54 protein-coding genes (1 of these 54 only partly in view) are annotated in these 55,221 nt (G+C 74.0%); 31 read left to right on the top strand and 23 right to left on the bottom strand.

Annotation, left to right across the window (positions count from 1 at the left end; translation table 11 throughout):
• The 3 genes from araD to ACFRAV_RS00260 all read right to left on the bottom strand — a co-directional run.
• Positions 1-1,447, bottom strand: partial view of an L-arabinonate dehydratase gene (gene araD / locus ACFRAV_RS00270; RefSeq protein WP_382549894.1) — the 5' portion only. The gene continues 443 nt to the left of window position 1, outside the view; 1,447 of the gene's 1,890 nt are visible here — the first part of the coding sequence; it begins with the start codon at positions 1,445-1,447; its stop codon lies beyond the left edge, outside the window.
• Entirely contained in the window at positions 1,444-2,355 is a 912-nt protein-coding gene (locus tag ACFRAV_RS00265) for a dihydrodipicolinate synthase family protein (protein ID WP_382549892.1), read from the bottom strand. Before ACFRAV_RS00265 ends, araD begins: the two co-directional genes overlap by 4 nt.
• Positions 2,356-2,423: 68 nt before the next feature.
• Positions 2,424-3,074 carry a GntR family transcriptional regulator gene (locus ACFRAV_RS00260; protein ID WP_382549890.1) on the bottom strand — a complete coding sequence of 217 codons (651 nt, stop codon included), beginning with the start codon at positions 3,072-3,074 and terminating at the stop codon, positions 2,424-2,426.
• 161 nt (positions 3,075-3,235) lie between these two features.
• Here ACFRAV_RS00260 and ACFRAV_RS00255 point away from each other — a divergent pair, with 161 nt between their 5' ends.
• Positions 3,236-3,541, top strand: coding sequence for a hypothetical protein (locus ACFRAV_RS00255; protein WP_382549888.1), 306 nt, complete (start codon positions 3,236-3,238; stop codon positions 3,539-3,541).
• Positions 3,542-3,822: 281 nt separating this feature from the next.
• On the opposite strand, the gene ACFRAV_RS00250 is transcribed toward ACFRAV_RS00255, so the two are convergent.
• Entirely contained in the window at positions 3,823-5,025 is a 1,203-nt protein-coding gene (locus ACFRAV_RS00250; RefSeq protein ID WP_382549887.1) for a hypothetical protein, read from the bottom strand.
• Positions 5,022-5,969, bottom strand: a complete 948-nt coding sequence (locus ACFRAV_RS00245) for a 5-dehydro-4-deoxyglucarate dehydratase (protein WP_382549885.1) — start codon at positions 5,967-5,969, stop codon at positions 5,022-5,024. The genes ACFRAV_RS00250 and ACFRAV_RS00245 overlap by 4 nt, the downstream gene beginning before the upstream one ends.
• A 280-nt stretch (positions 5,970-6,249) precedes the next feature.
• Here ACFRAV_RS00245 and ACFRAV_RS00240 point away from each other — a divergent pair, with 280 nt between their 5' ends.
• Positions 6,250-7,068 (top strand): NAD-dependent epimerase/dehydratase family protein, encoded by an 819-nt coding sequence (locus ACFRAV_RS00240; RefSeq protein WP_382549883.1) that lies wholly within the window; start codon positions 6,250-6,252, stop codon positions 7,066-7,068.
• A 108-nt stretch (positions 7,069-7,176) separates the two neighbouring features.
• On the opposite strand, the gene ACFRAV_RS00235 is transcribed toward ACFRAV_RS00240, so the two are convergent.
• Positions 7,177-8,256, bottom strand: coding sequence for a LacI family DNA-binding transcriptional regulator (locus tag ACFRAV_RS00235; protein WP_382549881.1), 1,080 nt, complete (start codon positions 8,254-8,256; stop codon positions 7,177-7,179).
• Between the two features lie 613 nt (positions 8,257-8,869).
• Here ACFRAV_RS00235 and ACFRAV_RS00230 point away from each other — a divergent pair.
• From ACFRAV_RS00230 to ACFRAV_RS00215, 4 genes are all read left to right on the top strand, one after another.
• Entirely contained in the window at positions 8,870-10,033 is a 1,164-nt protein-coding gene (locus ACFRAV_RS00230) for a Gfo/Idh/MocA family protein (RefSeq protein ID WP_382549879.1), read from the top strand.
• Positions 10,030-11,205, top strand: a complete 1,176-nt coding sequence (locus tag ACFRAV_RS00225) for a dihydrodipicolinate synthase family protein (RefSeq protein ID WP_382549877.1) — start codon at positions 10,030-10,032, stop codon at positions 11,203-11,205. The genes ACFRAV_RS00230 and ACFRAV_RS00225 overlap by 4 nt, the downstream gene beginning before the upstream one ends.
• Entirely contained in the window at positions 11,202-12,068 is an 867-nt protein-coding gene (locus ACFRAV_RS00220; protein WP_382549875.1) for a sugar phosphate isomerase/epimerase family protein, read from the top strand. The genes ACFRAV_RS00225 and ACFRAV_RS00220 overlap by 4 nt, the downstream gene beginning before the upstream one ends.
• Positions 12,069-12,427: 359 nt before the next feature.
• On the top strand, positions 12,428-13,486 hold the full coding sequence (locus tag ACFRAV_RS00215; RefSeq protein WP_382549873.1) for a polysaccharide deacetylase family protein: 1,059 nt from the start codon (positions 12,428-12,430) through the stop codon (positions 13,484-13,486).
• Positions 13,487-13,578: 92 nt separating this feature from the next.
• Here the strand turns inward: ACFRAV_RS00215 and ACFRAV_RS00210 are convergent, their stop codons facing one another.
• Together ACFRAV_RS00210 and ACFRAV_RS00205 are read right to left on the bottom strand one after the other, a co-directional pair.
• The gene (locus ACFRAV_RS00210) at positions 13,579-14,355 is read right to left on the bottom strand and encodes a hypothetical protein (RefSeq protein WP_382549871.1); all 777 of its coding nucleotides are present in this window, start codon (positions 14,353-14,355) and stop codon (positions 13,579-13,581) included.
• Positions 14,356-14,512: 157 nt separating this feature from the next.
• On the bottom strand, positions 14,513-15,259 hold the full coding sequence (locus ACFRAV_RS00205; RefSeq protein WP_382549869.1) for an alpha/beta hydrolase: 747 nt from the start codon (positions 15,257-15,259) through the stop codon (positions 14,513-14,515).
• A 231-nt stretch (positions 15,260-15,490) separates the two neighbouring features.
• Between ACFRAV_RS00205 and ACFRAV_RS00200 the strand changes: the two genes are divergently transcribed.
• Together ACFRAV_RS00200 and ACFRAV_RS00195 are read left to right on the top strand one after the other, a co-directional pair.
• Positions 15,491-15,661 carry a hypothetical protein gene (locus ACFRAV_RS00200; RefSeq protein WP_382549867.1) on the top strand — a complete coding sequence of 57 codons (171 nt, stop codon included), beginning with the start codon at positions 15,491-15,493 and terminating at the stop codon, positions 15,659-15,661.
• Positions 15,662-15,830: 169 nt separating this feature from the next.
• Complete coding sequence (locus tag ACFRAV_RS00195) at positions 15,831-16,631, top strand: phosphotransferase (RefSeq protein WP_382549865.1); 801 nt, start codon at positions 15,831-15,833, stop codon at positions 16,629-16,631.
• A 45-nt stretch (positions 16,632-16,676) separates the two neighbouring features.
• Here the strand turns inward: ACFRAV_RS00195 and ACFRAV_RS00190 are convergent, their stop codons facing one another.
• Positions 16,677-17,357, bottom strand: a complete 681-nt coding sequence (locus tag ACFRAV_RS00190; protein WP_382549863.1) for a DUF429 domain-containing protein — start codon at positions 17,355-17,357, stop codon at positions 16,677-16,679.
• A gap of 184 nt (positions 17,358-17,541) precedes the next feature.
• Here ACFRAV_RS00190 and ACFRAV_RS00185 point away from each other — a divergent pair, with 184 nt between their 5' ends.
• From ACFRAV_RS00185 to ACFRAV_RS00165, 5 genes are all read left to right on the top strand, one after another.
• Positions 17,542-18,099 carry a carboxymuconolactone decarboxylase family protein gene (locus ACFRAV_RS00185; protein ID WP_382549861.1) on the top strand — a complete coding sequence of 186 codons (558 nt, stop codon included), beginning with the start codon at positions 17,542-17,544 and terminating at the stop codon, positions 18,097-18,099.
• Positions 18,096-18,971 (top strand): RNA polymerase sigma-70 factor, encoded by an 876-nt coding sequence (locus tag ACFRAV_RS00180; RefSeq protein ID WP_382549859.1) that lies wholly within the window; start codon positions 18,096-18,098, stop codon positions 18,969-18,971. Before ACFRAV_RS00185 ends, ACFRAV_RS00180 begins: the two co-directional genes overlap by 4 nt.
• Before the next feature lie 232 nt (positions 18,972-19,203).
• On the top strand, positions 19,204-20,694 hold the full coding sequence (locus ACFRAV_RS00175; RefSeq protein ID WP_382549857.1) for a flavin-containing monooxygenase: 1,491 nt from the start codon (positions 19,204-19,206) through the stop codon (positions 20,692-20,694).
• 134 nt (positions 20,695-20,828) lie between these two features.
• Positions 20,829-21,797: a diiron oxygenase gene (locus ACFRAV_RS00170; protein ID WP_382549855.1), complete on the top strand. Its 969-nt coding sequence runs from the start codon at positions 20,829-20,831 to the stop codon at positions 21,795-21,797.
• A 98-nt stretch (positions 21,798-21,895) separates the two neighbouring features.
• Entirely contained in the window at positions 21,896-23,503 is a 1,608-nt protein-coding gene (locus ACFRAV_RS00165; RefSeq protein ID WP_382549853.1) for an FAD-dependent oxidoreductase, read from the top strand.
• 115 nt (positions 23,504-23,618) lie between these two features.
• Here the strand turns inward: ACFRAV_RS00165 and ACFRAV_RS00160 are convergent, their stop codons facing one another.
• A complete protein-coding gene (locus ACFRAV_RS00160) occupies positions 23,619-24,323 on the bottom strand; it encodes a TetR/AcrR family transcriptional regulator (protein ID WP_382549851.1) in 705 nt (234 codons plus the stop codon).
• Between the two features lie 200 nt (positions 24,324-24,523).
• On the opposite strand from ACFRAV_RS00160, the gene ACFRAV_RS00155 reads away from it, so the two are divergent.
• Positions 24,524-26,362: a cholesterol oxidase substrate-binding domain-containing protein gene (locus tag ACFRAV_RS00155; protein WP_382549849.1), complete on the top strand. Its 1,839-nt coding sequence runs from the start codon at positions 24,524-24,526 to the stop codon at positions 26,360-26,362.
• A 142-nt stretch (positions 26,363-26,504) separates the two neighbouring features.
• Here ACFRAV_RS00155 and msrB read toward each other — a convergent pair whose 3' ends face one another.
• The 4 genes from msrB to ACFRAV_RS00135 all read right to left on the bottom strand — a co-directional run bounded on the left by msrB (position 26,505) and on the right by ACFRAV_RS00135 (position 30,022).
• The gene (gene msrB / locus ACFRAV_RS00150) at positions 26,505-26,912 is read right to left on the bottom strand and encodes a peptide-methionine (R)-S-oxide reductase MsrB (RefSeq protein ID WP_351116405.1); all 408 of its coding nucleotides are present in this window, start codon (positions 26,910-26,912) and stop codon (positions 26,505-26,507) included.
• Between the two features lie 15 nt (positions 26,913-26,927).
• Positions 26,928-28,331, bottom strand: a complete 1,404-nt coding sequence (gene murC / locus ACFRAV_RS00145; RefSeq protein WP_382549847.1) for a UDP-N-acetylmuramate--L-alanine ligase — start codon at positions 28,329-28,331, stop codon at positions 26,928-26,930.
• Between the two features lie 145 nt (positions 28,332-28,476).
• On the bottom strand, positions 28,477-28,968 hold the full coding sequence (locus ACFRAV_RS00140; protein ID WP_382549845.1) for an indole-3-glycerol phosphate synthase: 492 nt from the start codon (positions 28,966-28,968) through the stop codon (positions 28,477-28,479).
• Positions 28,969-29,206: 238 nt separating this feature from the next.
• A complete protein-coding gene (locus tag ACFRAV_RS00135) occupies positions 29,207-30,022 on the bottom strand; it encodes a pyrimidine reductase family protein (protein WP_382549843.1) in 816 nt (271 codons plus the stop codon).
• 37 nt (positions 30,023-30,059) lie between these two features.
• Between ACFRAV_RS00135 and zapE the strand changes: the two genes are divergently transcribed.
• Both zapE and ACFRAV_RS00125 read left to right on the top strand, forming a co-directional pair.
• Complete coding sequence (gene zapE, locus ACFRAV_RS00130; protein ID WP_382549841.1) at positions 30,060-31,166, top strand: cell division protein ZapE; 1,107 nt, start codon at positions 30,060-30,062, stop codon at positions 31,164-31,166.
• Positions 31,167-31,286: 120 nt separating this feature from the next.
• A complete protein-coding gene (locus ACFRAV_RS00125) occupies positions 31,287-32,852 on the top strand; it encodes an FAD-dependent oxidoreductase (protein WP_382549839.1) in 1,566 nt (521 codons plus the stop codon).
• A 110-nt stretch (positions 32,853-32,962) separates the two neighbouring features.
• On the opposite strand, the gene ACFRAV_RS00120 is transcribed toward ACFRAV_RS00125, so the two are convergent.
• Positions 32,963-33,952 (bottom strand): phosphotransferase family protein, encoded by a 990-nt coding sequence (locus ACFRAV_RS00120; protein WP_382549837.1) that lies wholly within the window; start codon positions 33,950-33,952, stop codon positions 32,963-32,965.
• A gap of 132 nt (positions 33,953-34,084) precedes the next feature.
• Between ACFRAV_RS00120 and ACFRAV_RS00115 the strand changes: the two genes are divergently transcribed.
• The 7 genes from ACFRAV_RS00115 (at position 34,085) to ACFRAV_RS00085 (ending at position 40,311) form a co-directional block, all read left to right on the top strand.
• Positions 34,085-34,789, top strand: coding sequence for an aminoacyl-tRNA hydrolase (locus ACFRAV_RS00115; RefSeq protein WP_382549835.1), 705 nt, complete (start codon positions 34,085-34,087; stop codon positions 34,787-34,789).
• 37 nt (positions 34,790-34,826) lie between these two features.
• Entirely contained in the window at positions 34,827-35,135 is a 309-nt protein-coding gene (locus ACFRAV_RS00110; RefSeq protein WP_382549833.1) for a hypothetical protein, read from the top strand.
• A 242-nt stretch (positions 35,136-35,377) separates the two neighbouring features.
• Entirely contained in the window at positions 35,378-36,619 is a 1,242-nt protein-coding gene (locus ACFRAV_RS00105) for an RNA-guided endonuclease InsQ/TnpB family protein (RefSeq protein ID WP_382549831.1), read from the top strand.
• Positions 36,591-37,247: an endo alpha-1,4 polygalactosaminidase gene (locus ACFRAV_RS00100; protein WP_382549830.1), complete on the top strand. Its 657-nt coding sequence runs from the start codon at positions 36,591-36,593 to the stop codon at positions 37,245-37,247. Before ACFRAV_RS00105 ends, ACFRAV_RS00100 begins: the two co-directional genes overlap by 29 nt.
• Before the next feature lie 37 nt (positions 37,248-37,284).
• Positions 37,285-37,956, top strand: a complete 672-nt coding sequence (locus tag ACFRAV_RS00095; RefSeq protein ID WP_382549828.1) for a hypothetical protein — start codon at positions 37,285-37,287, stop codon at positions 37,954-37,956.
• A gap of 189 nt (positions 37,957-38,145) precedes the next feature.
• Complete coding sequence (locus ACFRAV_RS00090; protein ID WP_382549826.1) at positions 38,146-39,471, top strand: DUF692 domain-containing protein; 1,326 nt, start codon at positions 38,146-38,148, stop codon at positions 39,469-39,471.
• Positions 39,472-39,540: 69 nt separating this feature from the next.
• Positions 39,541-40,311, top strand: a complete 771-nt coding sequence (locus tag ACFRAV_RS00085; RefSeq protein ID WP_382549824.1) for a TIGR04222 domain-containing membrane protein — start codon at positions 39,541-39,543, stop codon at positions 40,309-40,311.
• Between the two features lie 38 nt (positions 40,312-40,349).
• Here the strand turns inward: ACFRAV_RS00085 and ACFRAV_RS00080 are convergent, their stop codons facing one another.
• Entirely contained in the window at positions 40,350-40,556 is a 207-nt protein-coding gene (locus tag ACFRAV_RS00080; protein ID WP_382549822.1) for a dehydrogenase, read from the bottom strand.
• 177 nt (positions 40,557-40,733) lie between these two features.
• Here ACFRAV_RS00080 and ACFRAV_RS00075 point away from each other — a divergent pair, with 177 nt between their 5' ends.
• Both ACFRAV_RS00075 and ACFRAV_RS00070 read left to right on the top strand, forming a co-directional pair.
• Entirely contained in the window at positions 40,734-42,395 is a 1,662-nt protein-coding gene (locus tag ACFRAV_RS00075) for an alpha/beta hydrolase (RefSeq protein WP_382549820.1), read from the top strand.
• Between the two features lie 49 nt (positions 42,396-42,444).
• Complete coding sequence (locus tag ACFRAV_RS00070; protein WP_382549818.1) at positions 42,445-42,993, top strand: hypothetical protein; 549 nt, start codon at positions 42,445-42,447, stop codon at positions 42,991-42,993.
• Between the two features lie 68 nt (positions 42,994-43,061).
• Here the strand turns inward: ACFRAV_RS00070 and hemQ are convergent, their stop codons facing one another.
• Complete coding sequence (hemQ, locus tag ACFRAV_RS00065) at positions 43,062-43,781, bottom strand: hydrogen peroxide-dependent heme synthase (RefSeq protein ID WP_351116384.1); 720 nt, start codon at positions 43,779-43,781, stop codon at positions 43,062-43,064.
• 10 nt (positions 43,782-43,791) lie between these two features.
• Positions 43,792-45,225, bottom strand: a complete 1,434-nt coding sequence (gene hemG / locus ACFRAV_RS00060) for a protoporphyrinogen oxidase (RefSeq protein WP_382549816.1) — start codon at positions 45,223-45,225, stop codon at positions 43,792-43,794.
• 187 nt (positions 45,226-45,412) lie between these two features.
• Here hemG and ACFRAV_RS00055 point away from each other — a divergent pair, with 187 nt between their 5' ends.
• The 3 genes from ACFRAV_RS00055 to ACFRAV_RS00045 all read left to right on the top strand — a co-directional run bounded on the left by ACFRAV_RS00055 (position 45,413) and on the right by ACFRAV_RS00045 (position 48,776).
• Positions 45,413-46,459, top strand: a complete 1,047-nt coding sequence (locus tag ACFRAV_RS00055; protein WP_382549814.1) for a DUF4349 domain-containing protein — start codon at positions 45,413-45,415, stop codon at positions 46,457-46,459.
• A gap of 71 nt (positions 46,460-46,530) precedes the next feature.
• Positions 46,531-47,928, top strand: a complete 1,398-nt coding sequence (locus ACFRAV_RS00050) for an FAD-dependent oxidoreductase (protein WP_382549812.1) — start codon at positions 46,531-46,533, stop codon at positions 47,926-47,928.
• 29 nt (positions 47,929-47,957) lie between these two features.
• Positions 47,958-48,776, top strand: coding sequence for a rhomboid family intramembrane serine protease (locus tag ACFRAV_RS00045; protein ID WP_382549810.1), 819 nt, complete (start codon positions 47,958-47,960; stop codon positions 48,774-48,776).
• 111 nt (positions 48,777-48,887) lie between these two features.
• Here the strand turns inward: ACFRAV_RS00045 and ACFRAV_RS00040 are convergent, their stop codons facing one another.
• The 5 genes from ACFRAV_RS00040 to ACFRAV_RS00020 all read right to left on the bottom strand — a co-directional run bounded on the left by ACFRAV_RS00040 (position 48,888) and on the right by ACFRAV_RS00020 (position 53,018).
• A complete protein-coding gene (locus ACFRAV_RS00040; RefSeq protein ID WP_382549808.1) occupies positions 48,888-49,649 on the bottom strand; it encodes an ABC transporter ATP-binding protein in 762 nt (253 codons plus the stop codon).
• Complete coding sequence (locus ACFRAV_RS00035) at positions 49,636-50,682, bottom strand: ABC transporter substrate-binding protein (RefSeq protein WP_382550263.1); 1,047 nt, start codon at positions 50,680-50,682, stop codon at positions 49,636-49,638. The genes ACFRAV_RS00040 and ACFRAV_RS00035 overlap by 14 nt, the downstream gene beginning before the upstream one ends.
• Positions 50,683-50,792: 110 nt before the next feature.
• A complete protein-coding gene (locus tag ACFRAV_RS00030) occupies positions 50,793-51,647 on the bottom strand; it encodes an ABC transporter permease (RefSeq protein WP_382549806.1) in 855 nt (284 codons plus the stop codon).
• On the bottom strand, positions 51,644-52,753 hold the full coding sequence (locus ACFRAV_RS00025; RefSeq protein ID WP_382549804.1) for an LLM class flavin-dependent oxidoreductase: 1,110 nt from the start codon (positions 52,751-52,753) through the stop codon (positions 51,644-51,646). The genes ACFRAV_RS00030 and ACFRAV_RS00025 overlap by 4 nt, the downstream gene beginning before the upstream one ends.
• A gap of 166 nt (positions 52,754-52,919) precedes the next feature.
• On the bottom strand, positions 52,920-53,018 hold the full coding sequence (locus ACFRAV_RS00020) for a putative leader peptide (protein ID WP_351116371.1): 99 nt from the start codon (positions 53,016-53,018) through the stop codon (positions 52,920-52,922).
• A gap of 138 nt (positions 53,019-53,156) precedes the next feature.
• On the opposite strand from ACFRAV_RS00020, the gene ACFRAV_RS00015 reads away from it, so the two are divergent.
• The 3 genes from ACFRAV_RS00015 (at position 53,157) to ACFRAV_RS00005 (ending at position 55,194) form a co-directional block, all read left to right on the top strand.
• The gene (locus ACFRAV_RS00015) at positions 53,157-53,615 is read left to right on the top strand and encodes an RrF2 family transcriptional regulator (RefSeq protein WP_382549801.1); all 459 of its coding nucleotides are present in this window, start codon (positions 53,157-53,159) and stop codon (positions 53,613-53,615) included.
• 142 nt (positions 53,616-53,757) lie between these two features.
• Positions 53,758-53,859, top strand: coding sequence for a putative leader peptide (locus ACFRAV_RS00010; protein WP_351116369.1), 102 nt, complete (start codon positions 53,758-53,760; stop codon positions 53,857-53,859).
• Between the two features lie 228 nt (positions 53,860-54,087).
• Complete coding sequence (locus ACFRAV_RS00005; protein ID WP_382549798.1) at positions 54,088-55,194, top strand: ABC transporter substrate-binding protein; 1,107 nt, start codon at positions 54,088-54,090, stop codon at positions 55,192-55,194.
• Positions 55,195-55,221: the final 27 nt, after the last annotated feature.

The raw sequence follows: 55,221 nt of genomic DNA, 5'->3' as shown, positions 1-55,221 counted from the left end.
TGCCGAGCGCGGGGTCGTCGATGGTGCGCTGCATGGTGCGGTAGTCGTCGAAGACGACGGCCGGGCCGGTGTGCCGCAGCAGGTGGGGCTCGGCGGCGATGTGCTTGATCACCGCGCCGTCGGGGCAGAGGTTGCCGCGCAGGACGGCGACGCCGCCCTCGTCGGCCAGCGGCCGCTCACGCGGGCGGATGACCTCGTCGTCGTGGACGAGGGCGCCTTCGAGCTGGGCGCGGAGCGTGGGGTGGGCGGCGGTGGGCCGGTCCAGGTGGAGGACGTCGGTGAGGCGCGAGAGGAATCCGGGCAGGCCGCCCGCGAAGTGGAAGTCCTCCATGAGGTACGCGCCGCCGGGCCGCAGGTTGGCGAGGACCGGCACGGTGCGGGCGATGCGGTCGAAGTCGTCGAGGGTGAGGGTGACGCCGGAACGGCCGGCCATGGCGATCAGGTGGATGACGGCGTTGGTGGAGCCGCCGAGCGCGAGGACGGTGGCGACCGCGTCCTCGTACGCCTCCCGGGTGAGGATCTTCGACGGCGTGACGTCCTGCCACACCATGCCGACGATGCGGGCGCCGGCGGCCGCGGCCATCCGTTCGTGGCCCGAGTCCACGGCGGGGATGGACGAGGCGCCGGGCATCGTCATGCCGAGCACCTCGGCGGCGGCGGTGAGGGTGGAGGCGGTGCCCATGGTCATGCAGTGGCCGGGCGAGCGGGCCAGTCCGTTCTCCAGCTCGGCGAGTTCGCCGTCGCCGATCTCGCCGGTGCGCCGCTGGTCCCAGTACTTCCACATGTCGGTGCCGCTGCCGAGGACCTCCTTGCGCCAGTGGCCCGGCAGCATGGGCCCGGCCGGCACGAACACGGCGGGCAGGTCGGCGCTGGCGGCGCCCATCAGCAGGGCGGGCGTGGTCTTGTCACAGCCGCCGAGGAGCACGGCCCCGTCCACCGGGTAGGAGCGCAGCAGTTCCTCGGTCTCCATGGCGAGGAGGTTGCGGTAGAGCATGGGGGTCGGCTTCTGGAAGGTCTCCGAGAGCGTGGAGACCGGGAACTCCAGCGGGAAGCCGCCCGCCTGCCACACCCCGCGCTTGACCGCCTGGGCGCGTTCGCGCAGGTGGACGTGGCAGGGGTTGATGTCGGACCAGGTGTTGAGGACCGCGACGACGGGCTTGCCGAGGTGCTCCTCGGGCAGGTAGCCGAGCTGGCGGGTGCGGGCGCGGTGGCTGAAGGTGCGCAGACCCGACGAGCCCGTGGAGACGGAATCGCCGTACCAGCGGCGGCTGCGCAGGTCCTCCGGACGCAGGGTGGCGGGGCCCGGCGCCCCGGGGTGCGGGGCGTCAGGACGCGAGGCGTCGGTGCGCGAGGCGTCGGTGCGCGAGGCGTCAGGGCTCGGGGCGTCAGGGCTCGGGGCGTCAGGGCTCGGGGCGGCGGTGCGCGCGGCGGCGGTGCGGTCGGTCATATCCCCCACCCCTTCAGCAGGGCGGCGACCGCGGCGCGGCGCTCCTCGGTGATCTCGTGGCTGGGCGGACGGACGTCGCGCCGGCACAGGCCCAGCGCGGCGAGGGCCTCCTTGACGACGCTCACGTTGTCCGCGGACTGCCGGTCGGCGCGCAGTTCCTCGAACGGCCGGACCCGCTCCCACACCTCCATGGCGGCCGGCAGGTCGCCTCCCCGCAGGGCGTCCAGCATCGCGAGGGACAGCTCGGGGGCGACGTTGACCAGCCCCGAGGTGAACCCGGTGGCGCCGCCGGACCAGTAGGCCGGCGCGTACAGCTCGGCGAGGCCGGCCACCCACACGAAGCGCTCCAGGCCCGCGTCGCGGGCGAAGGCGGCGAAGTGCGCGGCGTCCGGCACCGCGTACTTCACGCCGACCACGTTGGGGCAGTACGCGCCCAGTTCGGCGAGGGCCCCGCCGTCCAGGTGCGGGTTGCGGATGTAGGGGACGACGCCCAGTTCCGGCACGGCCTCGGCGACCGCCCGGTGGTAGGCGATCCAGCCGTCGCGCGAGACGTAGGGGTGGACGGGCTGATGGACCATGACCATCCGCGCTCCCGCCTCGCGGGCGTGGACGGCGGCGGCCACGGCGGCCGGCACGTCGTGGCCGACGCCGACGACGATCGTCGCCCGGTCCCCCGCCTCCTCCACCGTCACCTCGGTGACGGTGCGCCGCTCCTGGGGGGTCAGCGTGTAGAACTCCCCGGTGTTGCCGTTCGGGGTGAGGGTGCGCACGCCCGCGTCCAGCAGGCGGCGCAGCAGCACCCGGTGCGCGGCGAGGTCGAGACCGCCGTCGGCGTCGAACGGCGTCGCGGGGATCGCGACGACGTCGGCCAGTGCTGCCCTGAGAGGAGTGTGGTCCGCGTGCGCCATCGAGGCCGCCCTTTCTTCTCCGTGACGATGTCCGTGCACCTGCGTCTGCTGGGCCCGACCGGTTCCTGTCACATGGCGGCCTCCTCCTCGGGGAAGGCCCGGTGGACGAAGGAGGCGATGTGGTCGTGCAGGGCGCGGGCCGCGCCGTCCGCGTCGCCGGCCCGGGCCAGCCGCAGGATCTCCCGGTGCTCGGCGGCCTCCCGCTCCCAGGAGGGGATGGCGCCCCACACCACCGCGGAGACGAGCGCGGCCTGGTCGCGGACCTCGTCGAGCATCCGGGCGAGCAGCGGGTTTCCGCAGGGCACGTACAGGGCGCGGTGGAACTCCCGGTTGGCGAGGCTGCGTTGGGCGTTGTCCTCGGCCTCGTCGGCCCGCACCAGCGCGTCCGCCGCGACGTCCAGGGACGCCTGGCGGGCGATGGTGCGCCGCAGCGCCTCCGGCTCGAGCAGCAGGCGGACGTCGTACACCTGGTGGGCCATGGCCGCGTCCACCTCGCGCACGGTGACGCCCTTGTACTGGCTCATCACCACGAGCCCGGTTCCGGCCAGCGTCTTGAGCGCCTCGCGCACCGGCGTCTTGGACACCCCGAACCGTGCGGCGAGCTCGGCCTCCACCAGCGCCTGACCGGGCACGAGCTGCCCGGTCAGGATGCCGTGCTTGATCGCGTCCAGCACGTACTGGGTGCGCGAGGGGATGGGAGCGGGGGCGGCGAAGGCCATGGGCTCTCTTTCGTATCCGACGTATCGCGTCTCATATATGACGTACGAAGTACGACGCGACGAAGCTAGGGCCGTGGCTGTGTTTCGTCAACGCTTCGGACGAGGAAATCCCGTGTTGCCAAGGGGAGTTGTGCCGCACGGGGTGCCCGTAGGATGTCGGGATGCACCCGCCGGCCTGGAAGAACCACCGCGTCCTGGTCGCCGTGTGGGCGGTGTTGTGCGGGGCGAGTCTTGTCGTCACCCTCGCACTCGAAGCCTCCCCGGCACCGGTCCCGGCGCCCGCCTCGCGGGAGCCCGGGGGACCTGTCAGCGCCGACTGTGCCGCGTACGTCGCGGACGTCGAGAGGACACTGGCCGAGGCAAGGCAGGAGGGCCGGGCGGTGGACGTGCAGAACTTCACGCGGGCCGAGTCCGGTGCCGAGGACTGCGACGCCGCCGTCCGCGACCACATGGCCGGCCGGCGATGACCCCGGCTGCGTGGCGACCCGCCAGGCAGCCGGGGTGTGCGGCGTGGACCGGCCTCGTCGGGCCCGCGGCGGGCGGCGACGGGCACTCCGGCCGCGTGAGAGCGCGCGGGGCCGGGCGGCGGCGCGCGGGGCCGGGTGACGCCGGGCTCACGGTAGTCGGGCCCAGGGGCGACGGCCGGGCTCCGGGACGGCGGTCGTATTCAATGGCGGCGATCGGGCTCCGGAACGGCGATCGGACGCAAGGCCGGGGCCGGCGCCCCGGGGCCCGGGGCGCCGGCGGGCTACGCGTCGGGTCGGCCGAGTTCGGCGAGCTGTTCCGTGACGACCCGCAGGTCGGGGTCGGAGGCGAGCCCCGCGTGGTAGAGGCGCAGTTCCGTGGCGCCCAGCGAGGCCGCGTGGGCGGCGTCCGCGGCGAGCGTGCCCGGGCTCCCGCCCATGCCGGAGACCACCGTGAGGTTCGCCGCCAGCACGGTGCCCGCCCGCCGGTGCGGCGCGAAGGGGCCGAGGACCGCCTCCCGGGCCGCGGCGCTCCCCGTGCAGGGCAGGACGACACCGTCCGCGAGGCCCAGTACGTGCCCCGCGTCGACCCCCGCGTTGGCCCCGCAGCGGTACGGCGCCGGGTCGGCGTGCAGCAGGACCCGGAAGCCGGGCGGCGCTGCGGCCCGCACCGCCTCGACGGCGGCCTCCTGCAGGGCGCGCGCGGCCTGGACGCGCCAGGCGAGGGTCGCCGCGGCCGGGCCGGAGCCGAGCAGCCTCTCCACGGCGGGCCATCCGGTGGCCTGCGAACCGCCCACCGCCCACACGGGTTCCAGGGCGCGCCGCACGTGCGCCGCCAGTTCACGGGCGTCCCACCCCTGGCCGGCGTACCCGTCACGGCAGTCGGGGCAGAAGCACAGCGACATCAGGTACTGGGTCGCGTCGCCGAGCACCACCCCGCCGGCCTTGTCGTGGGCGTGCAGATGCGCGAAGCCGTACCAGCCGCAGGACTCCAGTTCGGTGCCCGCCGCACCGGGACGGACGGCCGCCTCCGCGGCGAGGGAGGCGAGGTACTCGCGCACCGCGGGCCGGGCGATGCACGGGGCCCACGGGTAGCGGTCCCCGTAGGCGTTGACCACGCCGATGTCCGGATGTTCGGCACCCAGCCGGGAGTTGTGGGCGAGCACCACCCAACTGTGCACCTCCAGACCGGCGTCGGCGAGCGCCGCGGCGGCCTGCCCGAAGGGGTCCTTCCCGGCCGGCGCCCACTCGCCCGCCGGGTAGGGCCGCAGTTCACGGCCGTCCCAGCGGCCGGCGTCGGGCGGGTAGAGCACCGCGGCGTGCTCGGCGGTGACGATCCGGTGGGCGGGATGCCGGGGCGTCACCGCGCGCGTGGAGTGGTAGGCGGAGGCGAGCGTCACCCGCCGCACGCCGATCGCGGCGGTGCGGGCGGCGGCCTTGGGGTCGCCGACGACGTCCCAGGGGTACAGGAAGGCGGAGGCCCTCACGCCGCACCCCCTTCGGACAGCAGCGCGTACCCGCGCTCGACGATGCGGCCGAGTTCCTCGACGTGTCCGGCGGCCGGTTCGCTCAGCGGCGGACGCACCTCGCCGACCTTCCCGCCGCGCAGCCGCACGCCCGCCTTGACGAGGGAGACGGCGTAGCCGCGTCCCCGGGAGCGCAGTTCGACCAGGGGGCGGTAGAAGCCGTCGATGAGGCGGTCGGCGGTCGCGTCGTCGCCGGTGGTGAGCGCCCGGTGGAAGGCGACGGCGACCTCCGGGGCGAAGCAGAAGGCCGCGGAGGAGTAGAGCGTGACGCCGACGCCCCGGTAGGCAAGCGCGGTGAGCTCGGCCGTGGGAAGCCCGTTGAAGTAGAGGAAGTCGGAGCCGGGCAGTTCGGTGCGCACGGCACTGACGATCCGCTGCACCAGGTCGAGGTCGCCGAGGCCGTCCTTCAGGCCGACGATCCGCGGGTGGCGGGCCAGCCGGGCCACCGTATCCGGGGCGAACACCGCGTTGTCGCGCTGGTAGACGATGACGTCGAGGCCGGTGGAGTCCGCGAGGGCGGTGTAGTGCGCCAGCAGCCCCTCCTGGTCCGCGACGACCAGGTACGGGGGCATGGCGAGCAGTCCGTCGGCGCCCGCCTCCTCGGCGGCGCGGGCGTACTGGACGGCGAGCGCGGTGCCGTAGCCGGCGCCCGCGAAGACCGGCACCCGCCCCGCCGCCTCGGCCACCGCGGCGGCGACGCAGAGCCGGAACTCCTCGAGCGTCAGGGCGTGGAACTCGCCGGTGCCGCAGCACGCGAAGACGGCCGCGGCGCCTGCGTCGACGCCGTCGCGCACGTGCGCGCGCAACGCGTCGGTGTCGACGGACCCGTCGGGCCCGTACGCGGTGACGGGGAAGAACAGCACGCCGTCGAGCCGGGCACTGAGCGGGGGTGAGGTCGTGGTCACGGGACTCCCTGGACTGCGGACGGCGACGCGCCGGTGTGCAGGTGAAGCGCGTACGTGCGGGGTGGTCATGAATCTGACTGGCGTTTACATTTCTGAACGCTGGTCACGCTAGGGCAGCCGCCAATCCCGGTCAAGACGCGTAAGGACACACTTGACGCCGCGTCGGACACCTCCTTAGCGTGCGCACGAACCTGAACACCGTCCACGGATGCGGATCCGATCCCAGCCGCACCATCCGCTCCCGTCCGCCCCCCGTCCGTCAGACCCGAGGAGAAACGCCATGCCCGCTCCCCGCACCCTTCTGCTCACCGGCGCCGCGGGCGGACTCGGCACCCTGATGCGGGAGTTGCTCCCCTCCTACGGGTACAGCCTGCGGCTGTTCGACGTCATGCCCGTGGAGGGGGCGCGGGACACCGAGGAGGTGATCACCGCGGACCTGGCCGACCGGGCGGCGCTGCGCGAGGCGGTGCGCGGCGTGGACGCCGTCCTCCACCTCGCGGGCATCTCGCTGGAGGCGTCCTTCGAGAAGATCCTGCGCGCCAACATCGAGGGCACCTACCACCTCTACGAGGCGGTCCGCGAGGAGGGTGTCGGGCGCGTCGTCCTCGCCTCCAGCAACCACGCCGTCGGCTACACCCCCGCTCCGGCCGAGGGCGAACCGCTGATCCCGGTGGACACCCCGCGCCGCCCCGACACCTTCTACGGTCTCTCCAAGGCGTTCGACGAGGACCTGGCGCAGCTCTACTGGGACCGGCACGGCCTGGAGACGGTGTCCGTCCGCATCGGCTCCTGCTTCCCCGAGCCCACGACGGTGCGGATGCTGTCGATCTGGATGAGCCCGGCCGACGCCGCACGGCTCTTCCACGCGGCGCTGACCGCCGAGGACGTCGGTCACACCGTCGTCTACGGAAGTTCCGCCAACACCCGTCTGTGGTGGGACCTCTCCTCGGCGCGGGCGCTCGGGTACGAGCCGCGGGACGACTCCGAGCCGTACGCGGCGAAGCTCATCGCCGAGCAGGGCGAGCTCGACCGCTCCAGGCCCGAACAGGGCCTGCTCGGCGGGCACTTCACCACCAACCCGCCGATCTGGCCGCACTGACCCCCGCCCACGCCCCGCGACACCGCCCGCACCCCGCGAGCGTCGCCCGCGCCACGCGAGCGCCGCGCCGCCCCTCCCCGGCCTCGGGCCCCGTCGCGGGGCGTTCCGTCATCCCGTGCGGGGCGCCCCCGTCGAGGCGCGGACGACGAGCTCGGCGGCGACCTCGGCCACCCTCCCGGGCGGCGGCTTCTCCGTGCCCAGCGCCAGCCGTCCCGCCCGCGCACCCGCCTCCTGAAGCGGCAGCCGCACGGTCGTCAGGGCGGGCACGGCGTCCGCGCTGAACGGCAGGTCGTCGAAGCCGGCCACCGAGACGTCCTCCGGCACCCGTAGTCCCGCCTCGCGCAGGGCGACGCAGACACCGAGGGCCACCGTGTCGTTGGCCGCGACGACCGCCGTCAGGCCGGGCTCGCGCCGCAGCAGCTCCCGCGCGGCCTCGTAGCCGGTCCGCCGGTCGTAGGGGCCGTGCACGGTGAGCCCCTGACCGGCCGGGTCGCCGCCGAGGCCCGCGGCGGCCAGCGCCTCGCGGTGTCCTTCCAGCCGGTGGCGCGTGGTGGTGCGCTCGGCCGGACCCGCGGCGTAGCCGATGCGCCGGTGGCCGAGCTCCAGCAGGTGCCCGGTGAGGGCCCGGCCGCCGCCCCGGTTGTCGAACGGGAGCGCGGCGAGGACGGCGTCGGGGTGCGCGGTCAGCGGCGGCCGGCCGCACAGCACGACGCGGGTCCCCGCCTCCGCCAGCCGCGCCAGTTTCGCCGCGACCGCCGCCGCGTGGGCCGGGTCGTCGACGGTGTCGCCGGTGAGCACGACGGCCGCGGCGCGCTGGCGCTGCAGGAGGGTGAGGTAGGTCAGTTCGCGGTCCGGGGCGCCGCCGGTGTTGCAGACGACAGCGAGTTTCTCGCCGCCCGCCCGGCCGGTTCCGTCGCCGTCCCGGCACCCCATCTCGGCCTGGGCGGCCGAGGCCATGATGCCGAAGAACGGGTCGGCGATGTCGTTGACGAGGATGCCGACCAGGTCCGAGGTCGAGGCCGCCAGGGCGCTCGCCGGGCCGTTGAGCACGTAGTCCAGCTCGTCCACCGCGCGCAGCACGCGTTCCCTGGTCGCGGCGGCCACGGGGTAGTTGCCGTTGAGCACGCGGGAGACCGTGGCGGGCGAGACCTTGGCGCGGTTCGCCACATCCGACAAGGTCACTGACATGAGGGCCCTCCAGGCGCCGGCGGGTCGTGGGGGACGACGGGGAGCGGGCCGGCGCGCCGCCCCGCCCGGCCCTGGGCGATGGTCCCATCCTCACCGCCCGCGGCGCGGCACGAGGCGCCCGATCCGAGCCAGGTGACCGCGACGGTCTGTACGTGGGCGCGCGCGGTCGCTAGCGTACGTCGTAGAAAGCGCTTTCTACGCGCGCTTTCCGTGGTGCCCGTCACCGGCTCCACGCGTGCCCGCAGCCCGGCACCGGGTGGCTCGCGGAGGGCGGCCCGGCCGTCCCGGTCACGGGTTCTCGGCACCCCGGGCCCGGCGCCCCGAGCACCAGGGCCCTCAGAACGCGGGGCTCCGGCCCCCCGGCGCTCCGGACCACCCGACTCCCTCAACAGCGCAACACCGCAGCACCCCAGCACCAAGCACCAAGCACCAAGGCCACGGTGCATCGGCCGACCGACTACCCGGCCACCCGGCGCCTCGGCCCCCGGCGCCCCGCCACCCGGGTCCGCCGGCGGATCGGCGCCCCGGTGACGTGAACCGCCCGTCTCACAACGGGCCCGCTCCACAACCGGCCCGCCCCACAACGGGCCCGCCCGACAACGGAGGAGAGCACATGACACGCAGAACGGTGCGCATCGCGATGAACGGCGTCACCGGGCGGATGGGATACCGCCAGCACCTGGTCCGCTCGATCCTCGCCCTGCGCGAGGAGGGCGGCCTCGCCCTCGGCGACGGCACGGTGCTGTGGCCCGAGCCGGTCCTGGTCGGCCGCCGGGAGCACGCGTTGCGCGAGATCGCCGACCGGCACGGCCTGACCGAGTGGTCCACCGACCTCGACGCCGTGCTCGCCGACCCGACCGTCGACGTCTACTTCGACGCGCAGATCACCACCGCCCGCGTCGACGCCGTCCGCCGGGCGATCGCCGCCGGCAAGCACCTGTACGTGGAGAAGCCCACCGCCACCTCGCTGGAGGGCGCGTTGGAACTGGCCCGGCTGGCGCGCGACGCCGGCATCAGGCACGGCGTCGTCCAGGACAAGATCTTCCTGCCGGGCCTGCTGAAGCTGAAGCGGCTCGTCGACGGTGGCTTCTTCGGCGAGATCCTGTCGGTCCGCGGGGAGTTCGGCTACTGGGTCTTCGAGGGCGACTGGCAGCAGGCGCAGCGCCCGAGCTGGAACTACCGGGCCGAGGACGGCGGCGGGATCGTCTCCGACATGTTCCCGCACTGGGAGTACGTGCTGCACGAACTGTTCGGCCGGGTCACCTCGGTGCAGGCCCTCGCCACCACACACCTCCCGCGCCGCTGGGACGAGAGCGGCAAGCCCTACCCGGCGACCGCCGACGACGCCGCGTACGGCGTCTTCCAGCTGGAGGGCGGGGCCGTCGCCCAGATCAACTCCTCCTGGGCGGTGCGGGTCCACCGCGACGAGCTGGTCGAGTTCCAGGTCGACGGCACGCACGGCTCCGCCGTCGCGGGGCTGCGCGGCTGCCGCGTCCAGCACCGCTCCGCCACGCCCAAGCCGGTGTGGAACCCGGACCTGCCGGTCACCGAGTCCTTCCGCGACCAGTGGCAGGAGGTGCCGGACAACCTGCCGCCGGGGGCGTCGTTCGAGAACGGCTTCAAGGCCCAGTGGGAGCTGTTCCTGCGCCACGTGGTGCTCGACGAGCCGTACGCCTGGGACCTGCTGGCGGGCGCACGTGGCGTGCAGCTCGCCGAACTCGGCCTGCGTTCCTCTGCCGAGGGCCGCCGCCTCGACGTTCCGGAGCTGACCCTGTGACGATCACTCTGCCCCGCCCGGACGGCGGGACCACCCCTTACACGCCCCGCACCGCGCCCGCGGACCTCTCGGCCGGCGGCGCACCGCTACTCTCCCGCACCGTCCTCGCGGCGGCCCACGTGGTCGCCGACCCGTACGCCGACACCACTCCGGACAGCCCGGCCGCCGTGGACTGGGACGCCACCCTCGCCTTCCGCCGTCACCTGTGGGCGCACGGCCTGGGCGTCGCCGAGGCCATGGACACCGCGCAGCGCGGCATGGGCCTGGACTGGGCGGGCGCCCGGGAGCTGATCCGCCGCAGCGCCGCCGAGGCGCGGGCGGTCGGCGGCCACGTCGCCTGCGGCGTGGGCACCGACCAGCTCGCCGCCCCCGGCGCGTCGCCGCACCTCGGCCTCGCCGACGTGCGGGCCGCGTACGAGGAGCAGTTGGCGGTCGTCGAGGAGGCGGGGGCGCAGGCGGTCCTGATGGCGTCGCGGGCGCTGGCCGCCGTGGCGAAGGGCCCGGACGACTACCTGGAGGTGTACGAGGCGCTGCTGCGGCAGGCGTCGGAACCGGTGGTGCTGCACTGGCTCGGCCCGATGTTCGACCCGGCCCTGGAGGGCTACTGGTCGGGCGGCGACGACCTGGACGCGGCCACCGACGCCTTCCTGGAGGTGGTCGCCGCGCACCCGGACAAGGTCGACGGCGTCAAGGTCTCGCTGCTGGACGCCGGGCGGGAGGTCGCGCTGCGGCGGCGGCTGCCGGACGGGGTGCGCTGCTACACCGGCGACGACTTCCACTACCCGGAGCTGATCGCGGGCGACGAACGGGGCTTCAGCCACGCTCTGCTCGGCGTCTTCGACCCGCTGGCGCCGCTGGCCGCGCGGGCGGTGCGGATCCTGGACACCGGTGACACGGCGGGTTTCCGGGCCGTCCTCGACCCGACGGTGGAGCTGGCCCGGCACCTGTTCGCCGCGCCCACCCGCTTCTACAAGACGGGCGTGGTGTTCCTGGCCTGGCTCGCGGGTCACCAGGACCACTTCACGATGGTCGGCGGGCTGCAGTCGGCCCGCTCGCTCCCGCATCTGGCGCGCGCGTACGAACTCGCGGACCGGCTGGGCCTGTTCCCGGACCCTGCGCTCGCCGAGACCCGCATGCGGAACCTCCTCGCGGTGTACGGGGTGGACCGATGACCGCCCCGGGTACGAACACGGACGCCGTCCTCTCCCGGTTCAGTCTCAACCAGGAGACCGTCAAGCAGTGGTCCCTGCCCGAACTGGCGGAGGGCTGCCGCAAGGCGGGCGTGACGCGGGTCGGCCTGTGGCGCGCCCCCGTCCAGGAGTACGGCGTGGAGCGGGCGGCGCGGCTGGTGAGGGAGGCGGGACTGACCGTCACCAGCCTGTGCCGCGGCGGCTTCCTCACCGCGACCGACCCGGGCGCGCGCGCCGCCGCCCTGGACGACAACCGGGCCGCGATCGACGAGGCGGCCGCTCTCGCCACGTCCACCCTGGTGCTGGTCTCGGGCGGACTGCCCGCCGGGGACCGCGACCTGCGCGGGGCCCGCGAGCGGATCGCGGACGCGCTGCACGAACTGGCCCCGTACGCCCGCGAACGCGGGGTGCGCCTGGCGGTCGAGCCGCTGCACCCGATGTTCGCCTCGGACCGCTGCGTGGTCTCCACCCTGGGCCAGGCGCTGGACCTCGCCGAGCGCTTCCCCGTCGAGGAGGTGGGCGTGGTCGTCGACGCGTACCACGTCTGGTGGGACGACACGGTCGCCGAACGGATCCAGCGGGCGGGAGCGGCCGGTCCGGACGGCGGCCGGATCGCCGCCTTCCAGGTCGCCGACTGGGTGACCCCGCTGCCCGCCGGCGTGCTCCTCGGCCGCGGCCAACTCGGCGACGGCAGCGCGGACCTGCGCGGCCTGCGCGAGCTGGTCGACGCCTCCGGCTACGCCGGGCCGATCGAGGTGGAGATCTTCAACGAGGGGCTGTGGGCCCGGGAGGGCGCGGAGGTGCTCGCGGAGGTGGTGGACCGGTACGCGGTCCACGTGCTCTGACGGCCGCGCGCACGGACAACGGCGCGACCGCGCGCGTCACGTATGCGGCGCCCCATCGGTTCGAAACATTCGAGCCAATTCTTCCCGGCCGGCGCCGCATACGGCCACTCCTTCAGACCTCGCGCGAGCCGCTTGCCATATACAGCGCCCTCACCAGCAACTTTGCTACGGGAGCGGCCACTTGAAGGATCCGAAGCTTTCGAAATCCACGCCGAAAGCGTTGACAATCCCGGCGCGCGACGGTTCACACTGTCGGTGGTCCGGTGCGGCGCAGCCACGTGCGGCGCCCTCGCCGGGCCACTCCTCCGCGCCGGGCCATCGGTCCCGGCTGCCCTCCTTCGGAGAAAGGGACAACCCCCATGCGTCTCACACGTGTTCCCGCAAGCAGTCCCAGGTCACGGCCCTCCACATCGCGGCTCCGCTCCGCGGCGGGCGCGCTCGTCGCGATCGCCCTGGCCGCGGCGGCCACCACCACGCTCGCCGCCGGTTCCTCCCAGGCGGCCCCCGAGCGGGCAGCCGCCTGCAACGGCTACGTCGGCCTCACCTTCGACGACGGGCCCTCCAACCAGACGCCCGCGCTCCTCAACGCCCTGAAGCAGAACGGCTTACGGGCGACCATGTTCAACCAGGGCAACTACGCCGCGTCCTACAGCTCCCAGGTCCGCGCCCAGGTCGACGCCGGCATGTGGGTCGCCAACCACAGCTGGGACCACCCGCACATGACCCAGCTGTCCCAGTCGGACATGGACTCGCAGATCTCGCGGACCCAGCAGGCGATCGCCAACGCCGGCGGCGGCACCCCGAAGCTGTTCCGGCCGCCCTACGGCGAGACCAACGCGACCCTCAAGTCGGTGGAGGCCAAGTACGGCCTGACCGAGGTCCTCTGGGACGTCGACTCGCAGGACTGGAACAACGCGAGCACGGACGCCATCGTCCAGGCGGCGGGCCGGCTGACCAACGGGCAGGTCATCCTGATGCACGACTGGCCGGCCAACACCCTCGCGGCCATCCCGCGGATCGCGCAGACCCTGTCGAGCAAGGGCCTGTGCTCCGGCATGATCTCCCCGTCGACCGGCCGCGCCGTGGCCCCCGACGGGTCGGGCGGCGGCACGACCCCGCCCCCCGGCGGCGGCACCACGCCTCCCCCGAGCGGCAACTGCACCGCGACGCTGTCGGCCGGCTCCTCGTGGAGCGACCGGTACAACCTCAACGTCTCGGTCTCGGGCTCGAACACGTGGAAGGTGACCGTGCGGGTGCCGTCCCCGGAGAGGGTCGCCACCACCTGGAACGTCAACGCCACCTACCCCGACGCGCAGACCCTGGTGGCCACCCCCAACGGCAGCGGCAACAACTGGGGCATGACGATCATGAAGAACGGCAGCAGCACCTGGCCGACGGTCTCCTGCAGCACGAGCTGACCGGCGCCCGGCCCCGGTCCGGGCGGCGCGGTGACCCCGGTCACCGCGCCGCTCGGGCCGTGCGGTGCCGCCCGCCCGAGGCCCGGACGGGCTCAGCCCTCGCACATCCCGAAGTCCTCCAGGCCCGTCCAGGGCAGCGACCGCCACTCGCCGCTCCCCCAGGCCGCGACCTCCTGACGGCCGACGCTCACACCGCCGTCCCGCTGGCGCCCCACGTACTCGGAGCGCGCCCCGTCGCCGCCGGACTGGAACACGTGCAGTTCGGCACGGCCGTCATGGTCGCCGTCGGCCGTGCGTACCCCCTCCACGAAGGAGTCGTACGGCATGCGGACCGGGCCGGTGCGGCTGCCGCTCAGGTCACGGGCCAGGGGTCCGTAGCGCACCTCGTGCGCGGGCATGACGCTGTTCGGCGAGTCGCCGGTGTCCCGTTGGCTGGAGAAGAGCGCCAGGTCGAGGTAGCCGTCGCCGTCGAAGTCGCCGAACGCCCCGCGGGTCGCCATGCCCGTGCGCAGCGCACCCCTGAGCTTCTGCCAGAAGCCGCGGGCCTCGTCCACGGTGACCAGTGTGTCCCGGTCGCTGTCGCCCTCGGTGAAGACGACGGCTGCTCTTCCGTCCGCCCCGCCGTCGACCACCCGGTCCTCCCGGCCGTCCGCGTCCACGTCCGCGTGGACGGCCGTCCCGTCCCAGCAGACCCGCGACGGCGGGTGGTCACCGGGCCGGGGTCCGACCAGCAGCACGGCCTCCGACGCCACCACCAGCACCGCGCCCACGGCAAGGGCACGGCGCGAGCGCGGTACACGGGTCCGCCGGCGCGGAGCCGGCCCCGTGCCGGCGGTCGTACGGGGGTGCACCTCGCCGTCGGGTCGCATGGCGGAACCCTAGAGGCACAGCGCCGTCCCCGACAGCGACTTCCGCCGGTCCGGGCCGGACCGGGCCGGGGCCGGGAGAGGGGCCGGGCCAGGAAGGGGGCGAGCCGGTCGCCGCCGGGGACGGTGACGTCGCGCGCGACCGGCTCGCGGTCCTACGTCAGGACCGTTCCCGCTTCAGGTGCCGGTCGAAGAACCGGCAGCCGTCCTCCAGCTCGAAGTACGGGGTGCCGGTGTGCCCCCCGGGATTCGCGTGCAGCGTCTTCTCCTCGCTGCCGAAGGCGTCGAACAGGTCCAGGGCCCGCTGCCGGGGGTTGCCCTCGTCGTCCCACTGCAGCAGGAACAGCAGCGGGACGGTGACCTGGCGGGCCTCCTCACGCTGGGCGCGGGGCACGTAGCCCCCGGCGAAGAAGCCCGCGGCCGCGATGCGCGGCTCGGTCACCGCCAGCCGGATGCCGAGGGCGGCCCATCCGCCGGAGTACCCGACCGGGCCGGTGATGCCCGGCAGTTCGAGGAGGGCGTCGAGCGCGGTCCGCCATTCGGGCGCCGCGGTCTCGACCAGCGGACCGATGAAGGACTCGAAGATCTCGTCGACCGGCTCGCCGGCCCGCATCGCCCGCCGCAGCTCTGCACGGGCCTGATCCTGGGCGGCGGTGCGGGGACGGTCACCGCACCCGGCGGCGTCGATACTCGCCACCGCGTACCCGCGCGCCGCCGTGTACCGGGCCCGGGCCGCCAGCCGGGCATCGGCCCTGGGCAGGCCGTTGTTGTGGGCCATCAGGACCAGCGGGGCCGGCGCGGAGCCGGTCGCGGCGCCGGGCGTCCAGAGGGTGCCGGGAATCTCGCCGAGGGTGAATTCACGCTCGAGGACGCCGTCGTCGAGGTGCTGTGCGGAAGTGAAGCGCACGGTCGTGCCTTTCGGGAGTGCTCGTGGAAACGGCGCTCCCGGACGACCTATCGCCCGGCCGTGACCCCGGAGGGGAGCACCCATGTCGATACAGCGTTCACGGGTACCACCTCCTCGTTCTCTCGCACGGCCTCCGCGAGGGTAGCAACCGCCCGCCGGCTCACGCCGGCGCGTTTCCGCCCCGAAGAAGATCCACTGTGAACTGGCGCTCGGATACGCACAGTTGAGAGAATGCCCGAGCCGGTGGCCGACTCGAACGGCGACGGGCACCGTCACGCCGACAGGAGGGGACAGTTCATGGACGACATCTTCGGGGACTTCGTCGAGGAGATCGTGGAGGAGACGGCCGAGGAGATCGCCGAGGAGGCGGTCGAAGGGGTGATCGACAGCCTCTTCGGCTGACGGTCCACCGGGCGGCCGACGGCACGGACCGTCGGCCGCACCCCGTCGCGGGGCGGACCGCACGCGCGACGCCCGGCCGGGCCGACCGCCGCGCCTGCCGTCACGATGCGCCGCCTCCGCGGCGACCGGACCACCCGGGAAGTGGTCCGCGCCGGGTAGCCTGACCGCCATGACGGCCGAGGACGAGGCGCTGGTCGGCGGAACGGCGAACGCCGGGGCGGTCTTCCGCCGTGACACGGTGGTCGACCGCCCCGCGCCGCGCAACGCACCCGCCCTGCACGCGTATCTCCGCGCGCTGAAGGACCACGGCTTCGACGCCGCGCCGACACCCGTCGCCCTCACCGCCGACGGCCGCGAGCAGTTGACCTTCCTCCCTGGTGACGTGGCCCTGCCACCGTTCCCGGAACGGGCGATGTCGAGGACCGTCCTTGCCTCGGTGGGCGCCCTGGTGCGACGCCTGCACGAGGCAGGCGCGGCCGTCGGGGTCGACCCCCGCGCCGAGTGGCCCCACGACCTGGCCGACCCGGAGGGCGGAACGGTGCTGTGCCACAACGACGTGTGCCCGGAGAATGTCGTCCTCCGGGAGGGCCGTGCGGCCGCGCTGATCGACTTCGACATGGCCGCTCCGGGCCGCCCGCTCTGGGACCTCGCGATGACCGCCCGGTACTGGGTGCCGATGCTCGATCCCACGTCGGCGGCCGCGTACTACCCCCGCGGCCTGGACGCGCCTGCACGGCTTCGGGTCCTCGCCGACGGCTACGGCCTCTCCCCGCGGGAGCGAGCCGAGCTGCCCGCCGTCGTCGAGCAGGCCACGAATGTCTGCCGGACCTTCGTGGCCCGCCGCGTGGCCGATGGTGACCGGGTCTTCGTCGAAGCGCTGGCGGAGCGCGGCGGCTGGGAGCGCTGGGACCGCCTCCAGGCCTGGCTGTCCGACCACCGCGAGACGTTCACGACCGCGTTGCTACGCTGACCGGGCCGCCTCGGGCCCCTGACGGAGGCGACCCCGGGGTCCCCGTCAGTAGCGGATCTCGACCGGGCGGGGGCCCTCCGCGTCGTGTTCCGGGGTCTCCGGCAGCCGCCGGGCCGTCCCGAGGGCGATGCGGTGTGCCGACCAGGCCGCCGCCGCGGCGTCGAGCACGTCGTCGACGGGGACGCGGTCCGCCTCGCCGATCGTGTCCGGGAGCACCAGGCCGGCCTCGGCCAGCCGGGCGCGCCGCAGGTTCTGACCGCGCCAGGTCTTCTTGGTGTGGGCGAGCGGCACCCCGCCGGCCAGCGCGCGGAAGGACAGTTCGGGGTGCACCTCGTGCAGCCGCTCGTCCCGCAGCCAGCACTCCCGCGCCTCCAGCAGCTTCGGCTTCAGCGCCCACGCCTGCTGGGTGAGCCGGTTGCCGGTGAGCTCCTGGCACCGGTCGGCGGCCGCGGTGTAGTGCTGCTCCTGCCACGCCGTCCTCGGCGCGGCGAGGAACAGGCTGTTGCGCCGCGGCCCGAGCAGCGCCCTGGCCGCGAGGTCCGCGGCGCGCCAGCCCTTCTCGACCAGGCCCAGCGGCATGTCCACCGCGACGGCGGCCACCTCGCCCGCGCGCTCGACCAGTCCCTCCAGGCGGAGGTCGACAAGACTGCCCGCGTACGCGCCGTCGGTGAGCACGACGCCCACCCATCCCTGCTTGCCGCAGGCGTCGACCCCGAGGACGTCCATCGCCCCTCCCCCTCACCACCGTGCCGTGCCTGCCGTGCGGCAACGTAGCAGTCACGCGCTCCGGGAGGGCGGCCCGGGCCGCGGCCGCCGGAGGTCGGGATGTCGGGATGTCCGGATGTCACATACGGGCGGGCTGCCTGGTCCTCCCGGGTGAAGGCACCTTCCCGACCCGGAGGCGATCACCATGGCCCGCATCTCGCTCGACCCGCCGCGCACCCTGCTGTACCGGATCGGTGAGTGGTACTCCCGGCGCACCTACGGCGCGGTCCTCGACCCCGTCCGGGCGATGGCCCACCACCGCCGGGTGACCCTGGCCGACATCCGTCTCGAGCTGTCGCTCGCCAGGTGGAACAAGCTCGACCCGCAGCTCAAGATCCTCGCCGTGATGGCCTCCTCCCACCTGATCGGCTGTTCCTGGTGCACCGACTTCGGGTACTGGGAGGCGCGCAACGAAGGGCTGCCGAGCGCCAAGCTGCACGCCGTGCCGTCCTGGCGCGAGCACCCCGAGGTGTTCACGGAGGCGGAGCGGGACGTCCTGGAGTACGCCGAGGCGATGTCGGCGACTCCCCCGGCCGTGACCGACGAGCTGGCGGCCCGGCTGCTCGAGCGGCTCGGCGAGCCGGCGTTCGTCGAGCTCACCGCGATGGTCGCGGTGGAGAACCTGCGCTCCCGGATGAACAGCGCCTTCGGCCTCACCGGTCAGGGCTTCGCGGACCGCTGCACGGTACCGTCGCGCACGTGACGGCGTTGGAGACCTTCCAGGAACACCGGCCGACGCTGTTCGGCATCGCCTACCGGATGCTGAGCAGCGTCGCCGACGCCGAGGACGTCCTGCAGGACGCCTGGCTGCGGTGGAGCGGCGTGGACACCGGCGTGGTCGAGCAGCCGCGCGCCTACCTCTGCCGGATCGTCACCAACCTCTGCATCACCCGCGCGCGGTCGGCCGCCGCCCGGCGGGAGTCGTACGTGGGTCCCTGGCTGCCCGAACCGCTGGTGACCGCGCCGGACGACGCCGGCGGCGGGGTCGAGCGGGCGGAGGCGGTCTCGCTGGCAATGCTGGTGGTGCTGGAGACGCTGTCGCCCCTCGAGCGGGCGGTATTCGTCCTCAAGGAGGTGTTCGGCTTCGGGTACCGCGAGATCGCCGGGATGCTGGAGCGCAGCGAGGCCTCGGTGCGCCAGGTCGGCAGCCGGGCCCGCGGCCACGTGCGGGACCGCCGGCCCCGTTACGACGCGCCCGCCGAGCTGCGGCGCAAGGTCACCGACGAGTTCCTCGCCGCCTGCCTCGGCGGGGACGTCAACCGGGTGATGGCCATGCTGGCCCCCGACGTGACCGCCTGGTCCGACGGCGGCGGAAAGGTCCGGGCCGCGCTGCGTCCGCTGCACGGGGCGGACAAGGTCGCCCGCTGGCTGACGGCGGTGATGGTCAAGCCTCTCCCTGACCCCGGCGTGCACCAGGTGCTGGTCAACGGCAGCCCGGCGCTGCTCATCAGCTCGGGCGACCGCCCGGACCTCGTCGCCTGCTGCGAGCTGGCCGAGGACGGCGCCGTCAGCGCGATCCGGCTCGTCCGCAACCCCGACAAGCTCGCGCACGTCCGGCTCCCGGGCCAGGCCTGACCCCGCGCCCGGAAGCGGATCGCCCACCCTCTCCACGGTCCACGACCACGTGTGCGATGTGACCCCCATCACGTTACCAGCGGTATCTGAAACAGCGCGTCGCAGGTAAATTGCGAGTACCGCGTACGAGAGCCGCAGAGCCGCGCGCCCGGTCAAACGCCGACGCCTCCAGCGGCGTTGCCTGTCCGTCCCTGCCCCCCCGGGGCTCCCGAGCGAGAGCGAGGCCTCCACGATGGAGCAGCAGCACGTCGACGTCCTGGTCGTCGGCGCCGGCATATCCGGCATCAGCGCCGCACACCACGTCCTGCGCGACAATCCCGACAGCTCGCTCCTCGTGCTGGAGCGCCGTGCACGCGTCGGCGGGACGTGGGACCTCTTCCGGTACCCCGGGATCCGGTCGGACTCCGACATGCCCACCTTCGGTTTCGGCTTCCGCCCCTGGCGCGACGCCCGCATCCTGGCCGACGGCGCGCGGATCCGGCAGTACGTCGAGGACGCCGCGGCCGACGCCGGCATCGTGGAGCGCATCCGCTTCGGCCGCCGCGCGATCAGCGCCGACTTCTCGCGTGACACGGGGCGTTGGAGCGTCGAGGTGGAGGACGAGGGCACCGGGGAACGCGAGTCGTACAGCGCCGGCTATATCGTCGGCGCGACCGGCTACTACGACTACGACCAGCCCTACCGCCCCGAGTTCCCCGGCGAGGCCGACTACCGGGGCGCCCTCGTCCACCCCCAGCAGTGGCCGGAGGACCTCGACCACAGCGGCAAGCACGTGGTCGTCATCGGCTCCGGCGCCACCGCCATCACGCTGCTGCCCGCGATGGCCGACACCGCCGCGAGCGTCACCATGCTGCAGCGTTCGCCCACCTACGTCCTGGCCCTGCCCGAGGTGGACCCGCTGACCGCGGTCCTGCAGAAGCTGCGCGCCCCCGCCGGGCTGACGTACAAGGCCGTGCGGGCCCGCAACATCGCTCTGCAGCGCGGGAGTTACGCCTTCTGCCGCAGGTTCCCCCGGCTGGCCCGCCGGACCCTGCTCGGTCTCGTCCGGGCCCAGGCCGGCAAGGGCGTCGACATGCGTCACTTCAGCCCCGCGTACAACCCCTGGGACCAGCGGCTGTGCGTCGTCCCCGGCGGCGACCTGTTCAAGGTGCTCAAGAGCGGCAAGGCGTCCGTCGCCACCGACCACATCGACACCTTCACCGCCGACGGCATCCGCCTGAAGTCGGGTGAGGAACTCCGGGCCGACATCGTCGTCGCCGCGACGGGCCTGAACGTCCGCCTGATGGGCGGCATGGACGTGACCGTCGACGGCGTCCCGGTGGACGTCAGGAACCGTGTCCTCTACAAGGCCGTCATGCTCGAGGGCGTACCCAACATGTCCCTCGTCATCGGCTACACCAATGCCTCCTGGACACTGAAGGCGGACCTCGCGGCCGACTGGACCGCCCGCCTGCTGGCGCACATGCGCCGGCACGGGCACGACATCGCCACACCGGTGGCCTCGGACGGCGACCGTTCGGAGTTCTCCGTCATGGGCGAGGCGCTGACCAGCGGCTACATCACCCGCGCCGACGCGGTCATGCCGCGCCAGGGCACCCGCGCCCCGTGGCGGCTGTGGAACAACTACTACCGCGACCGCGCCCTGCTCCGGGACGCCCCGATGGACGACGCGCCGCTGCGCTTCGAGAAGGCGGGCGCCCGGGAAGCGGCCCGCGCCGCCTGAGCCTCCAGCGGCACCTGAGCCGGCACCGGCGCCCCAGCAGCACCCGCACCACCGCACCACCGCACCGACGACCCGCCGCATCCCCCACCCGCCCCGCCCCCTAGGGCGGCCCGGCCGACAACCGAGGGACGAAGATGACCGCGAACCTGACCAGGAAGGCCTACGACGAGCGCCTGCGGACCTTGTCCGAGGGGTCCGTCAACGTCAACTTCAATCCGTTCACCGACATCGACTGGGACGACCCCGAGTTCGCCGTGGACGCGGGCGACCCCCGCTGGGTGCTCACCTCCGCGGACGCCCTGGGCGCCCACCCCTGGTACCGGGAGCAGCCGCTGGAGACCCAGATCCGCATCGGGATCTGGCGCTGGGCGGTCATCGCCAAGGTGGGGATGCAGTTCGAGAACCTGCTGATGCGCGGGGCACTGGACTACGTCTACCAACTGGGCAACCAGAACGAGGAGTTCCGGTATCTCACGCACGAGATCACCGAGGAGACCCACCACACGCAGATGTTCCAGGAGCTGGTCAACCGCACCGGTGTGGACACCGCGGGCGGCAAGCGCTGGTTCCGCCGGGTCAGCCGGGTCCTGCCGCTGCTCGGCTCGCTGTACCCCGAGGCGTTCTTCACCGGCATCCTGGCCGGCGAGGAGCCCATCGACCACCTGCAGAAGGGCGCCCTGCGCAGCGGGGAGCCGGTGCACCCCCTCCCGCAGCGGATCATGCAGATCCACATCGCCGAGGAGGCCCGGCACATCTCCTTCGCCCACGAGTTCCTGCGGCTGCGCGTCCCGCGCTTCGGCAAGGCCCGTCGCGGCGCCCTCTCGGTCCTCTTCCCGCTGATCATGCGCGTCCTGTGCGACGTCATCATGATCCCCGACAAGAAGTCCGCCGCGCTGGCCGGCATCCCGGACCGGGTGATCAGGGACGTCTTCTGGAAGTCCGAGGCCGGACGGAAGATGCTCCGGGAGCTCTTCTCCGACGTGCGGATGCTCGCCGAGGAGCTGGGCCTGATGAACAAGGTCTCCCGCCCGCTGTGGCGGGCCCTGCGCATCGACGGCCGCCCGGCCCGTTTCCGCGGCGAGCCGGCCCCGCTCACCGACTAGGCCGGTCCGGGCCGCCGGCCCCACCCCGGGGCGGCCCCCGCCCCGCCGCCGCGCCCGCACCGCCTCCCCCTGAACGCCCGAACGGAGACCCGCCCGCCGTGCCGTACGTCGTCACCCGATCCTGCTGCGCCGACGCCTCGTGCGTCCTGGCCTGCCCGGTCAACTGCATCCACCCCGCACCGGGCGAGCCCGGCTTCGCGACCGCCGAGATGCTGTACGTCGATCCGCGCACCTGTGTGGACTGCGGCGCCTGCACGACCGCCTGCCCGGTGGACGCGCTCAAGCCGCACACCGCTCTCGGCGCGGGAGAGTTGCCGTTCGTCGAGCTGAACGCCTCCTTCTACAGGGACAATCCGCACGCCGACCGCGCGCCCATGTACGTCGTGCCCCGGCAACGAACGCTCCCGGCGGGCGAGTTGTCCGTGGCCGTCGTGGGCGCCGGCCCGGCCGGCCTCTTCGCCGCCGACGAACTCCTGCGCCACCCGGGTGTCCGCGTGACCGTCCACGACCGGCTCCCCACCCCGTACGGTCTCGCGCGGGCCGGTGTCGCGCCGGACCACCAGGACACCAAGCAGGTCACCGAGCTCTTCCGGACCATCGAGTCCCAGCCCGGCTTCAGCTACCGCCTCGGAGTGGAGGTCGGCACCGACCTCGCCCACGCCGACCTGCTGCGCGCCCACCACGCGGTGATCTACGCGGTCGGCGCCGCGACCGACAGGCGCCTGGGCATCGAGGGCGAGGACCTGCCCGGCAGCGTCTCCGCCACGGACTTCGTCGCCTGGTACAACGGTCACCCCGACCACGCACGCGACGACCACCGTCTCGACACCGGACGCGCGGTCGTCGTCGGCAACGGCAACGTCTCCCTCGACGTCGCCCGCATCCTCACGGCCGACCCCGAGACCCTGGCCCGGACCGACATCTCCGACCACGCGCTCGCGGCGCTCCGGGACAGCAGGATCCGCGAGGTCGTCCTCCTCGGCCGGCGCGGGCCCGCCCAGGCCGCGTTCACCGTGCCCGAACTCATCGCGCTGTCCGCCCTCGAGGACGTCGACGTGAGCGTCGAGGGCTGGCCCGACGACCTGGAGCCCGACACCGACGAGAAGACCCGTCTGCTGTCCGAACTGGCCGCCCGCACACCGGTCGAGGGCCGCCGCCGCATCGTGCTGCGTTTCCTGGCCGGCCCGGTGCGGATCACCGGCGAGGGCCGGGTGCGGGCCCTGGAGATCACCTCGACCACGCTGCACACCGACGACGACGGCACCGTCCGGGCCCGGCCCACCGGGGAGACCGAGACCCTGGAGACCGGCCTGGTCCTGCGCGCCGTCGGCTACCGCGCCAGGCCCGTCCCCGGTCTGCCGTTCGACGAGGACAGCGCGACCGTCCCGCACCGGGCGGGCCGGGTCGAGCCCGGGGTCTACGTCGCGGGCTGGATCAAGCGCGGCCCGACCGGTTTCATCGGCACGAACAAGACCTGCGCCCACGAGACGGTCGAGTCCCTCCTCGACGACTTCGCCGCGGGCCGCCTCGCCCCGCCGGTGTCGGCCGCGACCGAGGCGCCGGACGCCCTGGACCTTGCGGCCTGGCGGGCGATCGACCGCGCGGAGCGCGCGGCGGGAGCGGCCCAGGGGCGCCCCCGCGTCAAGTTCACCGACAGCACGTCCCTGCGGCGCGCGGCCAAGGGCGTCGCGGCCGTGACCGTCTGACGGCATGCGGCGGTTCCGTCTCCGCCGACCGGGCACGGCCGGCGGAGACGGAACCGCCGGCGGAGTCGGCGCCGCCGATCGACGGGCCCGGGTCCGCCCGCCGCCGACGGCCCGGTCAGCCGTGGGCGGCCGAGAGCCGCTCGAGGTCCGACACCCGCTGCTGCGGCGACAGTTCCACGCCCAGGCTCCGCAGCGTCGAGTCCAGGATCGCCCAGACCGACCGGCAGAGCATCGCGCGCAACTCGTCCTCCGACTGCTCGGGCTCGGGATCGCGCTTCCACTGGTTGACCGCGGAGTCCACGAAGCCCACGATCCCGACCGCGACCGACCGGATCGGCGCCTGGGGCACCCCGAGGGCCTTCAACACGTCGCCGAACCGCTCGCCCAGCATCAGCGCGATGGCCGACTTGGTGTTCGCGACCAGGGAGCCGTCCCCCATGTCGTGCTCGGCGACGCCCATGTAGGCGTACAGGCGCGGATGCTGGAGCACCCAGTCCAGGTGGGCGCCCACGACGCGGTGGACCGACTCCTCGATCGTTCCGTCGAAGCTGAGCGTGGGCTCCATGCGGTGCACGAAGGACTCCACCACCCGCCGGCGGATCAGCTCGTCCAGCGACGCGCGGTCCTTGAAGTGCCGGTAGAGCACGGACCGGGGCAGGCCCATCCGCTCGGCCAGGCGCTGCATACGGAAGTGCGCGCCCTCCTCCTCGATGAGCGCGACCGCCCCGTCCACCAACTCGCCCTGGCGCTGGGCCCGGTGCTCGTCCCAGCGGGTGGAGCGTCCGTCGGTCTGCGGCCCGTCACCTGTTCTCTCCACCATCACCCCAGGATATCCGCCGCTCCGACGTGCGAGCGTCCTCGAGCGCGGCGGCCCGCGCGCACCGTCGCGGGACGCGGCGGTCACCGTGTGAGAGAACCGCGAAGATCCGCGCACCCTGCGTCCGTCGGCGGATAGCGTGTGCACCCGACCGGCGCCGGCTGGGCACGGCCGGGTCCGGCAGGACAGGGGAGGTCTCCGGCATGGCGGACGGTTCTTCGGTTCACGGCGGTGGACTGTCGCGGCGCCGACTGCTCGCGTCGTCGGCCGTTGCGGGTGGCGGGGCGTGGCTGCTGCGCGGACTGGTCCGCCCGGGAGGTGCGTACGCCGCCGACACACCCCCTCCGCCGCCAGGTTTCCCGGCCGGTCCCGACGTCTACCGACGCGTCTACGAGAACTGGGCCGGCGAGATCCGCACCGACCAGTTGTGGACGTGCGCCCCACGCCACCCGCAGGACGTGCTCGACATCGTCAACTGGGCGCACGGCGCGGGCTGGACGGTACGCGCGCAGGGCAAACGGCACGGCTGGGCCCCGCTCACGGTGGCCGACGGCACACCGGCCGCGACCCAGGTCGTCCTGCTGGACACCACCGCGCACCTCACCGCCATGTCGCTGGAGCGGCGGGCCGCCGACGGCTCGGCCGAGATCCGCGTCCAGACCGGAGCCACTCTGGAGGACCTGCTCGCGTTCGCCGGCGCGGCCGGTCACGGCGTCACCGCCGCGCCCGCGCCCGGACAGCTGTCGGTGGGCGGCGCGCTCGCCATCGGCGGGCACGGTACGGCCGTCCCCGCCGTCGGCGGGAGCACGCCGCCCGGCCACGGCTACGGCTCACTGAGCAACCTGGTCACCGAACTGACCGCGGTCGTCCGGGACGAGGACACCGGCCGCTACGTGCTGCGGACCGTCGGCCGGGCGGAACCCGACTGCGACGCGCTTCTCGTCCACCTCGGCCGCTCGCTCGTCACCGAGGCCGTCCTGCGCGTGGGCGCCGACCAGAACCTGCGCTGCCAGTCCCTCCTGGACATCCCGGCCGCCGAACTGTTCGCCGCCCCCGCCGACGCGGCCGGGAAGCGGACCCTGGCCGGCTTCGTCGACCGGACCGGCCGGGCGGAGGCGATCTGGTTCGCCTTCACCGACAAACCGTGGCTGAAGGTCTGGAGCGTCGCTCCGCGACGGCCACTGGGCTCACGCGCGGTCGACGAGCCGTACAACTACCCGTTCTCCGACTCGCTCCCCGAACCGGTGGCCCGGCTGGCCGGGTCCCTGGTCTCGGGGGCCTGGGCGAGCGCGCCGCTCTTCGGCCAGGTGCAGTACCTGCTCGCCAAGGTGGCGCTGACCGGCGATCTCACCGACGTCCTGCTCTCCGGCGACCTCGTGCGGGACGTGCTGACCGGTGACGTCCTCACCCACCTGTTGGCGGGCGGGCTGCGGTCGGACCTGTGGGGCGCCTCCCGCAACCTGTTGCAGTACATCCGGCCCACGACGCTGCGCGAGACGGCCGACGGATACGCCGTCCTCGTCCGCCGCGCCGATCTGCAGTGGGTGGTCAGCCGGTTCGCCGACTTCTACCGCACGCTGCTCGCCGAGTACGCGGCGCGCGGCGAGTACCCGGTCAACGGCCAGGTGGAGATCCGCGTGACCGGCCTGGAGGACCCGTCCGCGTGCGGCGTACCCGGCGCCCGGCCGCCCCTGCTGTCCGCCCTGCGCCCGCGCCCCGACCGGCCGGACGTCGACACCGCCGTGTGGATCGACGTCCTCTCCCTGCCGGGCACACCCGCCCTGCACCGCTTCCTGCGTGAGCTCGAGCGGTTCCTGTTCGCCCTGGACGGGGACAGAGCCACGGTGCGGGTGGAATGGTCCAAGGGCTGGGCGTACACCGACACCGCCGCGTGGTCCGACCCGGACGTCCTCGCCCACACGGTCCCCGCCTCCCTGCGCGCCGGGGGCGGCCCCGGCTGGGACGAGGCCGTCACGGCCCTGGAGCGGCTCGACCCCCACCACGTGATGTCCAGCCCGTTCCTCGACACGCTGCTGCGCTGATCCCACGGGCGTGCCTCGGCCTCCGCGGCGACGATCACCCCGTCCACCCCGTGAACTGTTCCTCCACGGCGACGCACACGACGCACCGGGCCCCGGCCGACGTGCGACCGGGGCCCGGGCTGCGGGGGGGGAGGAGGACGGCTCAGTCCTGCGCCGGCTCCATCCGCAGCGAGATCGAGTTGATGCAGTACCGCTGGTCGGTGGGCGTCGGGTAGCCCTCGCCCTCGAAGACGTGGCCCAGGTGCGAGCCGCAGCGGGCGCAGCGGACCTCGGTGCGGACCATCCCCAGGGAGGTGTCCTGGATCAGCTCGACCGCGTCGGTGTCCTTCGGGTCGTAGAAGGACGGCCAGCCGCAGTGCGACTCGAACTTGGTCCCCGAGGTGAAGAGCTCGGCCCCGCAGGCGCGGCAGGAGTAGACGCCCTTCGCCTTGGTGTCGGTGTACTCACCGGTGAAGGGGCGCTCGGTGCCGGCCTGGCGCAGGACGGCGTACTCCTCCGGGCTGAGCTCCGCGCGCCACTGCTCGTCGGACTTCTCTATCTCGTAGGCCATGGTGTGCGCCTCCCCTTACCGGTTCTGCTGTGCGAGACGGTCCAGGATCAGCGGGCCGAGGTCGGTGACGTCGCCCGCTCCCATGGTGAGAACGAGATCGCCGGGCCTGGCCATTCCCGCGACCACGGCGGGCGCGTCGGCCTTGTCGTGGACGGCCGTGACGTCGGCGCCGGTGTCCCGGGCGGCGTCGATGATCAGCTCGCTGGTGACGCCCGGGATCGGGTCCTCGCGGGCCGGGTAGATGTCGAGGACGACGGAGGCGTCGGCGAGGGCCAGCGCCACGCCCATCTCGGTGCCGAGCTCCTGGGTGCGGGAGAACAGGTGCGGCTGGAAGAGGACCAGTATCCGGCCGCCCTCGGGCAGGCCGGCGCGCATGGCCTCGAGGTCGGCGTTCATCTCCGTCGGGTGGTGCGCGTAGGAGTCGATCACCTGGACGCCGGCCGCCTCGCCCTTGAGCTGCAGGCGCCGCTTGACGCCCGTGTAGGCGGCGATCGCGGGCGCGAGCTCCTCGGCCGGGATGCCCAGCGCGACGCCCGCGGCGAGGGCGGCGACCGCGTTGTGGGCGTAGTGGCGGCCGGGCACGGAGACCGTGAAGGTGAGCGGGGCGTCGTCGATCTGGACGGTGACGTCGCTGGTAAGGCCCTTGGCGACGACGGCGCCGATGCGGACGTCGGCGTCCAGGGACTCGCCGTAGGTGACCGTGCGGATGCCGGTTCCCTCCAGGCGCGCGGTGAGCTCGCGGGCGCCCTCGTGGTCGGCGGAGATCACCAGCGTGCCGCCGGGGACGATCTTCCCGGCGAAGATCCGGAAGGAGTCGTAGATCTCCTCGATCGACGCGTAGTTGGCGTGGTGGTCGAGCTCCACGTTGAGGACGATGGCGACCTCGGGCGCGTACTTGTGGAAGCTGCGGTCCGATTCGTCGGCCTCGGCGACGAAGATCTCGCCCGAGCCGTGGGCGGCGTTGGAGCCCGGCACGTCGAGGTCGCCGCCGATGGCGTACGAGGGGTCGAGACCGAGGGCGCCCAGGGACACCGCCAGCATGGAGGTGGTGGTGGTCTTGCCGTGGGTGCCGGCGACGGCGATGGGCCGCAGGCCGTCCATCACCCGGGCCAGCGCGTCCGAACGGTGGACCACGGGGATGCCCAGCTCGGCGGCGCGGGCCAGCTCCGGGTTGTCCTCGCGGATGGCGGAGGAGACCACCACGCAGCTGGCGTCGTCGGCCAGGTGCGCGGCGTCGTGCCCGATGTGGACGGTGGCGCCCAGGGCGCGCAGCGCGTCGGCGGTGGCGGAGTCCTTGGCGTCGCTGCCGGCGACCTTGGCGCCCCGCTGGGCGAGGATCTTCGCGATGCCCGACATACCGGCGCCGCCGATGCCGATGAAGTGCGGTCGGTCCATGGCGGTGGGCAGGCCGGGTGCCATGCGTGTCTCCCCTGCGGTGGTGCGGTCGTGTCCGCCCACAGCCTAGTACCGCGCCCGCCGAGGCCCCGGTGCGGCCGCACCGGGGCGGCTTCTCCCCCGCCCCGGGCGGCCTCGTCACGTCGGGCCGATCGGGTGGATCAGGCGGTCAGGCGGGAGTCTGGCCCTGGGTCCTGCTGTGCGAGAAGAGCTTGAGTACCGGCACGCCCACCTTGTGGCGGGCCCGGGAGGCCCAGTCGCGGTGGAAGAACTCCTCGACGTAGTGCGGGTCGGTCAGCACGATCACCTCGTCCGCGCCGACCTCCTCGACGACCGCTCTCAGCGCGTCCAGCGGGTGGTCCTCGACCAGCCGCCCCTCCGCGTCGCTGCCGGCGGCGCGCAGCGCCACCAGGGAGATGTCGAGGGCCTGGCGGCCCTGCTCGGCGGCGTCCTTGCCCTCCGGCTTGGCGGACTCCCGGGCCGCCTCGTCCAGCGCGCCGAGGGCGATGTCGTCGATGGCGCGCAGCAGCCGGTCGGCCTGGTCGCCGCGCGGCTGGAGCATGACGTGGAAGGCGACCGGCTCGTCGCCGTGCAGCGTGGTGACGAACTCGACGTCGGCCGAGGTCAGGGCCTTCTCGATCATCAGTACGCTCGTGAACACCTGGGCGCCCCTTCTCTTCCGTTCACGGACCTGAGGGGCCCGCTGTCGTCCGTGGCCGGCAGCGGGCCCTCGTAGGCCGCTGCTGAAACCATCCTGCCCCCTCGCCGCGGTCCGGACCTACGCAATTCCTCGGCCGCGCCGGACCGGCCGGACCTGAGGGATCTCCATGTTCCACCGATCGCCCGCCTCAATCCCGGCCGACCGGGCCCGTACGCCCTGCTGGGAGCCCCGTCCGGCCTCAGCTCCGGTGGTAGCGGCTGAAGAGGAAACCGTCCTCCTCCAGAAGCGAGCCGAGCACGAAGCGGTGCGGCACGGCGACCGACGGGCCGCCCGCGATGCGCTGGGCGTCCCCGGCGGTCAGGGTCGGGGAGAGGGTCAGGCACAGCTCGTCCAGCACGCCCGCAGCGATCAGCTGCCCCAGCAGGCGCGGGCCGCCCTCGGTGAGCAGCCGGGTGTGACCGAGCCCGGCGAGCGCGTGCACGGCCCGCGCCGGGTCGACTCCCATGCCGTCGCCCGCGACGACCACCCGGGCGCCGGCCTTCTCGGCGGCGGCGACCCGGCCGGGGTCGGCGGCGGCGCCGGTGAGGATCAGGGTGGGCACCAGCGGCGAGGTGAAGAGGGGGAGCGAGAGGTCCAGTTCCAGGCTCGCCGAGACGACGGCGATGGCGGGGGCCGGTCCCTGGCCCGCGGCCTCCCGGCGGGCGGCGAACTCCTTACGTGCCCGGGCGGGCCGGTAGCCCTCCTGCCGGACCGTCTGCGCGCCGACCACGACCACGTCGGCCAGCGCCCGCAGCGTGCCGAAGATCCGCATGTCCGTGGCGCTGGAGATGGGGTGCGAGCGGCCGTCGTGCTGGGCCGCGCCGTCGAGGCTGGAGACCATGTTGGCGCGCAGCCACGGCTCGCGGGCTCCCGGGCCGCACTGCGGGTCGGTGGCGTGCGTGGGGTAGGCGTAGGCGTCGGCCAGTTCGTCGAGGGTCCACTCGCGGCCCGGATCCGTCGGGTCCGCCGGGGCGGCGGTGGCTGTCTCTTGGGTCACAGGGAACAGGCGTCGCATGACACGCAGTGTGACATGCCGCTTAACATGGGGAAGCGTGTCTCCTTCCACCTCCGCCGCCGGTCGCGGACCCATAGCCGAAACGGCCCCGCAGTCCCTCTGCGCCCGTGAGCCCTTCGTCCCCGCCGATCGTCTGGTGGCGGAGATGGTGCCCCCGCCGCGCTTCGGCGAGGCCCGCTTCGGGACGTACATCCCGGATCCGAACCAGCCCAGCCAGAGCGAGGCGGTCCGCGTCCTGGAGGGCTTCGCCGCGACCCTCGGCGGTCCGCCGGCGGACTCCGGCGGCGGCGCGATGCGCCGGCTGTTCGGCCTCGGCAAGGCGAAGCAGGCCGCCCCCGCCGGTCCCCGCGGCGTCTACCTGGACGGTGGGTACGGCGTCGGCAAGACCCACCTGCTGGCCTCGCTGTGGCACGCCACCCCGGCGGAGCCGTCGCTGAAGGCGTTCGGCACCTTCGTGGAGCTGACCAACCTGGTCGGCGCGCTGGGCTTCCAGCAGACCGTGAGGACCCTCTCCGGGCACCGCCTGCTGTGCATCGACGAGTTCGAGCTGGACGACCCGGGCGACACCGTGCTGGTGTCCACCCTGCTGGGCAAGCTGGTCGAGGCGGGGGTCGCGCTGGCCGCCACCTCCAACACGCTGCCGGGCAAGCTGGGCGAGGGCCGGTTCGCCGCGGCGGACTTCCTCCGCGAGATCCAGGGCCTGTCGGCGCACTTCCGCGCGCTGCGCATCGACGGCGAGGACTACCGGCACCGGGGCCTGCCCGAGGCGCCGCCGCCGTTCTCCGAGGAGCAGGTCGAGCGGGTCGCGCACCGCACCCCGGGCGCCTCCCTCGACGCGTTCCCCGCGCTCCTCGACCACCTCTCGCGGGTCCACCCGAGCCGCTACGGGGCGCTGACGGACGACCTCTCCGCGGTCTGCCTGACCGGGGTGTCCGCGGTGCCGGACCAGTCCACCGCGCTGCGCCTGGTGGTCCTCGCGGACCGGCTGTACGACCGGGAGGTGCCGGTGGTGGCCTCCGGGGCGCCGTTCGACGGACTCTTCAGCGACGAGATGCTGGCCGGCGGGTACCGGAAGAAGTACTACCGGGCCATCTCGCGGCTGACGGCGCTGGCCCGGGACGCCAAGCCGCTCGTCGACGCCTGACGGGCCCGCCGGGCGTCCCCGCCCGACGGGCGGGGACGGGAGGACGCGGGCCGGGAGCGCCGGGCCCCCGGGAACGGGAGGGCTGCACTGATCGTCCGCGCTCGGGGTACCCGGCGCGGCATGAGCACTCGCTACCCTCCGCTCGGACCGTCGTACTGGATGCGGACCGCTCCCGGCGACGAGTCCTACCCCTCACTGGCCTCCGACGTGGACGTGGACGTCGCCGTGATCGGCGCGGGCATGGCCGGCATCAGCACGGCGCACGAGCTGATGCGGGCCGGCCGGACCGTGGCCGTGCTGGAGGCGGGCCGGCTGGCCGGTGGCGTCACCGGGTACACCACCGCGAAGCTGACCGCCCTGCACGGCATGGTCTACGCCCACCTGCGCAGGACGCGTGGCGCGGACGGCGCCCGCCTGTACGCCCGGTCGCAGACCGAGGCGATCGAGCACGCCGCGGCGCTGGTCGAGGAACTCGGCGTCGACTGCGACTGGGAGTCCCGCCACGCCTACTCCTACGTCACCGACCCCGCTCGGGCCGACCAGGTGCGGGCCGAGGCGGAGGCGGCCCGCGAGGCGGGCCTGCCGGCGATCTTCACCCAGGTCACCGGGCTGCCGTGCGAGGTGGCCGGGGCCGTCCGGGTGGAGGGCCAGTACCAGTTCCACCCGCGGAAGTACCTCCTCGCCCTCGCCGCGGACCTGGCCGCGCAGGGCGCGCTGATCCTGGAGAACACCCGCGTCACCGGCCTCACCGAGGGCGAGCCGCACACCCTGGAGACGGACACCGGGAACGTGGTGCGGGCCCGCGACGTCGTCGTCGCCACCCACTACCCGGTCTTCGACCGGGCCCTGCTCTTCTCGCGGCTCTCCCCGCGGCGCGAGTTCGTGGTGGCGGGGAAGATGCCCGACTCCCTCGACCCGGACGGCATGTACATCACGTCCGAGGAGAACACCCGTTCGGTTCGGACGGCGCCGCTGGACGAGCCCGGCAAGCGGCTGCTGCTGGTCACCGGCGAGCACATCACGCCCGGCACCGGGGACCCGGAGGAGTCCTTCCGGCGGCTCACGGACTGGGCGGTGGCCAACTTCCCCGGCACCGAGCCGATGTACGGGTGGGCCACCCAGGACACCGACGCGACCGACACGGTCCCGCTGGTCGGGCCGCTGCACCCCGGTGCCCGGGGCATCTGGGTGGCCACCGGGTTCCGCGGCTGGGGCATGAGCGGCGGCATCATGGCCGGCCGGCTGCTGGCGACGCTGATCGACGGCGGGAGCAGCCCGTGGGCCGAGCTGTACGACCCGCGGCGGCTGGCGCCGGTGCTGCGGGAGGCCCCGCGGTTCCTGAGGACCCAGGCCAAGGTCGCCCGTCACTTCGTCGGCGACCGCTTGGCGGCGGTGACCGGGGCGACGCCGGTGGAGGACATCGAACCCGGCGACGGCGCGGTGGTCCGCGTGGGCGGGGAGTCCGTCGCCGTGCACCGGGACGACGAGGGCGAACTGCACGCGGTGTCCGCGCGGTGCACGCACCTGGGGTGCCTGGTGGACTTCAACGCGGCGGAGCGGGCGTGGGAGTGCCCCTGCCACGGCTCCCGCTTCGGCCCGGACGGCTCCGTCCTCCAGGGCCCGGCCACCCGCCCCCTCCCCCGGCGGACCCTGCGCCACCGCACGGACCCTTCGTCCTCCGCCTGACGCCACGCGACCCCTGCCCCGCGGGCGGCGGGCCCCCGTGCCCACCGCCCGCGGGGCGGCGCGTCCGTCCACCGGTCCGCCCAGCACACCGGACGTCGGACACCCGGGGCTCAGGCCGGGAGCAGTTCCAGCGTCTGCCGCAGGTTGTGCTCGGCGATGCCGGCCATGAACGCCCGGTCGGGGAAATGCCCGTCGAGCAGCCGCAGCGGCCCCGCCGTCAGCGAGAGCCGCTGGGCCAGCGTGTACAGCGCGAGCCGGTCCTCGTCCAGGCCGTCCACGCCCAGCGGCCGGTAGGCGTCGTGCAGGCGGATGCGGAGGAACACGTGCTCCCACTCGACGTCGAAGTACATCGCTCCCTCGATGTCGATCACCACGGGGTTGCCGCCCGCGTCCACCAGCACGTGGTCGGGCCCCAGTTCGCCGTGCACCGTCGCGTACTCCGCGCGGGGCCGCACCGCCGCCGCCAGGTCCGACAGGCGCTCCTCCAGCCGGTCGCTCGCTCCCGCGATCCGCGGATCCCGGGAGGCCGCCTCGGCGAGGTCCCGCAGCGCACGGTCGAGCACCACCCCTTCGCACGAGGTGCCGTGCGACGTGCCTCCCGCGTCGACCACGGCCACCTTGCCGTACGCCGGCGCCCGATGCCCCCGCATGGCCTCCAGGAACTCCGCGAGCCGGGCCATGACCGGAGCCGCCGCATCCGGGTCGCGCGCGAGCAAGGCCTCCAGGTTCTCCCCGGGGAGGTCCTCGACGATCGCCAGCCCGGCCGGGCAGTGGGCGCCGTCGCGGTCGACGAGCCGGATCGCCGGGACGCGGACGCCGAGCGCGTCCAGCCGCGCGTGGGCGGCCTGGAACAGGTCGAGCCCGAGGCCGGGCGAGAAGGGGTCGGCGAGGTCGTCGTCGCCCTCGGCCGCCGGCCAGTGGTTCTCGGCGTCGTCCCACAGGTAGGCGATCACCGTCGTCGCGTCGTCCATCACCAGGCGGTACACGCCCTTCTTGCTGCCGCCGGTGACGCGTTCGACCGCCTCCAGGCGTCTCCCGCCGCCCAGCGCGGCCCGCGCCGCCCCCGCCAGTCGCTCCCGCGTCGCTGCCCTCGGTGCCACGTTCCGACCGCCTCTCCGTCACCACGACCGCGCACGCTACGGGAGCGTCACGGTGGGGACGACCGGTTTCCGGCCGGCCCCGGCGGCCGGGCCCCCACGGAGGCGCGGGTGGCGTTTTGGCAGACTGGGGGTGTGACCACCTCGCCGTTCGCCCTCGTCGCCGACCCCCGGGACGACAAGCCCCAGTACGTGCTCCCCCTGGTCGTCCGGTTGGAGAAGACCGGGCCCCCCGCCCGCACCGACGCACTGGAGACCTCGGCCCGTGCCGTGCTGACGGTGCTGGACGACCCCCGGGCGACCGGCGACGGGGAGTGGGCGCGGGCGATGGAGGACTGGCAGGACGCCCGGATCCGCAAGGTCGTCCGCCGCGCCCGGGGCGCCGAGTGGCGCAAGGCGCAGACCCTGCCCGGCATCACCGTGACCGGCCGCCACGGCGCCGAGGTCCGCGTCTACCCGCCGGTCCCCCTGGACGGCTGGCCCAAGGAGCTCGCCAAGCTCCAGGTCTCGGGCACCGACCTGGACGACCCGGAACACCCGCCGCCCGCCGACCTCACCGCCCCGGTGCTCTGGCTCAACCCGCGGCTGGACATGTCCGCGGGCAAGACGATGGCCCAGACCGGCCACGCCGCCCAGCTGGCCTGGTGGGAACTGCCGGACGCCGACCGCGCCGCCTGGCGGGACTCCGGCTTCGCCCTCGCCGTCCGCACCGCGTCCCCCGAGCGCTGGGCGGAGCTGCTCCGCTCCGGTCTGCCCGTGGTACGCGACGCCGGGTTCACGGAGATCGCGCCCGGCTCGTGCACGGTGATCGCCGACCACCCCGCGCTCCGCCGGTCCTGACCGCGATGCCGCCCACCGCCCCCGGAGGGCGCTGAACATGCCCACCCGCCCGAGGCGGCCGGCCGCGCTCCGCGGCACCGTGACCGCCGCCCTGCAGTGCCTCCCGCTCCTCGCCGCCACCGCCGGGTGCACCACCGCGGACGACACCGGGCGGAACGCGGCGCCGGGCAAGGTGGCCGTTCCGCGGCCGGGCGTGGAGTTCGACTACCAGCTCGGCGGCGCCTCCACGCCGCCGAACACGGCGGGCGCCCTGGTCCGCGACCGCTCCGAGAAGCCCGTGCCGGGGCTCTACAACGTCTGCTACCAAGGTTCATGCGCAGTGCATCGGGCTTCAGCCCGGCGGTGAAGCGAATCTGTGACTGCGACGCGGAGCGTCGCGGTGTCTGTTCGCGGCGGAGCCGGGCAATGCCCGAACGTGCCCGTGCGCAGACGCCACAGGGCGGACCAGGGGTGAGAGGGACGCAAGGTGAACACTGTGTGCTCGCATCCGGTCGCGAAGGTCGTCCACATGTACGTCACGGAGTCCGGTGACGGCCAGTTCCGATCTCCGGTATCTGCCTGATCGTCCCGGTATGTAAGGTCACCGGTATGCAACTGCGGTACGCCTTCCGGCTGTACCCGAACACCCGCCAGGAACAGGCGCTGGCGAAGGCTTTCGGGTGTGCCCGCGTCGTGTTCAACGACGCGGTACGCGCCCGTGAGGACGCCCGCCAAGAGAGCAGGCCGTTCCCGAAGATCGGCGAGCTGTCGGTCCGGCTGATCACGCAGGCGAAGCAGACCGTGGAGCGTTCCTGGCTGGGCGAGGTGTCCTCGGTCGTCCTCCAGCAGTCCCTGCGGGATGCGGAGACCGCATACAAGAACTTCTTCGCCTCCCTCACCGGCCGGCGCAAGGGCCCGAAGATCGGTACGCCGCGGTTCACGTCGCGGAAGGACTCCCGGCAGTCGATCCGGTTCACCGCGAACGCCCGCTGGAGCATCGACGGTGCAGGCCGGCTGTGTCTGCCGAAGATCGGCGCGGTGAAGGTGAGATGGTCCCGGGCCCTGCCGGCCGTGCCGTCGTCGGTCACCGTGATCAAGGACAGCGCCGGCCGGTACTTCGCCTCCTTCGTCGTCGACACCGGCCCCGCCGCCGACGCGGCCCGCATGCCCGACACCGAGCAGACAATCGGTATCGACCTCGGGCTGACACACTTCGCGGTCCTGTCCACCGGCGAGAAGATCACCTCACCCCGCTTCCTGCGCCGCGCGGAGAAGAAACTCAAGAAAGCCCAGCGCGAACTGTCCCGCAAGCAGAAAGGCAGCAAGAACCGCGAGAAGGCCCGCCTGAAGGTCGCCCGCGCCCACGCCGCGGTGGCCGACGCGCGCCGCGAGTTCCACCATCAGTTGTCCACCCGGCTGATCTCCGAGAACCAAGGGATCGCCGTGGAGACCCTGTCGGTGACGGGACTGGCGCGCACCCGCCTGGCCAAGAGCATCCTGGATGCGGGCTGGTCGCAGTTCGTGGCCATGCTCGAGTACAAGGCGGCGCGGTACGGGCGGACCCTGGTGAAGATCGGCCGGTTCGAGCCGACCAGCCAGGTCTGCTCCGCCTGCGGCCTCCTGGACGGACCCAAGCCCCTCCACGTCCGCCAGTGGACATGTGCCGCCTGCGGCACCCTCCACGACCGGGACGAGAACGCCGCCAAGAACGTGAAGACGGCCGCCGGACCGGCGGTGACAGCCTGTCGAGCGCAGGTAGGACCGGGACTCGTCCCGGCACAGCGCGACGAAGCAGGAAGCCACGGACTCCCCACCAAAACCCGTGCCGCGCAGCGGCACAGAACCCGGTAGAGAGGGCCAGAATCCTCGGGCTTCAGCCCGAGGAGCATGTCAAGTCAACGCCTTCCAGGCCCAGCCGGACACCTTCGGCCGGTGGCGGGGACACCACCCCGGCCTGCTCCTGCACTACCACGACGGCGAGTTGGTCGTCGACGAGGACTGGGACGAGGTCCTGCTCGACACCTCGACGGCGGACGGACGCCGGCGGCTCGCTGGGATCGTCGGGGAGTGGGTCAACGGCTGCGCCGCGGCCGGGTACCAGGCCGTCGAGCCGGACAACCTCGACTCCTACGAGCGGTCGGACGGCCTCCTGGCGGCGGCCGACAACCTGGCGTTCGCCGAACTCCTCGCGCGCCGCGCCCACTCGGCCGGGTTGGCGGTCGCCCAGAAGAACGCGGTCGGCCTGGCCCCGAAGGCCCGTGCCCTCGGGTTCGACTTCGCCGTGGCCGAGGAGTGCGGCCAGTACGACGAGTGCGGCGCCTACGCGAAGGCCTACGACGACCGGGTGTTCGTCGTGGAGTACCGGGCCTCCGGCTTCGCCTCCGCCTGCGAACGCTGGGGCGGGAGGCTGTCGGTGGTGCTGCGGGACCTGGACCTGGTGCCGGCCGGGGAGGACGGGTACCGCCGTCGCGTCTGCTGACGGCGCCGGACACACCGGTCGCCGCCATACTGGGCGCATGAGCTCCTCCGGAATGCTCCAAGCGGTGCTGTACTGCCTGCAGTTCAGCCGGGAACTCGGCGACGAGGAGGTGGAACGCCTCAGCCGGACGATCCTGGAACAGCCCTTCTACGACCTCCCCGTGACGGAGCAGTACTCCGGGATCGAGGAGTCGCTCGCCGTGGACCTCGGCCGGACGGACCTGTCCTGGCAGCCGCACGAGGAGCCGGCCGTCCGCGACTTCCTGCGCCGTCTGCTGGACCGTCTGGACGCGCTCCGGCCGTGGCCGGAACCGCCGTTCCGGAGTCTGGGGACGGACCGCTGGGAGGCGTTCACCCGCGGGACCCTGCTGGCCCGCGTGCGGCTGTCCTCCCCCGCGCAGGACGTGCTGCACGCGCGCCTGCGCACCGTCGCCGGGGACGCGCACGGGCTGCGGGGCCTGGTGCTGCGGCTCGGGTCCGGGGACGAGGTCGCCCTGGTGGCTCCGCCTTCGGCGACTCGGCCCCTGGCGGACGGCGACGAGGCGGTGCTGATGGCGGCGCCGCCGCACCGCCCGCCGCAGGAGATGGTCGAGGCGTTCCTGACCCACACCCTCTATCCCCGGGAGCGGGTGACGCCGGCGCTCCCACGGCGGTGGTGGCGCGGCCCCGGCGGGGCCCTTCCGCCCGGTGTACGCCCCGCCCGCGGCTGAACCTCCCCCGCGCGGGCCCCGCGTCGCCGCACCCCCTGCGCCGGACCTCGCGTGGGCCGAAATCCCGCGCGAGGTCCGCGGTTAGCTCAAATCAAGCTCTGAATACGCGCCGACACGCTTCGCGGCATCCGTTCCGGGGCCAAGACTCCCTCGTACGGGGATGTACACGGTGACGGGGGGAGGGCGACGATGACGCACCTGGGGACGGGTATCGGCTGGCGGCCGGAGATCGCGGACGCCGTGGAGGCGATGCCGGGGGTCGACTGGGTCGAGGTGGTGGCGGAGAACATCTGCCCGGGCCACCTCCCCGCTTCGCTGACCCGGTTGCGCGAGCGGGGCGTCACGGTGGTGCCGCACGGCGTGTCGCTGGGCCTGGGCGGCGCCGAACGCCCGGACGCCGCACGACTGGAGGCGCTCGCCGAGCGTGCCCGGCTGCTGGAGGCGCCGCTGGTGACCGAGCACATCGCCTTCGTCCGCGCGGGCGGCGCGCTGACCGCCTCCCCCGCGCTGGAGGCGGGGCACCTGCTGCCGGTCCCCCGCACCCGCGACGCGCTGGACGTGCTGTGCGAGAACGTGCGCGTCGCCCAGGACGCGCTGCCGGTGCCGCTCGCGGTGGAGAACATCGCCGCGCTGCTGGCCTGGCCGGGTGAGGAGCTCACGGAGGGCCAGTTCCTGTACGAGCTGGCCGAGCGCACCGGCGTGCGGCTGCTGATCGACGTCGCCAACCTGTACACCAACCAGGTCAACCGGGGCGAGGAGGCGGCGAAGGCGCTGGCCGACCTGCCGGTGGAGGCGATCGCCTACGTGCACGTCGCGGGCGGCGTGCTCAAGGACGGGGTCTGGCACGACAGCCACGCGCACCCGGTGCCGGAGCCCGTGCTGGACATCCTGGCCGATCTGGCCTCGCGGGTCCGTCCGCCGGGCGTGCTGCTGGAGCGGGACGACGACTTCCCGCACCCCGCCGAGCTGGAGCGGGAGCTGGGGTCGATCAGGGCGGCGGTCGCCCGCGGCCGTGCCGCCACCGACGGGGACGCGGGTGCGGGCGCGGCAGCGGCGGCGGCTCCGGAGGGCGCCCGACCTGCGGTGACCGCTGCGACCGACCGCGCCCGGCAGCGCGTGGGCGTGGCCCAGGCGTCGCTGCTCTCCGCGCTGGTGGCGGGTGGTCCCGTGCCGGAGGGGTTCGACCGGGCCCGGGTCCGGGTGCAGGCCAGGGCGCTGGCGGCCAAGCGGGCCGGGATCGTGGCCAAGGTCGCGCCCGAACTCCCCCGTATCCTCGGCGATTCCTACCGCCCGCTGTTCGTGGGCTACGCCCTCGGCCGGCCGCAGAGCGGCGGGTACCGCAAGGACGCGCTGGACTTCGCGGAGCACCTGCTGCTCGCCGGTCGCCCGGAGAGCGCCCGCCGCCGCAACCGGCTGCGCGCCTGGTGGCTCGAGCGGTCGGGTCCCGCGCCGCTGCCGCGCACCCCCGCGGCCCGGGTCGCCCGCGCCACCCGGCGGGTGCTGCTGGGCGGTTGACCGTAGAAGTGTGTCCATATGGTGAACGCCCCATGGCGCGACCCCCCTGCGGTGACATAGGAACTCCGCATGTTCTGGGTCTTTCTCCTGCTGGCGGCCTGGGTCCTCGTGGGAGCGGCCTGTGCGCGCCTGTGCCGTGCGGCGGTCGTCGCGGCGGCCGTCGAGCGGCGAGGCGCCGACCGTGACTCGCTGACGCTCTACGAGGCGGCGTTCCTGGCGGGCGGGCCGAGCAGGGTCGCCGACCTGGCCCTGGTGGCGATGGCCCGGGAACGCCGCCTGCTGCTGGCCCACACCGGCTGGGCGACGGTGGTCGACCCGCAGGGCCGCGACGCGGTGGAGGACGCGGTGCTGACCGCGATAGGCCCCGGCGGCCAGCGGCGGATACCCCTGGTGCGCACGGCCGCGGCAGCGGCCGGGGCGGTGCGCGACCTGGCGGACCGGCTGGCCACGGCGGGGCTGGCCGTGCCGGAACGGGCGGGCACCGTGGCGGACGGGGTGCGGGGGGTGCGCCGGGCGGCGGCGACGGTGGCCGTCCTGGGCGCGGTGGCGGTGGTGCTGCCGGGCGAGGAGGGCGGCCCCTCGGCGGGGCTCACGGCCGCCTGGTTCGCCGCGCCGCTCGCGTTGGCGCTGGGCTGCCTGCTGACGGCCCGTATGGAGCTTCACCCCTACCCCCGGCGCGCCTCCCCCGCCGGTCGCCGGCTGATGCTGTCCCTGCGCCGCGGCCTGGACGGCCAGGACGGAGAGGCCCGCACGCTGACCGCCGTCGCGCTGCGCGGCCCGGCAGCGGTGGAGGAACCGGGGCTGCGGGCCGCGTTCGCCGCGCGGGCGGAGGAGGACTAGGGCCGGTCCGGCGGCTCGCCGTCGGACGAACGTCTCCCTCAGGCGCCGAAGTGGAGATAGGGGCAGGTCTCGAGCTCGTCGCCCGGACGGTCGCTCCACTTCCACCACAGGTGGCGGTCCGCGCACTGCCACACGCCTCGGCAGACACGCTTCCCGTCGTCCTCCCGCCGCGCGAGGACCATCGCGGTACAGGTCATCGGCCCGCCGCAGGCCGGGCACGCGGGTTGCGCACTGTTCGCTTCCACGGCTCGACCGTAGCGGCCCGTCCGGACGCCCGCCGGACGCCCGTCCGGCCGAGCCCTCTCGGCGGCGGAGCGGCCACGTCCGAGGCAGCCGTGCGGGCCCCGGCGCGGCGTGCTTGCCCCCACCGGGCCGCGGGCGAAACATCCCTGAAGGAACCGTTTCACCCGAAGGGACACCTCATGCGCCGCATCGTCCTGTTCGCCGCCGTCTCGGCGCTGGCCTCGCTGGGCGCCGCCGTCGCCGCTCCGCCTCCGCCGCCGGACTCGGACTCCGCCCGACCGCCCGGCGGGTCCGCCTCCCCGGGCGTCGCGGCCGCGGAACGCGGGGTGGCCGAGGCCGCGGCGCGGGCCGCGAAGGAGGGCATCCGCTGGGGCCGGTGCACCGGGCCGGACGCGATGCCGGGCAGAGCCGAGTGCGGGACGGTCACCGTACCGCTGGACTACGCCCGCCCCGGGGGCCCCGCCGTCCGTCTCACCGTCAGCCGCACCCCCGCGACCGGTGGCGGCACCGGTTCGCGCCCCGTCCCCCGCCAGGGCGCCCTGGTGTTCCACCCCGCCGGGCCCGGCGTCTCCGGCATGTCCTTCCCCGCCGTCTCGCTGATGCCCGAGTGGTGGGAGCCGGCCGAGGCGTACGACCTGGTCGGCTACGCCCCGCGCGGTGTCGGCCGGTCGGGGCCCCTGTACTGCGTCGATCCCACGAAGGCCCCGGACGGTCCACGCCGGGCGCCCTCGCACCCGTCCGCGAGGTTCACGAAGGAACGCCGTGCCGAGGCGGAGAGATACGCCAAGTCCTGTGCGCAACGCGCGGGTTCCGCACTGCGCCACCACACCTCGCTCGACAACGCCCGCGACCTCGATGTCCTGCGGGCCGCGCTGGGCGAGCGCCGGCTGACCTTCCTGGGCGTCGGGTACGGCGGCTACCTCGGCGCCCTCTACGCCGACCTGTTCCCGCACCGGGTCCGCCGGATGGTCCTGGACTCCCCGCTCGACCCGGACCCGGCGCGCCTGGGCTACCGGGCCGGCCTCGAGCGGTCCGCGGCCGTGCAGACGCGCTGGGCGGACTTCCGCGCCTGGGTGGCGCGGCACGACGACGTCTACGGCCTCGGCTCCGATGCCGGGGCCGTGGAACGCGCCTACGAACGCGTGGCCGCCCGGCTGGCGCAGGAGCCGGCCGGCGGGACGGTCGGTCCGGGACAGTTGCACCGGGCCATGGTCACCGCGGCGCATTTCGACGACTTCTGGCCGCACCGCGCGCGGGCCCTCGCCGACTACGCGCGTGGCGACGCGCGGCAGTTGCTCGCCCAGGCGGGGCCGCCCCCGGACGCCGGCGCCCGTGCCGATCGGGCGGCCGCTGCGGAGAACACGAGGGCGGTGCGTACGGCGGTGGAGTGCAACGACGCGCCGTGGCCCGCCGACTGGAGGGTCTGGGACGCCGACGCCACCCGCCTGGCCCGCACCGCCCCCTTCGCGACCTGGGACCACGTCTGGTCCCATCTGCCCTGCGCCTTCTGGAAGGGGCCCGCACGGCGCCCGCGGGACGTACGCACCGCCGCCGGCGAACTGCCGCCGGTGCTGGTGCTGGCCGCGGAGCGGGACGCGGCGGCCCCGTACCGGGGTGCGCGGGAGCTGCGGGACCGCCTGGCCGGGGCGGTACTGGTGACCGAACGGGGTGCCGGTTCGCACGGCCTGGCGGGCGGCGGCAACCCCTGCGTGCAGGCCCGGCTGCTCGACTATCTGCTGCGCGGACGCCTGCCCGCGGGCGGCCGCGCCGACTGCGCACCGCACCCGGCGCCCCGGCCGCGCCCGTCGCACCCGCCGACGGACGCTCGACCGGGGGCCTAGTGCCGGGGACCTAGTACTGTCCTCGCACGCCGGCGGCGAAGGAGACGTGGTGCTGGGACTGCTGGGCTTCTACGACGAACTGGACAGGCGCCCAGGGCAACCGAACGGGTCCGTGCACGATGCGATCCGGGACACCGGCGAGCCGGACGAGGCGGAACTGGTGGCCTACCTGGACGCCGGGCACGTCCTGATCGACGTCATGGAGGGTGGCCACGACGTGGTCACAGGGAGGGCGCACCGCCGCTCCGCGGGGTGCTCGTCGCCGGTCACGGACGGAACCTGGCTCTGGCGACTGGACTTCCCGCACTACGTCGAGACGCACCACGTCGCGCTCCCCGGCCGTTTCCTGGAGCACGTGCGGGGCCTGCGGTACCGGATGCCGCCTCTCGTCACCGCGCGGTTCGGTCCGCTCTTCGACGCGACCATGCCCCTTGTCGGCTGGGCTTCGGCCGTCCCCTGGCCGGTGACCACGGCCGTGGTCGAGCCCGAGGTACGAGACGTCATGAGCAGGCGCGAGTGGGACGCGATGGTGCCGGCCCAGGCACGGAACCGGCCGCACGGCGCCTGGACCAGGCCGCGCAAGCCGAGAAGAGCCTGACAAGCGACGGCGCCGGCGGTCGGGGGACCGCCGGCGCCGTCGGCCCGAGACAGGCTGCCGGACAGGCCTCAGGCCAGGCTCTCCACCAGCTCGGCCACGCTCTTGCGGCGGCCGGTGTAGAAGGGGATCTCCTCGCGGACGTGCAGCCGCGCCTTGGAGGCCCGCAGGTGGCGCATCAGGTCGACGATCCGGTGCAGGTCGTTGGCCTCGAAGGCGAGCAGCCACTCGTAGTCGCCCAGCGCGAACGAGGCGACCGTGTTGGCGCGGACGTCCGCGAAGCCGCGGGCCATCTTGCCGTGCTCGGCGAGCATCGCCCGGCGCTCCTCGTCGGGGAGCACGTACCACTCGTAGGAGCGGACGAAGGGGTAGACGCAGACGTAGTCGCGGGCCTCCTCGTCGGCGAGGAAGGCCGGGATGTGCGAGCGGTTGAACTCGGCCGGACGGTGCAGGGCCATGTTCGACCAGACCGGGTCGAGCGCGCGGCCCAGCCGGGTGCGGCGGAAGAGGTTGTAGGCCTCCTGCAGCTGGTCGGCGGTCTCGGCGTGCCACCAGATCATGACGTCGGCGTCGGCGCGCAGGCCGGAGAGGTCGTAGGTGCCGCGGATCGTGACGTCCTTGGCGGCGAGCTGGTCGAACAGCTCCTGGACCTCGTCGGCGTAGCCGGACCGGTCCTCGGGGAGCACGTCCTTCAGCTTGAAGACGGACCACAGCGTGTAGCGGATGACCTCGTTGAGGTCCTTCGCCTTCTTGCCGATGTTGGGGATCTTGGCGGGAGCTTCGTCACTCATGACCTTATTCTCACTCTCCGGTTCCGAGGCCGAGCACCGGGTCGGTGCTCAGTGCGTCGACGGCGGCGTACGCGCTCGCGATGGTGGCGGGCACCCCGACGCCGTCGTAGGCGGCGCCGCAGACGGCGAGGCCGGGGACGGCCGCGACGTGTTCCCGGATCCGGGCGACCCGGGTGTGGTGACCCACCGGATACTGTGGCAGGCCGTCGTCCCACCGGGTGACCGTGGTCGCGACCGGCTCGGCGGTCAGCCCGGTGGCCTCGTGCAGATCATGCCGTGAGACCTCGACGAGTTCTTGGTCCGAACGGCCCAGGATCGCGGTGTCCTGGTACCTGCCGACCGAGGTGCGCACGACCAGCACGCCGGGGTCCTCGTCGGCGATCCAGCCCCACTTGCGGGAGGCGAAGGTGGACGCCTTGATGGTGCGGCCGTCCACCGGCGGCACCAGGAAGCCGCTGCCCTCGGGCAGCTGGGCGTCGGCCTCGGCGCGGCGGAAGGCGAGGCTGATCAGCGCCATCGACGCGTACTCGACGCCGTCCAGCTCGACGGCGGCCCGGGGCGCGACCTCGCGCAGCACCGAGGCGGCGGCCGCCGCGGGGGCGGCGACCACGACGGCGTCGGCCCGCAGCGGGCGGTCCCCGGCGAGGGCGTGCCAGCCGTCGGCGTCCCGGCGCAGGCCGGTGACGGGGGCGTTCAGCAGGATCTCGCCGCCGCGCGAGCGCACGGCGTCGGCCACCGCGAGCGGGAGCCGGCCGACACCGCCGGCGATCCCGGCGAAGACCGGTCCGGTGGTCGGGTTGGCCGCGGTCTTCTCCTGGAGGGCGCGCACACCCTCGGTCAACGAGGTGTGGGTGCGGGCCACTTCGAACAGCTGGGGCACGGCGGCCCGCATCGAGATCTGGTAGGCGTCGCCCGCGTAGACCCCGCCGAGCAGCGGCTCGATCAGGCGGTCCACGACCTCGCGGCCCAGCCGCTCGGCCACGTACCGCCCGACGGCGACGTCCTCGCCGACCTCGGTGCGGGGCAGCTCGGCGTCCTGTGCGACGCGGCGCAGGCCCTCCTCGGAGAGCACCCCGGCGAGGGCGTCGGCGGTGCCGGGCACGCCCATCACGTGGCCCTTGGGCATCGGGCGCAGCGCGCCGCGGGTCCACAGGGCCGCGGTGGCGGTGGCCGGAGGCTGGAGGTCGTCGGCGAGGCCGGCCTCCCTCGCGAGCTCCACGGCCTCGGGGCGGCGGGCGAGGAGCGACTCGGCGCCGAGGTCGACGCGGACGCCGGCGATCTCGCCCGGCAGCAGCTTGCCGCCGACGCGGTCCGAGGCCTCGGCCACGGTCACCGTGGCGCCGCGCAGCAGCAGCCGGTGGGCGGCGGCCAGGCCGGCGACACCGGCTCCGACGACGAGGACGTGCGGGGAACGGCCCAAGCCGTGGTGGGTACCGGTTGCCATGGGTCCACTCTCTCAAACCACCCTTTTCACCCGGTGTCCGGCCCCGCCCATCCGGTGTCCGGCCTCGCCCATCCGTGTCCGGCCGCCCTGCCGTTCGGAGACCGGACCGTGACCGCATCGCGACCTGCGGGGGCAAACGCGGCGGGCCGCTCCGGCGTCGAAGGAGCGACAGCACAGGCCGAGCAGCATGTTCGTATCGGGGGGACCCATGGTCCGCAGGACAAGAATTCCGGCAGCGATCCTCCTCGCCGCCTCGCTCGCCCTCGCCGGTTGCGCGGGGCGCGGGGGCGACGACGCCTCCATGAAGTCCGACGCCAAGTCGCAGGTGCGCGGCGCGGACGGCCCCCGGGCGGCCGACGCGGGAGCCTTCGACACCTCGGGCAAGGGCGGCGACGGAAGCAAGGGCGGCGGGAGCGAGGACTCCGGCCCGGCGCTGGAGACCTCGCACATCATCCGCACCGCCCAGCTCTCGGTCCGCGTCAAGGACGTGCCCGACGCCCTGGCGGAGGTCCGGTCGGTCGCCGAGACGGCAGGCGGCTTCGTGGCGCGGGAGGAGTCCGACACGTACGCGGGGTCCGGCCGCATCGACAGCACCGAGGTCGTGCTGCGCGTCCCGTCGGAGAAGTACGACGAGGTCATGCGGGACCTCAAGGGCACGGGCCGGGTCACCTACCGCTCCTCGAAGGCCGAGGACGTCACCGACCAGGTCGTCGACGTGGAGAGCCGGGTGAAGTCGCAGCGGGCCGCCGTCGACCGGCTGCGCAAGCTGATGGACGACGCGGCCGAGCTGGAGGACGTCGTCCTCCTGGAGGGCGAACTCTCCTCCCGGCAGGCCGAGCTGGACTCGCTGCTGGCCCGTCAGGCGTCGCTGAAGGACCGGACCTCGCTGGCGACCGTCACCCTGAGCCTCTTCGACAGCGACCGCGCCGAGGACGAGGACGGGGAGGACAAGGACCCCGGTGTCCTGGACGCTCTCGAGGGCGGCTGGGACGCCTTCGTCACCACCCTGTACTGGATCGTCCTGGTCGTCGGCGCGGTCCTGCCGTTCGCCGTGGTGCTGGGCGCCCTGCTGTGGCTGTGGCTGCGCCTGCGCCGTCGCTCGCGCGCCGCGGCCGGCTCCGAGGGCGCCGCCGACGGGAACGCCGCGGCGGGCGACACCGCGGCCGAGGCGCCGGCCGAGGGCGACGACTCCACCGCCGAGGAGACCGACACGCACGGCGCGCACCGGCCCTGAACCGGACGGGCGACGCCTTCGGGCCCGCCCCCTGCGACCCCGGTCCCGACCACGGCGCTAGCGTGGGCCCCATGAGCAGCGGCGCGAGGCGGGACCGGGAACGACTGGTGGTCATCGGCGGCGACGCGGCGGGCATGTCCGCCGCGTCGCAGGCACGCCGGATGAAGGACCCCGAGGAGCTGGAGATCGTCGCCTTCGAGCGGGGCCACTTCTCGTCCTACTCGGCCTGCGGCATCCCCTACTGGGTGGGCGGGGCGGTCTCCGATCCCGAGCAGCTGATCGCCCGCTCGCCCGACGAGCACCGCGCCCGCGGCATCGACCTGCGGATGCGCACCGAGGTCACCGAACTCGACGTCGACGGCGGCCGGGTCCGCGCCCGTGACCTGGAGAGCGGCGAGGAGTCCTGGACCTCCTACGACAAGCTGGTGATCGCCACCGGCGCCACCCCGGTGCGGCCCCCGCTGCCCGGCATCGAACTGCCGGGCGTGCACGGCGTGCAGACCCTGGACGACGGCCAGGCGCTGATCGACTCCCTGGAGCGGGCCGGCGGGCGGCGCGCGGTGGTGGTGGGCGCCGGTTACATCGGCGTCGAGATGGCCGAGGCGCTGATCAACCACGGCTTCGAGGTCACGGTGGTCAACCGCGGCGAGGAGCCGATGTCCACCCTCGATGCGGACATGGGCCGCAAGGTGCGCACCGCCATGGAGGGCCTGGGCATCACCATGGCGAACGGGACGGACGTCACCGCCGTCCTCGCCGGCGAGGACGGCCGCGCCCGCGCCGTGCGGGCCGGGGACCGGGAGTTCCCGGCGGACGTGGTGGTGCTGGGCATCGGCGTCCGACCGGAGACCACCCTCGCGCGGGCCGCCGGTCTCCCGCTCGGGGTGAGCGGCGGCCTCCTCACCGACCTGGGCATGCGGGTGCGCGGGCACCGGAACATCTGGGCCGGCGGGGACTGCGTGGAGGTGCTCAACCTGGTCTCCGGCCAGCAGCAGCACGTGGCCCTGGGCACGCACGCCAACAAGCACGGCCAGGTGATCGGCGCCAACGCCGGCGGCGGCTACGCCACCTTCCCGGGCGTGGTGGGCACGGCCGTCAGCAAGGTGTGCGACCTGGAGATCGCCCGCACCGGCCTGCGGGAGAAGGACGCGCTGCGGGCCGGGATGCGCTTCCACGCCGTCACGATCGAGTCGACCAGCCGGGCCGGCTACTACCCGGGCGCCTCGCCGATGACCGTGAAGATGCTGGCCGAGGTGCGTACCGGGAAGCTGCTCGGCGTGCAGATCGTGGGCCGTGAGGGCGCCGCCAAGCGGGTGGACGTGGCGGCGGTGGCGCTGACCGCCGGGATGACGGTGGAGCAGATGACGGCCCTGGACCTGGGGTACGCGCCGCCGTTCTCCCCGGTGTGGGACCCGGTGCTGGTGGCGGCCCGCAAGGCGGCCGCGGCGGTGCGGGCGCACCACGTCTGAACCGCGGGACGGCGGGCACCCCTGATCCCGTGGTGATCCCGGTGCACGACCTCAACCCGGCGCGACGCACCCCGTGGGTGCTGTACGCGCTGATCGTCGCGAACGTCGTCGTCTTCCTGCTGACGCCCGGCACCCTCGGGTCGCTCACCGGGAACGTGCCGCTGGCCGACCTGTGCCGTCTGGAGGCGTTCCTGGACCGGTTCGCGGCCGTCCCCCAGGAGCTGATCCACCACCGGCTGCCGCGTCTGGTGCCGACGGGCGAGACCGGCTTCGGCCCGGAGGGCGCGGGCTGCGTGGTGCGGTCTCCGGGGTACGAGAAGTCGCCCGAGCTCAGCGTGCTGTCCGCGATGTTCCTGCACGGCGGCTGGCTGCACCTGCTGGGCAACATGCTGTTCCTGTGGATCTTCGGCGACAACGTCGAGGACCGCATGGGGCACTGGCGGTTCGCCCTGTTCTACCTGGTCTGCGGCTACGCGGCGTCCTACGCCTACTCCCTGCTGAACGCGGCCTCCACCACTCCGCTGATCGGCGCCTCCGGGGCCGTGGCCGGGGTCCTCGGGGCCTATCTGGTGCTCTACCCCCGCGCCCGGGTCTGGGTCCTGGTGCCGTTCCTCGTCTTCCTCCCGCTCCGGCTTCCCGCCTGGGTAGTCCTGGGCGCCTGGTTCGCCCTGCAGGCCGTGTACTCCTCCGGCGGCGGCGTCGCGGGCGCCGGCACCGTCGCCTACCTCGCCCATGTGGCGGGCTTCCTCGTCGGCATGCTGGTGGCCCTGCCGCTGCGGCCCGGCACCACGCAGCCGCCGGAACCGCCGCGGATCGCGTTCGGGCGGCAGGCCCGGCGGACCTGGTGACCACCGCGATCGCGGTGCCCGCGGTGCCCACCGCCCCGGGCGTCTGGACCGCCGCGCCCGGCCCCACGCCCGGCCACGGGGTGGGCGAACCGCGGCCGGGCGTGGACCGGGTCAGGCGGCGGTCGCGGCGCGGGTGACGGCGGCCAGTTCGGCGCGCAGGGCGGCGAAGCGGGGGTCGCCGCGCAGGGCGGCCGCGTCCGTGGTGGTCCCGCGCGGGAGCGGCACCGTCATCTCGCCCACGATCCGCCCCGGCCCGGCCGCCATCACCAGGACCCGCGAGCCGAGCAGCACCGCCTCCTCCGCGGAGTGCGTCACGAACAGGACGGTCGTGCCGGTGCTCGCGGCCAGGGTCCGCAGCTCCTCCTGGAGCCGCTCCCGGGTGAAGGCGTCCAGGGCGGCGAACGGCTCGTCCATCAGCAGGATCTGCGGCTCGGTGGCCAGCGCGCGGGCGATGGCGACACGCTGCTGCTGGCCGCCGGACAGTTCCCAGGTGCGCCGCCCCGCCATGCCGGCCAGCCCGACCAGCGACAGCAACTCCGCCACCCTGACGGGCCGTTCGGCGCGTGCGACGCCCTTGCGGGCGAGCGCGAAGGAGAGGTTGCCGCCCACCGTGCGCCAGGGGAACAGGCGTGGCGTCTGGAAGACCACGCCGGTCGCACGACGGACCTCCACCGTGCCTGCCGCCGGCCGCTCCAGGCCCGCGACCAGCCGCAGCAGCGTGGTCTTGCCGCAGCCGGAAGGGCCGACCAGGACCACGAACTCCCCCGGCCGCACGGTGAGGGAGGCGTCGGCGACGGCGGTGACCGCACTCCTCGGGGTGCCGTAGCGGACGGTGACGTCGCGCAGGCGGATGTCGGGCTCAGCCGGTGACACGGGCCAGCTCCTCGACCGCGAGGGCCTGCTCGAAGACGGAGCGGGCGGGAACCGCGTCGACGGCCTTCTGCGCCTTCAGGAACCGGGCGGCGTCGTGGAGGCTGCCGGCCAGTGCGCCCGGGGCTCCGGGCGCGCCGAGGTGGTCGGCTCCCGCCTGCTCCTCGGCGGTGAGCAGCACCAGCTGGCCGAGCTGCTCCTTCGCCTCCGCCGGTTCCAGGTTGAGCTCGGCGCCGATGGCGGCGGCCGCCTCGTCGGGGCTCTTCCTGGCGAGCTCCACGGCCTGGTCCTCCGCCTTCAGCCAGGCGTCCACGACGTCGGGGTGCTTCTCGGCGAAGGTCTCGGTGACGATGCCGAGGTCGGCGGTGGGCTTGCCCTGTGCGGCGATCTCGCGGCTGGTGACGAGGACGGTGCCGTCCTTCTCGAGCTCGGAGAGGGTGGGCGTCCACACGTAGGCGGCGTCGATGTCCCCGCGCTGCCAGGCGGCGAGGGCGTCCTGCGGCTGGAGGTCGACCAGCTTCACGTCGGACTGCTCCAGTCCGGCCTCCTCCAGCGCGGCGAGCAGGGAGTAGTGGGTGGTCGACCCGAAGGGGGCGGCCACCTTCCTGCCCTTGAGTTCCTTGACGGACCCGATGCCCTTCCGGGCGACGAGGGCCTCGTTGTCACCGATCACGTCGTGGATCCACACGACCTTGTACGGAATGTTCAGCGGCTGCGACAGGCCCTTGGCGACGGCGCTGGATCCGGCCAGGCCGAGGTCCACGGATCCGGCGATCACCGCGGTGTTGACGTCGGCGCCGGAGTCGAACTTCACCCACTTCACGTCGGCGTCGGGGAGCGCCTTCTCCAGCAGCTTCCGGTTCTTCACCACGAGGTCGGCGTTGGGTATCGCCTGGTAGGCGATGCGCACCTGGGTCCTTCCGGCGTCGCCGGCGCCGTCGCCGCCGTCGGCGCCCGTTCCGCAGGCGGTCGCGGCGAGAGCGGTCAGCACCGTGGCGGAGGCGAGGAGGAGGGTGCGGCGGGCGAACGGGGCCATGACGGTTCCTTCGTACGAGGCGGCGCGGAAGAGCGCCGCGGGGCGGGACTCGGGGGTGGGGCGGGACTCGGAGGTGGGGTGGGAGGCGGGCGGCGGCCCGGGGCGGGCGCTCACCGGCGGCCTCGCCAGGGGACCGTCAGCCGCTCCAGGCCGCGGAAGGCGGCGTCCAGGACGATTCCGGAGAGGCCGATGGCGATGATCCCGGCGATGACGACATCCGTCTGGTTGTAGCGCTGGGCGTCGCGGATCATGCCGCCGATGCCGGGCACGCCGTTGACGGTCTCGGCGGCGACGACCGAGGTGTAGGCGACGCCGAGGGCGATCCGCACGCCGGTGAGGATCTCGGGGAGCGCGGCCGGCAGGCGCACCGACAGCAGCAGCGTCACGGGGCCCGAGCCGAGGGTCCGGGCCGCCTCGACCAGGTCGCCCGGCACGCCGCGGACCGCCGCCGCGGTCGCCGCCGCGATCGGCGGCAGCGCGGCGACGACGAGCAGCCAGATCTTCGGGGACTCGTCGATGCCGAACCAGATGACCAGCAGCGACAGGTACGCCAGTGGCGGCAGTGTCCGCAGGAAGGTGACCGCGGGTTCCAGCACCACGGCGACCGGCTTGACCACGCCGATCAGCAGGCCGAGCGGGATGCCGACGAGGGCCGCGTAGCCGGTGCCGACGCCGATCCGGCGCAGCGACACCGCCAGGTGTTCGGCGAGCAGGTACCCGCTGTGGCCGCGGACGCCGTCGTGCACGGTGGACGCCTCGACGAACGCGCTCCACACCTCGGCCGGGGAGGGCACGAGGACGCGCGGCCACACCCCCGCCGCGACGACCGCCTGCCAGGCGGCGAGGAGGACCGCGAGGGCGACCAGCCGCAGGGCGGTCCAGCGCAGGACCGCGGGGCGACGCCGCCGCGCGGGCGGCTCGTCGGCGGGCGGCGCCACCGGCGGGGTCTCCTCGACGAGAGTCATCGGGCGGCCTCGGTGAGGGCGCGGAGCCGGGGGGCGACCTCTTCGCCCACCCGGAGGGCCTCCTCCAGGTGGGGGTAGCCGGAGAGGACGAACTCGTCGACGCCCAGTTCGCGGTACTCGAAGAGGCGCCGGGCCACCTCGTCGTGCGAGCCGACCAGGGCGGTGCCCGCGCCCTCGCGGACCAGTCCGATGCCCGCCCACAGGTTGGGCGCGACGGTCAGGTTCTCGGCCGTGCCGCCGTGCAGGGCCGTCATGCGGGCCTGGCCGGTGGAGTCCATGCGGGCGAAGCGTTCCTGGGTGGCGCGGATCGCCTCGGGGTCGAGGCGGCCGAGGATGCGGTCGGCCTCCGCCCATGCCTCGGCGGCCGTGTCGCGGGTGATCACGTGCAGCCGCAGCCCGAACCGCACGGTCCGGCCGGCGGCGGCCGCCTTGCCGCGGAGCCGCTCGACGCGCTCGGCGACGGCGGCCGGGGGCTCGCCCCACAGCAGCTGGACGTCGGCCTGGCGGGCGGCGACGTCCTCGGCGGCCGGGGACGCGCCGCCGAAGTAGAGGGGCACCGGGGCGGCCAGGGTGGGGTTCTCCAGCCGGGCTCCGCTCACCCGCACGTGGTCGCCGTGGTGGTCGACCGGCTTGCCGGCCAGCAACTCCCGGATCACCTGCATGAGTTCGCCGGTGCGGGCGTAGCGCTCGTCCTTGGGCAGGTGGTCGCCGTACGCCCGCTGCTCGGCCGGGTCGCCGCCGGTGACCACGTTCAGCGCGATCCGGTCCCCGAACAACCGTCGAAAGGTGTCGGCCTGTTGGGCGAGCAGGGTGGGGCCGGTCAGGCCGGCCCGGAAGGCGACGAGGAAGCCGATCCGTTCGGTGACCGCGGCGACGGCCGGCGTCAGCACCCAGGGATCCACGCAGCCCAGACCCACCGGGGTGAGAAGTTTGTCGAAGCCGGCCCGCTCGGCGGCCCTGGCCACCTGGGCCAGGTACCCCAGGTCGGCGGGGCGGCGGGTGGCGGTCCGGGAACGGGCCTGGACGGCGGTGACGCCGCCGGGATCACGGCCGTCGCCGCCGGTCGGCAGGAACCAGTGCAGGACGGGGGCAGGGCGCACGGGCATGGCGAAGCACCTCTGTGAGGGAAGGGGTGAGCGCGCGACGCCGGGAGGGCGACGCACGAGGAGGAGGTGGCGCGCGAGGGCGCGCCGTCACCGCGGGGCGGCGGAACGGGAAAGGGCGCGTGCCGGGCGGGGAGGGCGCCTCAGCACGTCACGGACGTGCGCGCGGTCAGCTGCGGACGGCGCGGCACGGGAGGTCGGCCCGACACAGCATCCCGGCGACACGCAGAAGGTCCACGTGGCGGCGGGTGACGAGGAAGGGGGCCATGGGCGCATTGTGTATCCACCGGGGGCGCGCTTCAAGCCCGTGTCCGCCATCCGGAATTAGGTCTCACGCACCGGACGCCCTCATCCTGATCCGCCACCCCCTCGCCCGGCGGGTCCGCGCGCCACGGACAATGGGCCCATGCGCATCTCTGCCAGGGCGGACTACGCGGTACGGGCCGCACTGCAGCTCGCCGCCTCGCGGGACGACGGCCCGGTGACGGCCGAAGCCATCGCCGAGGCCCAGGACATCCCGCACAAGTTCCTCGAGGGCATCCTCAACGACATGCGCCGGGGCGGCCTGGTGACGAGCCGGCGCGGCGGCAACGGCGGCTACCGCCTCGCCCGGCCCGCCGGATCCGTCAGCGTCGCCGACGTCATCCGCGTCGTGGACGGCCCCCTGGTCTCGGTACGGGGGGTGCGCCCGCCTGACCTCGCCTACACCGGCCCCGCCACCTCACTGCTCCCGCTGTGGATCGCCCTACGGGCCAACGTGCGCGAGATCCTGGACGGCGTGTCGCTCGCCGACCTCGCGGCGTCGCAACTACCCGAGCAGGTAACGGAGTTGGCGGACCGCCCGGACGCCTGGACGAACCCCTGACCGGACCGGCGCATTCCGCCTGATCCCATCATCCGAGAAGCCTCTGTCCGGAATCTGAAACACATCTTGGTCCGCGGCCGGGTTTCTGCCACGATCCCCAGCATTCAGGTAGGAAAGACCGGGAAACGAAGTGAGGGGTGTCATGCGTCCGTTCGACCGCGCCACCCTGTCGTCCCTCCTCCTGACCTCGCGCCGGCACGTCGACCTCGGCCGCACCTCGAGCGCCATCTGTCGCTCCGTCTGAGCCGCCGCCCCGTCCCGCCGCCCCGGCGGTCCGGCCCGCGGGACGGCGACGCCCCGTGCCGCGCACCGGGCGTCCGCACCACCCGTGCATCCTCCTCCGCCCTCCGGCGCCTGACGGCCCTTCGGTCGTCGACGGGCTCCGGCGGACGGGACAACGGCGTACCCACCGGGTTCCGCCATGCCTTCTCGCGTTCCACGCGTTCCAGCCCTTCCTCGAGAGGACACCTCCGTGTCTGCCGTCAGACCGCTCAGCGCCCTGCGCACCCTCGCCGCCCTCACCGCTCTCCCCCTCCTGCTCACCGCTTGCGGCTACGGTTCCGACGCCGCCGACGACAGCAAGGAGACCAAGGTCTCGGCGGACGCGAAGAAGCTCTCCGCCGACGAGGTGAAGATCGGCTACTTCCCGAACCTCACCCACGCGACGGCCCTGGTCGGCGTCCAGGAGGGCCTGCTCCAGAAGGAGCTCGGCGGCACCACGATCAAGGCGTCCACCTTCAACGCCGGCCCCTCCGAGATCGAGGCGCTCAACGCCGGATCGATCGACATCGGCTGGATCGGCCCCTCCCCCTCCATCAACGGCTTCAGCAAGTCGGACGGCAAGAGCCTGCGCATCATCAGCGGCTCGGCCTCCGGCGGCGTGAAGCTGGTCGTCAACCCGGACAAGATCAAGACCCTGGACGACGTCAAGGGCAAGAAGATCGCCACCCCCCAGCTGGGCAACACCCAGGACGTGGCGTTCCTCAACTGGATCGCCGAGCAGGGCTGGAAGGTGAACGCCGAGAGCGGCAAGGGCGACGTCTCGGTCTTCCGCACCGACAACAAGATCACCCCGGACGCCTACAAGTCCGGTTCCATCGACGGCGCCTGGGTGCCCGAGCCGACCGCGTCCAAGCTGGTCGCCGAGGGCGGCAAGGTGCTGCTCGACGAGTCCGACCTGTGGCCGGACAAGAAGTTCGTCATCACCAACATCATCGTGTCGCAGAAGTTCCTGAAGGAGCACCCCGACGTCGTCGAGGCGGTGCTGCGCGGCTCGGTGAAGACCAACGCGTGGATCAACGCCAACCCCGACGAGGCCAAGGCCTCCGCCAACGCCGCGCTGAAGGAGCTGACGGGCAAGGACCTCCCGGCGGAGGTCCTGGACCCGGCGTGGAAGTCCGTCGCCTTCCTCGACGACCCGCTGGCCGCCACGCTCGACGCGCAGGCGCAGCACGCGGTGAAGGCCGGCCTGCTGGAGAAGCCGACCCTGAAGGGAATCTACGATCTCGCCCCGCTGAACAAGGTCCTCAAGGCCGAGGGCAAGGACGCGGTCGACGACGCCGGTCTCGGCGTCCAGTAGGAACGACCGGCCCCCTCGGGTCGGGCC

Source organism: Streptomyces sp. NPDC056600 (assembly GCF_042792855.1).
Classification (GTDB): Bacteria; Actinomycetota; Actinomycetes; order Streptomycetales; family Streptomycetaceae; genus Streptomyces.
The sequence above is the reverse complement of the archived record's forward strand: the minus strand, read 5'-3'. Positions and strand labels throughout refer to the sequence as shown.

What these genes read in the sequence shown, in the direction of transcription:
- ACFRAV_RS00265 (WP_382549892.1), bottom strand. Translation starts at nt 2,355, where the DNA reads ATGGCGCACGCGGACCACACTCCTCTCAGGGCAGCACTGGCCGACGTC.
- ACFRAV_RS00260 (WP_382549890.1), bottom strand. Translation starts at nt 3,074, where the DNA reads ATGGCCTTCGCCGCCCCCGCTCCCATCCCCTCGCGCACCCAGTACGTG.
- ACFRAV_RS00255 (WP_382549888.1), top strand. Translation starts at nt 3,236, where the DNA reads ATGCACCCGCCGGCCTGGAAGAACCACCGCGTCCTGGTCGCCGTGTGG.
- ACFRAV_RS00240 (WP_382549883.1), top strand. Translation starts at nt 6,250, where the DNA reads ATGCCCGCTCCCCGCACCCTTCTGCTCACCGGCGCCGCGGGCGGACTC.
- ACFRAV_RS00235 (WP_382549881.1), bottom strand. Translation starts at nt 8,256, where the DNA reads ATGTCAGTGACCTTGTCGGATGTGGCGAACCGCGCCAAGGTCTCGCCC.
- ACFRAV_RS00230 (WP_382549879.1), top strand. Translation starts at nt 8,870, where the DNA reads ATGACACGCAGAACGGTGCGCATCGCGATGAACGGCGTCACCGGGCGG.
- ACFRAV_RS00220 (WP_382549875.1), top strand. Translation starts at nt 11,202, where the DNA reads ATGACCGCCCCGGGTACGAACACGGACGCCGTCCTCTCCCGGTTCAGT.
- ACFRAV_RS00215 (WP_382549873.1), top strand. Translation starts at nt 12,428, where the DNA reads ATGCGTCTCACACGTGTTCCCGCAAGCAGTCCCAGGTCACGGCCCTCC.
- ACFRAV_RS00210 (WP_382549871.1), bottom strand. Translation starts at nt 14,355, where the DNA reads ATGCGACCCGACGGCGAGGTGCACCCCCGTACGACCGCCGGCACGGGG.
- ACFRAV_RS00200 (WP_382549867.1), top strand. Translation starts at nt 15,491, where the DNA reads ATGCCCGAGCCGGTGGCCGACTCGAACGGCGACGGGCACCGTCACGCC.
- ACFRAV_RS00195 (WP_382549865.1), top strand. Translation starts at nt 15,831, where the DNA reads ATGACGGCCGAGGACGAGGCGCTGGTCGGCGGAACGGCGAACGCCGGG.
- ACFRAV_RS00190 (WP_382549863.1), bottom strand. Translation starts at nt 17,357, where the DNA reads ATGGACGTCCTCGGGGTCGACGCCTGCGGCAAGCAGGGATGGGTGGGC.
- ACFRAV_RS00185 (WP_382549861.1), top strand. Translation starts at nt 17,542, where the DNA reads ATGGCCCGCATCTCGCTCGACCCGCCGCGCACCCTGCTGTACCGGATC.
- ACFRAV_RS00175 (WP_382549857.1), top strand. Translation starts at nt 19,204, where the DNA reads ATGGAGCAGCAGCACGTCGACGTCCTGGTCGTCGGCGCCGGCATATCC.
- ACFRAV_RS00170 (WP_382549855.1), top strand. Translation starts at nt 20,829, where the DNA reads ATGACCGCGAACCTGACCAGGAAGGCCTACGACGAGCGCCTGCGGACC.
- ACFRAV_RS00160 (WP_382549851.1), bottom strand. Translation starts at nt 24,323, where the DNA reads ATGGTGGAGAGAACAGGTGACGGGCCGCAGACCGACGGACGCTCCACC.
- ACFRAV_RS00155 (WP_382549849.1), top strand. Translation starts at nt 24,524, where the DNA reads ATGGCGGACGGTTCTTCGGTTCACGGCGGTGGACTGTCGCGGCGCCGA.
- msrB (WP_351116405.1), bottom strand. Translation starts at nt 26,912, where the DNA reads ATGGCCTACGAGATAGAGAAGTCCGACGAGCAGTGGCGCGCGGAGCTC.
- murC (WP_382549847.1), bottom strand. Translation starts at nt 28,331, where the DNA reads ATGGCACCCGGCCTGCCCACCGCCATGGACCGACCGCACTTCATCGGC.
- ACFRAV_RS00135 (WP_382549843.1), bottom strand. Translation starts at nt 30,022, where the DNA reads ATGCGACGCCTGTTCCCTGTGACCCAAGAGACAGCCACCGCCGCCCCG.
- ACFRAV_RS00125 (WP_382549839.1), top strand. Translation starts at nt 31,287, where the DNA reads ATGAGCACTCGCTACCCTCCGCTCGGACCGTCGTACTGGATGCGGACC.
- ACFRAV_RS00110 (WP_382549833.1), top strand. Translation starts at nt 34,827, where the DNA reads ATGCCCACCCGCCCGAGGCGGCCGGCCGCGCTCCGCGGCACCGTGACC.
- ACFRAV_RS00105 (WP_382549831.1), top strand. Translation starts at nt 35,378, where the DNA reads ATGCAACTGCGGTACGCCTTCCGGCTGTACCCGAACACCCGCCAGGAA.
- ACFRAV_RS00095 (WP_382549828.1), top strand. Translation starts at nt 37,285, where the DNA reads ATGAGCTCCTCCGGAATGCTCCAAGCGGTGCTGTACTGCCTGCAGTTC.
- ACFRAV_RS00090 (WP_382549826.1), top strand. Translation starts at nt 38,146, where the DNA reads ATGACGCACCTGGGGACGGGTATCGGCTGGCGGCCGGAGATCGCGGAC.
- ACFRAV_RS00085 (WP_382549824.1), top strand. Translation starts at nt 39,541, where the DNA reads ATGTTCTGGGTCTTTCTCCTGCTGGCGGCCTGGGTCCTCGTGGGAGCG.
- ACFRAV_RS00075 (WP_382549820.1), top strand. Translation starts at nt 40,734, where the DNA reads ATGCGCCGCATCGTCCTGTTCGCCGCCGTCTCGGCGCTGGCCTCGCTG.
- hemQ (WP_351116384.1), bottom strand. Translation starts at nt 43,781, where the DNA reads ATGAGTGACGAAGCTCCCGCCAAGATCCCCAACATCGGCAAGAAGGCG.
- hemG (WP_382549816.1), bottom strand. Translation starts at nt 45,225, where the DNA reads ATGGCAACCGGTACCCACCACGGCTTGGGCCGTTCCCCGCACGTCCTC.
- ACFRAV_RS00055 (WP_382549814.1), top strand. Translation starts at nt 45,413, where the DNA reads ATGTTCGTATCGGGGGGACCCATGGTCCGCAGGACAAGAATTCCGGCA.
- ACFRAV_RS00050 (WP_382549812.1), top strand. Translation starts at nt 46,531, where the DNA reads ATGAGCAGCGGCGCGAGGCGGGACCGGGAACGACTGGTGGTCATCGGC.
- ACFRAV_RS00035 (WP_382550263.1), bottom strand. Translation starts at nt 50,682, where the DNA reads ATGGCCCCGTTCGCCCGCCGCACCCTCCTCCTCGCCTCCGCCACGGTG.
- ACFRAV_RS00030 (WP_382549806.1), bottom strand. Translation starts at nt 51,647, where the DNA reads ATGACTCTCGTCGAGGAGACCCCGCCGGTGGCGCCGCCCGCCGACGAG.
- ACFRAV_RS00025 (WP_382549804.1), bottom strand. Translation starts at nt 52,753, where the DNA reads ATGCCCGTGCGCCCTGCCCCCGTCCTGCACTGGTTCCTGCCGACCGGC.
- ACFRAV_RS00020 (WP_351116371.1), bottom strand. Translation starts at nt 53,018, where the DNA reads ATGGCCCCCTTCCTCGTCACCCGCCGCCACGTGGACCTTCTGCGTGTC.
- ACFRAV_RS00015 (WP_382549801.1), top strand. Translation starts at nt 53,157, where the DNA reads ATGCGCATCTCTGCCAGGGCGGACTACGCGGTACGGGCCGCACTGCAG.
- ACFRAV_RS00010 (WP_351116369.1), top strand. Translation starts at nt 53,758, where the DNA reads ATGCGTCCGTTCGACCGCGCCACCCTGTCGTCCCTCCTCCTGACCTCG.